At 63.6% G+C, this 56020-nt stretch carries 58 protein-coding genes; 11 read left to right on the forward strand and 47 right to left on the reverse strand.

All coding sequences use genetic code 11. The features are described 5' to 3' along the window. Positions 1-135: 135 nt before the first annotated feature. Positions 136-1185: an App1 family protein phosphatidate phosphatase gene (locus HK108_RS12485; protein ID WP_139468533.1), complete on the reverse strand. Its 1050-nt coding sequence runs from the start codon at positions 1183-1185 to the stop codon at positions 136-138. 2 nt (positions 1186-1187) lie between these two features. Beyond that, positions 1188-2186 carry a tryptophan--tRNA ligase gene (gene trpS / locus HK108_RS12490; protein WP_172173569.1) on the reverse strand — a complete coding sequence of 333 codons (999 nt, stop codon included), beginning with the start codon at positions 2184-2186 and terminating at the stop codon, positions 1188-1190. Between the two features lie 243 nt (positions 2187-2429). Between trpS and HK108_RS12495 the strand changes: the two genes are divergently transcribed. After that, positions 2430-4652, forward strand: a complete 2223-nt coding sequence (locus HK108_RS12495; protein ID WP_181271770.1) for a carbon starvation CstA family protein — start codon at positions 2430-2432, stop codon at positions 4650-4652. After that, complete coding sequence (locus HK108_RS12500; protein ID WP_181271771.1) at positions 4649-4885, forward strand: CstA-like transporter-associated (seleno)protein; 237 nt, start codon at positions 4649-4651, stop codon at positions 4883-4885. The genes HK108_RS12495 and HK108_RS12500 overlap by 4 nt, the downstream gene beginning before the upstream one ends. 109 nt (positions 4886-4994) lie before the next feature. Here the strand turns inward: HK108_RS12500 and HK108_RS12505 are convergent, their stop codons facing one another. Beyond that, the gene (locus HK108_RS12505) at positions 4995-5810 is read right to left on the reverse strand and encodes an exodeoxyribonuclease III (protein WP_139907308.1); all 816 of its coding nucleotides are present in this window, start codon (positions 5808-5810) and stop codon (positions 4995-4997) included. An 86-nt stretch (positions 5811-5896) separates the two neighbouring features. Between HK108_RS12505 and HK108_RS12510 the strand changes: the two genes are divergently transcribed. Next, positions 5897-6385 (forward strand): GNAT family N-acetyltransferase, encoded by a 489-nt coding sequence (locus HK108_RS12510; protein ID WP_181271772.1) that lies wholly within the window; start codon positions 5897-5899, stop codon positions 6383-6385. 93 nt (positions 6386-6478) lie between these two features. On the opposite strand, the gene HK108_RS12515 is transcribed toward HK108_RS12510, so the two are convergent. Both HK108_RS12515 and glyA read right to left on the reverse strand, forming a co-directional pair. Further along, on the reverse strand, positions 6479-7360 hold the full coding sequence (locus HK108_RS12515) for a bifunctional methylenetetrahydrofolate dehydrogenase/methenyltetrahydrofolate cyclohydrolase (protein WP_172173581.1): 882 nt from the start codon (positions 7358-7360) through the stop codon (positions 6479-6481). Further along, positions 7360-8634, reverse strand: a complete 1275-nt coding sequence (glyA, locus tag HK108_RS12520; protein WP_139468540.1) for a serine hydroxymethyltransferase — start codon at positions 8632-8634, stop codon at positions 7360-7362. Before glyA ends, HK108_RS12515 begins: the two co-directional genes overlap by 1 nt. Positions 8635-8802: 168 nt before the next feature. Between glyA and purU the strand changes: the two genes are divergently transcribed. After that, entirely contained in the window at positions 8803-9654 is an 852-nt protein-coding gene (gene purU, locus HK108_RS12525) for a formyltetrahydrofolate deformylase (RefSeq protein WP_139468541.1), read from the forward strand. A gap of 119 nt (positions 9655-9773) precedes the next feature. Then, positions 9774-11294 carry a sodium/proline symporter PutP gene (gene putP / locus HK108_RS12530; protein ID WP_181271773.1) on the forward strand — a complete coding sequence of 507 codons (1521 nt, stop codon included), beginning with the start codon at positions 9774-9776 and terminating at the stop codon, positions 11292-11294. Positions 11295-11759: 465 nt separating this feature from the next. On the opposite strand, the gene rplQ is transcribed toward putP, so the two are convergent. From rplQ to infA, 6 genes are all read right to left on the reverse strand, one after another. Further along, positions 11760-12308: a 50S ribosomal protein L17 gene (gene rplQ / locus HK108_RS12535; protein WP_139468543.1), complete on the reverse strand. Its 549-nt coding sequence runs from the start codon at positions 12306-12308 to the stop codon at positions 11760-11762. A 23-nt stretch (positions 12309-12331) separates the two neighbouring features. Beyond that, complete coding sequence (locus HK108_RS12540) at positions 12332-13330, reverse strand: DNA-directed RNA polymerase subunit alpha (protein WP_025777903.1); 999 nt, start codon at positions 13328-13330, stop codon at positions 12332-12334. A gap of 153 nt (positions 13331-13483) precedes the next feature. Continuing rightward, the gene (gene rpsK, locus HK108_RS12545) at positions 13484-13888 is read right to left on the reverse strand and encodes a 30S ribosomal protein S11 (RefSeq protein WP_025777904.1); all 405 of its coding nucleotides are present in this window, start codon (positions 13886-13888) and stop codon (positions 13484-13486) included. 51 nt (positions 13889-13939) lie between these two features. Continuing rightward, positions 13940-14308, reverse strand: coding sequence for a 30S ribosomal protein S13 (rpsM, locus tag HK108_RS12550; RefSeq protein ID WP_025777905.1), 369 nt, complete (start codon positions 14306-14308; stop codon positions 13940-13942). 212 nt (positions 14309-14520) lie between these two features. Beyond that, positions 14521-14634, reverse strand: a complete 114-nt coding sequence (rpmJ, locus tag HK108_RS12555; protein ID WP_009884960.1) for a 50S ribosomal protein L36 — start codon at positions 14632-14634, stop codon at positions 14521-14523. A gap of 58 nt (positions 14635-14692) precedes the next feature. Beyond that, positions 14693-14914: a translation initiation factor IF-1 gene (gene infA, locus HK108_RS12560; RefSeq protein WP_009379245.1), complete on the reverse strand. Its 222-nt coding sequence runs from the start codon at positions 14912-14914 to the stop codon at positions 14693-14695. A gap of 367 nt (positions 14915-15281) precedes the next feature. Between infA and HK108_RS12565 the strand changes: the two genes are divergently transcribed. Continuing rightward, on the forward strand, positions 15282-16427 hold the full coding sequence (locus tag HK108_RS12565) for a MalY/PatB family protein (RefSeq protein ID WP_181271774.1): 1146 nt from the start codon (positions 15282-15284) through the stop codon (positions 16425-16427). A 58-nt stretch (positions 16428-16485) separates the two neighbouring features. On the opposite strand, the gene HK108_RS12570 is transcribed toward HK108_RS12565, so the two are convergent. Further along, positions 16486-17370 carry a PaaX family transcriptional regulator gene (locus HK108_RS12570; RefSeq protein ID WP_139468545.1) on the reverse strand — a complete coding sequence of 295 codons (885 nt, stop codon included), beginning with the start codon at positions 17368-17370 and terminating at the stop codon, positions 16486-16488. A 78-nt stretch (positions 17371-17448) separates the two neighbouring features. Between HK108_RS12570 and HK108_RS12575 the strand changes: the two genes are divergently transcribed. Then, the gene (locus HK108_RS12575) at positions 17449-17688 is read left to right on the forward strand and encodes a hypothetical protein (RefSeq protein WP_181271775.1); all 240 of its coding nucleotides are present in this window, start codon (positions 17449-17451) and stop codon (positions 17686-17688) included. 9 nt (positions 17689-17697) lie between these two features. Here HK108_RS12575 and map read toward each other — a convergent pair whose 3' ends face one another. The 27 genes from map to rpsL all read right to left on the reverse strand — a co-directional run bounded on the left by map (position 17698) and on the right by rpsL (position 35158). Beyond that, complete coding sequence (gene map / locus HK108_RS12580) at positions 17698-18534, reverse strand: type I methionyl aminopeptidase (RefSeq protein ID WP_181271776.1); 837 nt, start codon at positions 18532-18534, stop codon at positions 17698-17700. Then, a complete protein-coding gene (locus HK108_RS12585; RefSeq protein ID WP_139468548.1) occupies positions 18531-19097 on the reverse strand; it encodes an adenylate kinase in 567 nt (188 codons plus the stop codon). Before HK108_RS12585 ends, map begins: the two co-directional genes overlap by 4 nt. Positions 19098-19146: 49 nt before the next feature. Continuing rightward, positions 19147-20448 carry a preprotein translocase subunit SecY gene (gene secY, locus HK108_RS12590; protein ID WP_139468549.1) on the reverse strand — a complete coding sequence of 434 codons (1302 nt, stop codon included), beginning with the start codon at positions 20446-20448 and terminating at the stop codon, positions 19147-19149. 348 nt (positions 20449-20796) lie between these two features. After that, a complete protein-coding gene (rplO, locus tag HK108_RS12595) occupies positions 20797-21249 on the reverse strand; it encodes a 50S ribosomal protein L15 (protein ID WP_101546948.1) in 453 nt (150 codons plus the stop codon). Between the two features lies 1 nt (position 21250). Then, positions 21251-21433, reverse strand: coding sequence for a 50S ribosomal protein L30 (rpmD, locus tag HK108_RS12600; RefSeq protein WP_025777914.1), 183 nt, complete (start codon positions 21431-21433; stop codon positions 21251-21253). Next, entirely contained in the window at positions 21433-22116 is a 684-nt protein-coding gene (gene rpsE, locus HK108_RS12605; protein WP_216657189.1) for a 30S ribosomal protein S5, read from the reverse strand. Before rpsE ends, rpmD begins: the two co-directional genes overlap by 1 nt. Continuing rightward, positions 22113-22493, reverse strand: coding sequence for a 50S ribosomal protein L18 (gene rplR / locus HK108_RS12610; protein WP_092015640.1), 381 nt, complete (start codon positions 22491-22493; stop codon positions 22113-22115). The genes rpsE and rplR overlap by 4 nt, the downstream gene beginning before the upstream one ends. A gap of 2 nt (positions 22494-22495) precedes the next feature. Further along, a complete protein-coding gene (gene rplF, locus HK108_RS12615; RefSeq protein WP_025777917.1) occupies positions 22496-23032 on the reverse strand; it encodes a 50S ribosomal protein L6 in 537 nt (178 codons plus the stop codon). A gap of 17 nt (positions 23033-23049) precedes the next feature. Then, entirely contained in the window at positions 23050-23448 is a 399-nt protein-coding gene (gene rpsH, locus HK108_RS12620) for a 30S ribosomal protein S8 (RefSeq protein ID WP_025777918.1), read from the reverse strand. A gap of 67 nt (positions 23449-23515) precedes the next feature. Beyond that, entirely contained in the window at positions 23516-24085 is a 570-nt protein-coding gene (gene rplE / locus HK108_RS12625) for a 50S ribosomal protein L5 (protein ID WP_039206325.1), read from the reverse strand. Beyond that, complete coding sequence (gene rplX, locus HK108_RS12630; protein WP_139468550.1) at positions 24085-24453, reverse strand: 50S ribosomal protein L24; 369 nt, start codon at positions 24451-24453, stop codon at positions 24085-24087. Before rplX ends, rplE begins: the two co-directional genes overlap by 1 nt. Positions 24454-24455: 2 nt before the next feature. After that, complete coding sequence (gene rplN / locus HK108_RS12635; protein ID WP_025777921.1) at positions 24456-24824, reverse strand: 50S ribosomal protein L14; 369 nt, start codon at positions 24822-24824, stop codon at positions 24456-24458. 144 nt (positions 24825-24968) lie between these two features. After that, on the reverse strand, positions 24969-25256 hold the full coding sequence (gene rpsQ / locus HK108_RS12640) for a 30S ribosomal protein S17 (protein WP_139468551.1): 288 nt from the start codon (positions 25254-25256) through the stop codon (positions 24969-24971). After that, on the reverse strand, positions 25256-25507 hold the full coding sequence (gene rpmC / locus HK108_RS12645; RefSeq protein ID WP_025777923.1) for a 50S ribosomal protein L29: 252 nt from the start codon (positions 25505-25507) through the stop codon (positions 25256-25258). The genes rpsQ and rpmC overlap by 1 nt, the downstream gene beginning before the upstream one ends. Positions 25508-25509: 2 nt before the next feature. Further along, positions 25510-25926 carry a 50S ribosomal protein L16 gene (rplP, locus tag HK108_RS12650; protein ID WP_025777924.1) on the reverse strand — a complete coding sequence of 139 codons (417 nt, stop codon included), beginning with the start codon at positions 25924-25926 and terminating at the stop codon, positions 25510-25512. Between the two features lie 3 nt (positions 25927-25929). Further along, complete coding sequence (rpsC, locus tag HK108_RS12655; protein WP_139468552.1) at positions 25930-26745, reverse strand: 30S ribosomal protein S3; 816 nt, start codon at positions 26743-26745, stop codon at positions 25930-25932. Further along, on the reverse strand, positions 26745-27131 hold the full coding sequence (gene rplV / locus HK108_RS12660) for a 50S ribosomal protein L22 (protein ID WP_025777926.1): 387 nt from the start codon (positions 27129-27131) through the stop codon (positions 26745-26747). The genes rpsC and rplV overlap by 1 nt, the downstream gene beginning before the upstream one ends. Before the next feature lie 42 nt (positions 27132-27173). Beyond that, positions 27174-27455 (reverse strand): 30S ribosomal protein S19, encoded by a 282-nt coding sequence (rpsS, locus tag HK108_RS12665; RefSeq protein WP_025777927.1) that lies wholly within the window; start codon positions 27453-27455, stop codon positions 27174-27176. Between the two features lie 15 nt (positions 27456-27470). Continuing rightward, entirely contained in the window at positions 27471-28307 is an 837-nt protein-coding gene (rplB, locus tag HK108_RS12670) for a 50S ribosomal protein L2 (protein WP_025777928.1), read from the reverse strand. Between the two features lie 30 nt (positions 28308-28337). Beyond that, on the reverse strand, positions 28338-28637 hold the full coding sequence (rplW, locus tag HK108_RS12675) for a 50S ribosomal protein L23 (RefSeq protein WP_025777929.1): 300 nt from the start codon (positions 28635-28637) through the stop codon (positions 28338-28340). Next, the gene (gene rplD, locus HK108_RS12680) at positions 28634-29287 is read right to left on the reverse strand and encodes a 50S ribosomal protein L4 (RefSeq protein ID WP_139468553.1); all 654 of its coding nucleotides are present in this window, start codon (positions 29285-29287) and stop codon (positions 28634-28636) included. The genes rplW and rplD overlap by 4 nt, the downstream gene beginning before the upstream one ends. Positions 29288-29292: 5 nt before the next feature. After that, positions 29293-29967 (reverse strand): 50S ribosomal protein L3, encoded by a 675-nt coding sequence (gene rplC, locus HK108_RS12685; protein WP_101546942.1) that lies wholly within the window; start codon positions 29965-29967, stop codon positions 29293-29295. Between the two features lie 11 nt (positions 29968-29978). After that, complete coding sequence (gene rpsJ, locus HK108_RS12690; RefSeq protein WP_009379191.1) at positions 29979-30287, reverse strand: 30S ribosomal protein S10; 309 nt, start codon at positions 30285-30287, stop codon at positions 29979-29981. Positions 30288-30798: 511 nt separating this feature from the next. Beyond that, positions 30799-31992 carry an elongation factor Tu gene (gene tuf, locus HK108_RS12695; protein WP_139468554.1) on the reverse strand — a complete coding sequence of 398 codons (1194 nt, stop codon included), beginning with the start codon at positions 31990-31992 and terminating at the stop codon, positions 30799-30801. Positions 31993-32108: 116 nt separating this feature from the next. Next, complete coding sequence (gene fusA, locus HK108_RS12700) at positions 32109-34214, reverse strand: elongation factor G (protein WP_172173599.1); 2106 nt, start codon at positions 34212-34214, stop codon at positions 32109-32111. Positions 34215-34313: 99 nt separating this feature from the next. After that, positions 34314-34784: a 30S ribosomal protein S7 gene (gene rpsG, locus HK108_RS12705; RefSeq protein ID WP_039206341.1), complete on the reverse strand. Its 471-nt coding sequence runs from the start codon at positions 34782-34784 to the stop codon at positions 34314-34316. Beyond that, complete coding sequence (rpsL, locus tag HK108_RS12710; RefSeq protein WP_025777935.1) at positions 34784-35158, reverse strand: 30S ribosomal protein S12; 375 nt, start codon at positions 35156-35158, stop codon at positions 34784-34786. Before rpsL ends, rpsG begins: the two co-directional genes overlap by 1 nt. Positions 35159-35714: 556 nt before the next feature. Here rpsL and HK108_RS12715 point away from each other — a divergent pair. Both HK108_RS12715 and katG read left to right on the forward strand, forming a co-directional pair. Further along, on the forward strand, positions 35715-36191 hold the full coding sequence (locus HK108_RS12715) for a Fur family transcriptional regulator (protein ID WP_181271777.1): 477 nt from the start codon (positions 35715-35717) through the stop codon (positions 36189-36191). A gap of 120 nt (positions 36192-36311) precedes the next feature. Continuing rightward, positions 36312-38519 carry a catalase/peroxidase HPI gene (katG, locus tag HK108_RS12720; protein WP_139468557.1) on the forward strand — a complete coding sequence of 736 codons (2208 nt, stop codon included), beginning with the start codon at positions 36312-36314 and terminating at the stop codon, positions 38517-38519. A gap of 98 nt (positions 38520-38617) precedes the next feature. Here the strand turns inward: katG and HK108_RS12725 are convergent, their stop codons facing one another. The 5 genes from HK108_RS12725 to HK108_RS12745 form a co-directional block, all read right to left on the reverse strand. After that, positions 38618-39430, reverse strand: a complete 813-nt coding sequence (locus HK108_RS12725; RefSeq protein ID WP_181271778.1) for a hypothetical protein — start codon at positions 39428-39430, stop codon at positions 38618-38620. 91 nt (positions 39431-39521) lie between these two features. After that, complete coding sequence (locus HK108_RS12730) at positions 39522-41057, reverse strand: sensor histidine kinase (RefSeq protein ID WP_181271779.1); 1536 nt, start codon at positions 41055-41057, stop codon at positions 39522-39524. Next, positions 41054-41770, reverse strand: a complete 717-nt coding sequence (locus tag HK108_RS12735; RefSeq protein ID WP_139468560.1) for a response regulator transcription factor — start codon at positions 41768-41770, stop codon at positions 41054-41056. Before HK108_RS12735 ends, HK108_RS12730 begins: the two co-directional genes overlap by 4 nt. Positions 41771-41785: 15 nt before the next feature. Then, on the reverse strand, positions 41786-43978 hold the full coding sequence (locus HK108_RS18920; RefSeq protein ID WP_181271780.1) for an ArnT family glycosyltransferase: 2193 nt from the start codon (positions 43976-43978) through the stop codon (positions 41786-41788). Beyond that, positions 43971-45236 carry a glycosyltransferase gene (locus HK108_RS12745; protein ID WP_181271781.1) on the reverse strand — a complete coding sequence of 422 codons (1266 nt, stop codon included), beginning with the start codon at positions 45234-45236 and terminating at the stop codon, positions 43971-43973. Before HK108_RS12745 ends, HK108_RS18920 begins: the two co-directional genes overlap by 8 nt. Before the next feature lie 147 nt (positions 45237-45383). On the opposite strand from HK108_RS12745, the gene HK108_RS12750 reads away from it, so the two are divergent. Beyond that, positions 45384-46070, forward strand: a complete 687-nt coding sequence (locus tag HK108_RS12750) for a DUF1707 SHOCT-like domain-containing protein (RefSeq protein ID WP_139468562.1) — start codon at positions 45384-45386, stop codon at positions 46068-46070. Continuing rightward, positions 46067-47092 (forward strand): ATP-dependent 6-phosphofructokinase, encoded by a 1026-nt coding sequence (locus HK108_RS12755; protein ID WP_139468563.1) that lies wholly within the window; start codon positions 46067-46069, stop codon positions 47090-47092. The genes HK108_RS12750 and HK108_RS12755 overlap by 4 nt, the downstream gene beginning before the upstream one ends. Before the next feature lie 170 nt (positions 47093-47262). On the opposite strand, the gene HK108_RS12760 is transcribed toward HK108_RS12755, so the two are convergent. From HK108_RS12760 to HK108_RS12770, 3 genes are all read right to left on the reverse strand, one after another. After that, on the reverse strand, positions 47263-51135 hold the full coding sequence (locus tag HK108_RS12760; protein ID WP_181271782.1) for a DNA-directed RNA polymerase subunit beta': 3873 nt from the start codon (positions 51133-51135) through the stop codon (positions 47263-47265). 68 nt (positions 51136-51203) lie between these two features. Next, positions 51204-54683: a DNA-directed RNA polymerase subunit beta gene (gene rpoB / locus HK108_RS12765; protein ID WP_139907294.1), complete on the reverse strand. Its 3480-nt coding sequence runs from the start codon at positions 54681-54683 to the stop codon at positions 51204-51206. Positions 54684-54909: 226 nt separating this feature from the next. After that, complete coding sequence (locus tag HK108_RS12770; RefSeq protein WP_181271783.1) at positions 54910-55968, reverse strand: GNAT family N-acetyltransferase; 1059 nt, start codon at positions 55966-55968, stop codon at positions 54910-54912. Positions 55969-56020: the final 52 nt, after the last annotated feature.

Here is a 56020-nt window from a genome sequence, read left to right on the forward strand (position 1 = left end):
ATGGAGTATCGGACCAAGACCGCCACAGCCGGACAGCCGGCAACTGCTTCATGCTGACCTCACAGCAGTCCAACTATTGGGGACCACTCCAGCGCGAGGTTGCTGGGCCGCCGTCAGGTAGCGGTGAGGTTCCGTTCAGATCGTCGAGATGATTCCTCGTTCCGTCAGACGAGAGGCCAGACCAGCACCGTCAGGGGCGTAGATCCACGGCACGCCTTGGCCGCGACCGTGGCGCTTCGACCGTCCACCGGCCCACACGGCCTCACCGACGGTGAGCTGTCGGATTGCCACGGCGGCGACATTCTTCGGATGATTCTCGACGAACTCCCCGTAGATCTCCTCGTCGTTCTGCCCGTCGTCACCGATGAGCAGCCACTTCATCCACGGGAACTCCCTGGCCAGACGTTCCAGCGAATTGCGTTTGTGCTCCTTGCCTGACCGGAACACCCGAGTCGTCGTCGGACCCCAGTCGGTGAGCAGCAGCGGGCCCATCGGATAGAGGTTGCGGGACAGGAAGCGCTTGAGCGTCAAGGCAGAGTTCCACGCCCCCGTCGACAGATAGACCATCGGAGTGTCCGGGCGCATGAAGGTGATCCGGTCATAGAGCACGGCCATTCCCGCCACCGGGGACCTCGCATGCTCGCTGAGGACGAAGGTGTTCCACGCGGCGAGGAAGGGACGCGGCAGCGAAGTGACCATGACCGTATCGTCGATATCGGAGATGATGCCGAAGGTCGAGTCCTCGCCGATGATGCGCACAGCGGCAGAGTCGACGAGCGAGCCGTCGGTCCACAGTTCGATCTCCGTCTCCCCCGGCTCGAAGTCTCCGGGGATCACGGTGTCGATGATTCCTCCGCGATCGGAGGTGACCATATGCTCTTCGTCGTTCACGCGCACCCATGCGGTGTCATTGGGCAGAGGCACACTGACGAAGGACTTCCACCCGCGGATGCTCGCGTGGACATCGGCGGCCGGCTGACCGTTCGGGGTGAGCACCAGGCGTCCGAGCACCCGCACCCAACCGGTCCCGCCGTAGGTGTCGTAGGCGATGACGGTGCGATGATAGGCGTGGTCTGTGGCCCGATTCTGGATCCAGCCGTTGAACCGGTCCTCCACCCGCGCAGCAGTGTGGAGCATATCCGGTGTGAGGTTGAGCGGCCCCTCTTCGGGTTTCTTCTTCGCCACGATCAGATGAAGCCGATCTTGTCATAGACCTCGCGCAGGGTCGCCTCGGCGATGGCGCTGGCCTTCTCCGCCCCGCGATCGAGGATCGCCTGCAGCTGGGTCCGGTCCTCGAGGAGCTCCAGCGTCCGCTCCCGCACCGGTGTCAGGGTCTCCACAGCCACCTCGGCGAGGTCGACCTTGAGGTGACCGTACATCTTCCCTTCGTACTCGGCGACGATATCGTCGACCGAACGTGAGGTCAGGGAGGAATAGATCGTCAGCAGATTCGACACGCCCGGCTTGTTCTCCGGGTCGAAGGCGATCTCGGTTCCGTCGTCGGTCACGGCGGACTTGATCTTCTTCGTCAGGGCCTTCGCATCGTCGAGGATGTCGATGCGTCCCTGCGGGCTGGGCTGGGACTTCGACATCTTCGCGCCCGGATTCTGCAGGTCATAGATCTTCGCGGTCGCCTTGAGGATCTGCGCCTCGGGGACGGTGAAGGTCTTGCCGAACCGATAGTTGAAGCGTTCGGCGAGGTTGCGGGTCAGCTCGAGGTGCTGGCGCTGGTCCTCACCGACGGGAACGAGCTGCGGGTTGTACAGGAGGATGTCGGCGGCCATCAGCGCCGGGTAGGTGAGCAGCCCCAGGGACACATGCTCCTGCTTCGCGGACTTGTCCTTGAACTGGGTCATCCGGCTGGCCTCACCCATCGAGGTGGTGCATTCGAGGACCCAGGACAGCTGCGGATGGGCGGGCACCTGGGACTGGACGAAGATCGTCGACTTCTCCGGATCGAGACCGGCGGCGATGAACTGCGCGGCCGTGCGCAGGGTGCGTTCCCGCAGTTCGGCCGGGTCCTGCTCGACGGTGATCGCGTGCATGTTCGCGATGAAGTAGAAGGCATCGTGCGACTCCTGGTGAGTCACGAACTGCTGCAGGGCTCCGATGTAGTTGCCGAGATGAAGGGAATCGGAGGTGGCTTGGATACCTGAGACAGTGCGTGGCTGTGAAGAGTTCGTCATAGTCCTATGATGCCATCTCCCCTGTCGGGTCTGTTCAGGCGTCCGGTCTGGTGTCGGAGATCACGCTCGGCCGCGGACCAGCGGTATAGTTCGTACCAGATCACATGATTCGCCAAGGTGTCTCCCAGTTCTCGAACATCTGTCGAGCAGCGGCCAGCGAAGGTCTGATCATGCTGAGAACTCAACAATCCCGACGCGTCATCTCCTACGGACCTGATGCGTCGTCTCTCAAGGAGGAGGACTATGTCGGTCGAATACATCAAGACCGAGGGCGACCTTCCGCCGGTCGCCGTGGTCGAGAAGCCACGCTGGACACCGGCGAAGATCGTGCTGTGGGTGGCCATCGCCCTCATCGCCGGCGCGGGCTGGTCGATGATCGCGTTCGTGCGCGGTGAAGAGCTGTCGGCCAGCTGGTTCGTCGCCGCAGCCGTCGGCAGCTACCTCATCGGCTTCCGCTTCTACGCGAAGCTCATCGAATGGAAGATCTGCCGCCCGAACCCGAAGCGAGCCACCCCGGCAGAGCTCAACGACAACGGCCGCGATTTCGCGCCGACCGACCGCCGGGTCCTGTTCGGCCACCACTTCGCGGCGATCTCCGGTGCCGGCCCTCTCGTGGGACCGATCCTCGCAGCCCAGATGGGCTACCTGCCCGGAACCCTGTGGATCGTCTTCGGCGTCGTGCTCGCCGGCGGTGTCCAGGACTATATGGTGCTGTTCTTCTCCATGCGACGCAACGGCCGATCGCTGGGTCAGATGACCCGCGATGAACTCGGTCGAACGGGCGGAATCATCGCCTCCATCGGCATTATCCTCATCATGGTCATCCTCATCGCGGTCCTCGGCGTCGTCATCATCAACGCGCTGGCCGAAAGCCCCTGGGGCGTCTTCTCCATTGCGATGACCATCCCGATCGCTGTGTTCATGGGCATCTACATGCGCTACCTGCGCCCCGGCAAGGTCGTCGAGACCTCGGTCATCGGCATCGTGCTGCTCGTCATCGCGATCATCGCCGGCGGTTGGGTCCACAACTCGCCGTTCTGGTCCGAGATCTTCCACCTCGACAAGGTGACTCTGGCCTGGTGCCTGATGATCTACGGATTCCTCGCCGCCGTGCTTCCGGTGTGGGTGCTGCTGGCACCGCGCGACTACCTGTCGACATTCATGAAGATCGGCACCATCGTGCTGCTGGCTGTGGGCATCCTCATCGTCAACCCGACCGTGCAGATGCCTGCGCTGACCGAATTCGCGTTCAACTCGGCCGGTCCGGCGTTCGCCGGTGCCCTGTTCCCGTTCCTGTTCATCACCATCGCCTGTGGAGCTTTGTCGGGCTTCCACGCTCTCATCTCCTCAGGCACGACTCCGAAGCTCATCGAGAAGGAGACGCAGGCTCGCCTCATCGGCTACGGCGGCATGCTCATGGAGTCCTTCGTCGCCATCATGGCGCTGGTCGCCGCGATCTGCCTCGACAAGGGCCTCTACTTCGCGATGAATGCCGCCGAACCGCTCACCGGCGGAACAGTGCAGGGCGCAGCGGACTTCATCAACAACTCCTTGGGCATGTCCGGGGTGGAGACGAGCCCGGAGATCCTCGATCAGGCGGCCAAGGACGTCGGTGAGGAGAGCATCGTCTCTCGCACCGGCGGCGCCCCGACGCTGGCGATGGGAATGGCGCACATCCTCCACAACGTCTTCGGCGGGCCCGCCTGGATGTCTTTCTGGTACCACTTCGCCGTGATGTTCGAGGCCCTGTTCATCCTCACCACGATCGATGCGGGTACCCGCGTGGCCCGTTTCATGCTCTCGGATGCGCTCGGCAACTTCTCGAAGAAGTTCCGGGACCCCTCGTGGACTCCAGGTGCGTGGCTGACGACGGCCATCATGGTGGCCGCCTGGGGATCGATCCTGCTTATGGGAGTCACCGACCCCCTCGGCGGAATCAATACGCTGTTCCCGCTCTTCGGCATCTCGAACCAGCTGTTGGCCGCGATTGCCCTGGCCGTCGTCTTCGCCATCGTGTGCAAGATGGGTCTGGCCAAGTGGGCGTGGATCCCCGGCATCCCGCTGGTCTGGGATCTGGTGGTCACGATGGTCGCCTCGTGGCAGAAGATCTTCTCCTCCGACCCGAAGCTCGGCTACTGGGCTCAGCACTTCGCATACAAGGACGCGCTGGCCGCCGGAGAGACCTCGATGGGCAATACCGAGGGCATCGCGGCGATGAGCGCAGTCGTGCGCAACACATTCGTCCAGGGCACCCTGTCGATCGTCTTCGCACTTCTTGTCGCGATGGTCGTCGTCATGGCAGTCTGGAAGTCCATCGAGGCCATCAAGAAGGGGTCCCTGCCGACGACGGAGGAGCCCTTCGTCGAGACGAAGATGTTCGCTCCGGCCGGTCTCATCGCTCGCAAGCCCGAGCGCGAGCTGCAGGCGCAGTGGGACGAACACGCAGCAGGAAGGCAGAAGGAATGAGCACCGCACATCCGCTCGCCCGCATCGCCAGCGATCCGTGGGGATCCCTGCGCCGAGGCGGGGCCTGGCTCCACTGGTACCTCAAGGAGATCATGGGCGAGAACGCCTATATCCACTACCTCGAATCCTACGAGCGCCGACACGGCACCCGTGAGGGTGCGATGGAGGAGAAGGCCTTCTGGCGAGATCTCACCGATGAGCAGGACCGCAATCCCAAGGCCCGCTGCTGTTGAGATTCTGAAGCTGCCTGCGTCTCAGATCGCAGAGAGGACAGCAAAGAGCCCGGGGCTCAGGACATTTCGTCCTGAGCCCCGGGCTCTTCGTCTGTCGTTCGGTCTGCGGTCAGGCCTGGACGGACGGGAGGTCGTAGTCGATGACCAGCGGAGCGTGGTCCGACCAGCGTTCGGCCCAGCTGTCGGCTTTGTCCACGGTGGCCTTGACCGCGGTTTCGGCCAGGGCCGGAGTGGCCATCTGATAGTCGATGCGCCATCCTGTGTCGTTGTCGAAGGCCTGACCGCGCATCGACCACCAGGTATAAGGTCCGTCGATGTCGCCGCTGAGTTCGCGGTGGACGTCAACATAGCCGATCTCTCCGAAGAACTTGTCGAAGTAGGCTCGTTCCTCCGGGAGGAATCCGGACTTCTTCCGGTTGGCTTTCCAGTTCTTCAGGTCGCGTTCGGTGTGGCAGACGTTGAGGTCGCCGGTGATGAGCACATGGTCGGCGGTCTTCGCCAGCTGCGGCATCCGTTCGATCATGCGGTCGAGGAACCGGTACTTGTCGTCCTGTTTGGGGGTGTCGGCCTCACCGGAATGGACGTACGCGGACACAAGGGTCAGAAGCGATCCGTCGCCGAGGCGGAAGTCCGTCTCCACCCAGCGTCCGGCCCGGTCGAAGTAACCGTCGTCGCCGAGTCCTTCGCGCACCGCCTCGGGTTCGGTGCGGGCCATCACGGCGACGCCGGCGCGGCCCTTCGCCTCGGCATCATGGCTGATCGTGGTGTATCCGGTGTCGGCAAGGACACCGTGCGCGATATCGTTCGCGGCGCGCACTTCTTGGAGGGTGATGAAGTCCGGTTTCGCTGCATCGACCCAGGTGGGCATCCCCTTTCGCCATGCTGCGCGGACTCCGTTGACGTTGACTGAAGCAATCCGAATCATGTGATCTATGATGACATGGAGCGCACTATTCTTCCGGGACGGGGCGTTATAGAGTGAGGGTAAGTACGAACACATCAGGAGGCGCAATGGCCGTTGACGAAACTATCGACACCGAGCAGCTGAGCATCAGTCCGCTCGATGAGGTCGACGCCCGCGAGATGCGCGAATTCCTGCTCGACGCCCAAGCCAACTTCTGGGGAGACCGCGATCTCAGCGGTGACCATGATGCCTACTGGTTCCGTCAGTTCGTCACCTCGGGGCTCGTCGCCCGCTACCGTTCGGAGATCGTCGGGTACCTGCTCGGCGTCATTCCCCATGATGGTCCTGCCTACATCCACCTGGTGGCAGCGCGGTCGGATTTCCGTCACCAGGGAATCGGCCGTCATCTCTACCAGCACTTCATCGACCATTCCCGTCAGCTCGGTTCCTCCTCGGTGCAGGCGACGACGATGCCGGAGTCCTCGGGTGCGATCTCGTTCCACTCCTCCATGGGCTTCAGCGGAGAGCTCATCGAGGACTATGCCGGCCCGGGCAACCCGCGCGTCTTCTTCGAGCTCAAGTTCCCCGAGGACTGAGCACCCGGCACCGTCCACCCTCCCAGAACTACCTGACGGCGGCCCAGCAACCTCGCGCGAGGTTGCTGGGCCGCCGTCAGGTAGTAATAGGGGTCAGTTTGCTGAGCGTTGGGCGGTGTCGACGACATTCTTGAGCAGCAGGGCTCGAGTCATCGGTCCGACGCCTCCGGGGTTCGGTGAGACCCAGGACGCCACCTCGGCGACCGCCGGATCCACGTCTCCGACGATCTTCGACTTCCCCGTCTCCGGATCCGTCTCACGCGAGACTCCCACGTCGAGGACGATCGCTCCGGGTTTGACCGCCTCCGCCTTCACGATGCGAGCCGCCCCGGCGGCCGCGACGATGACATCGGCCTGAGCCAACAGCTCATCAAGATTGCGCGTACCGGTGTGCGTCAGAGTCACGGTCGCATTGTGCTCACGCCGAGTCAGCAGTGCACCGATGGACCGGCCCACGGTGACCCCGCGACCGATGACCACGACATGCTTGCCGGCCAGATCGATGCCGTTGCGGGTGATCAGCTCGATGACACCGCGCGGAGTGCACGGCAGCGGAGTGGTGATCTCCGAGTTCACGTTGAGCACGAGTCGGCCGAGGTTGGTCGGATGCAGACCGTCGGCGTCCTTAGCCGGATCGATGGCTTCGAGGATCGTGTCCGTGTCGATATGGTCCGGCAGCGGAAGCTGCACGATGTAGCCAGTGCAGGCGTCATCTTTGTTGAGCTCGTCGATGACCGCCAGCAGCTCTTCCTGGCTTACCGACTCGGGCAAGTCGCGGCGGATCGAACTGATTCCGACCTCGGCACAGTCACGGTGCTTGCCCGCGACGTACCATTTCGAACCGGGGTCCTCCCCCACCAGCACTGTGCCGAGGCCCGGAACGATTCCGGATTCTGCCAGGGTCGCCACCGCCTCGGTGAGTTCGGCCTTGATCTGCTTCGCGCAGGCTCTGCCGTCGAGGATCTGTGCACCCATCAGTACTGCTCCAGTCCTTCGTAGAGGGGGAAGTCGTCGCTCAGCTTCTTCACGCGTGAGGCGAGTGCCTCGACGTCGGCACCGGGCTTGAGCGCCTCGGCGATGACGTCAGCGACCTCGGTGAATTCGTTGTCGCCGAATCCGCGGGTGGCCAGTGCCGGGGTGCCGATGCGCAGCCCCGAGGTGACCATCGGCGGACGCGGGTCGAAGGGCACGGCATTGCGGTTGACGGTGATGCCGACCGAGTGCAGAAGATCTTCGGCCTGCTGTCCGTCGAGGGCGGAGTTGCGCAGGTCGACGAGCACGAGGTGGACATCGGTGCCGCCGGTGAGCACGGTGGCTCCGGCGTCAGCGACGTCGGAGGCCAGCAGGCGCTCAGCCAGGATCTGAGCACCGCGCACGGTGCGTTCCTGACGTTCCTTGAACTCGGCAGAGGCCGCGAGCTTGAACGCCACGGCTTTCGCGGCGATGACATGCATGAGCGGTCCACCCTGCTGTCCCGGGAACACGGCGGAGTTGAGCTTCTTCGCGTACTCCTCCTTGCCGAGGATGAAACCGGACCGGGGCCCGCCGATGGTCTTGTGCACCGTCGAGGACACGACATCGGCGAACGGCACCGGGTTCGGGTGCAGACCGGCGGCGACGAGTCCGGCGAAGTGGGCCATATCGACCCACAGCTTCGCACCGACTTCGTCGGCGATATCGCGGAAGGCCTGGAAGTCCAGCTGACGAGGGTAGGCCGACCAGCCGGCGACGATGACCTCGGGGCGGTGTTCGAGAGCCTTCTCGCGCACCTTGTCCATATCGATGCGGTAGGTATCGGGGTCGACCTCGTAGGAGGCGACATCGTAGAGGCGTCCGGAGAAGTTGATCTTCATACCGTGGGTGAGGTGCCCGCCATGGGCCAGGGACAGCCCGAGCATCTTGTCACCCTGACGGGCCAGAGCGTGCATGACAGCGGCGTTGGCCGAGGCACCGGAATGGGGCTGGACGTTCGCGTAGTCGGCGCCGAAGAGGCTCTTGGCGCGGTCGATGGCGAGGTTCTCCGCGACGTCGACGTATTCGCAGCCGCCGTAGTAGCGCTTGCCGGGATACCCCTCGGCGTACTTGTTCGTCAGCACCGACCCCTGTGCTTCCAGCACGGCGCGCGGGACGAAATTCTCCGAGGCGATCATCTCGAGCGTCGACCGCTGGCGGCCCAGCTCGAGGTCGAGGACTTCGGCAATCTGCGGGTCGATGTCGGCAAGCGAAGCCTGCATCGAGTTTTCGGTCATGAGTACTCTCCTGTGGCATCCGATGATGGGAGCGAGGCAGCGCGCAAACCGCGGCCGTCACCCGGCACCATGCTAACAGCGACGCCGCCTGCTTCCGGGGCCGCGACCGCCATCCGGATGCCGACTCGGAGTGGGCGTTGAGCGCAGCCACCGATTAGGATCGAGTCCATGAGCTGCGAATGGATCCTGAGAGTCACCTGCCCCGATTCGACCGGCATCGTCCACGCCGTGACCGGGGTGCTCGCGGGCCTGGGCGGCAACATCACCGAATCCCAGCAGTTCTCCTCCCCCGATTCTCGTCAGTTCTTCCTGCGCCTGCAGTTCTCGACGCCTGCAGAGACCACGGCCCAGACCGTGGAAGGGGCACTCGCCGAGGTGGCTCCCCGGTTCGCGATGACTGTGAGCCTGCAACCGGTGGAGAAGAAGACCCGCACCCTGATCATGGTGTCCAAGGCCGCGCACTGCCTCAACACTCTGCTGTTCCGGCATTCGGCCGGTCAGCTGCCCATCGACATCGTCGGCGTCGCCGGCAACCATGCCGATCTGCGTCCGCTCGCCGAATTCCACGGCCACGATTTCCACCATATTCCGATCACCCGGGAGACGAAGGCCGACGCCGAGGCGAGGCTCTCGACTCTCGTCGATGACCTCGAGGTCGAACTCATCGTCTTGGCCCGATACATGCAGATCCTCTCCCCCGACCTCTGCGCCCGCCTCGAGGGCCGGGTCATCAATATCCACCATTCGTTCCTGCCGAGCTTCAAGGGCGCGAAGCCCTACCATCAGGCGCATGCCCGAGGCGTGAAGATCATCGGCGCGACTGCCCACTACGTCACCAGTGACCTCGACGAGGGGCCGATCATCGAACAGGATGTGGCCCGCGTCGATCACAATCAGGCGATCGCCGATTTCGTCAGGCACGGTCAGGACGTCGAAGCGGCCGTGCTCGCTCGGGCCGTCGCTTGGCATGCCGAAGGCCGCGTGCTCATGGACGGCCATCGCACCGTCGTCTTCGGCTGAGCCTGCCGCTCCAGCAGTGTCGCTGTGTACTCTCGCAACAAGGAGGTGCACAGGAAATTCACACCTGCGACCTCTTGTCCTGTAAGGTCGGCTCGGCCTATCGAAGGAGCTGAGCTCAAATGTCGGAAACCACTTTCCGCACGATCGCGATCGTCCTCTACTTCATCGGCATGCTGGCCATCGGCTGGTTTGCCTACCGCAAGACGAAGAACAACCTCGACGACTACATGCTCGCGGGACGTGGACTGCGACCCAGCGTTGCCGCGCTGAGCGCCGGCGCCTCCGATATGTCGGGGTGGCTGCTCATGGGTCTGCCCGGCGCCATCTACGTCTCCGGGCTCATCGAAGCCTGGATCGCTATCGGCCTGACCGTCGGCGCCTGGGTCAACTGGAAGATCGTCGCGCCTCGGCTGCGTGCGTTCACGGAGAAGGCCGGCGACTCGATCACGATCCCCAGCTTCTTCGAACAGCGGCTCAAAGACCGGACACGACTGCTGCGCATCGTCTGCGGCATCATCATTCTGGTCTTCTTCACCTTCTACGTCTCGTCGGGCATGGTGGCGGCCGGCAAATTCTTCGAGTCGAGCTTCGGACTCAACTACCTCGGTGGAATGCTCCTCGTCGCCGCGATCACGATGATCTACACCCTCTTCGGCGGATTCCTCGGCGCGACTCTCACGGATGTCGCCCAGGGTCTGCTGATGTTCGCTGCTCTGGTGGCTGTGCCGATCGTCGCCGTCATCAACGCCGGCGGGCCGACGACGGTAGTCAACAACGTCACCGAAATCGATCCCGGTCTGCTCAGCCTCTTCGGCTCAGACGAATTCTGGACCTTCGCGACGATCGCGTCGATCGTGTCCGCCCTGGCCTGGGGACTGGGCTACTTCGGCCAGCCGCACATCATCGTGCGCTTCATGGCCCTGCGCACTCCCGCCGATGCCACCGTCGCTCGGCGCATCGGCGTCGGCTGGATGGCGATCTCGGCGCTCGGTGCCGTCGCCACCGCCATCGTCGGCATCTCCTACTTCTCTCAGCACGCGGATATGGAACCCGCAGACGCCGAAACCGTCTTCCTCGACCTCGCGCAGATCCTCTTCCACCCGTTCATCGCCGGCCTCGTCTTGGCTGCGGTGCTGGCAGCTATCATGTCGACGATCTCCTCGCAGCTCGTCGTCACGTCGTCAGCGCTCATCGAGGATCTGTTCAAGATCGTCGCCCTGCGCACCGGATCCACGAGGACGCTGCAGGACAAGACCTACGTACTGCTCGGCCGCCTCGGCGTGCTCGTCGTCGCCGTCATCGCGGTCGTCCTCGCGATCTCACCATCGAACAGCATCCTCGACCTCGTCGCCTTCGCGTGGGCAGGCTTCGGCGCCTCCTTCGGGCCGATCGTCCTGCTCACTCTGTTCTGGAAGCGTCTGAGCAACTGGGGAGCCCTGTTCGGTCTGCTCTCCGGCGCGGTCGTGGCCTTCGTCTGGGGCCAGGTGAGCACACCGATGACGGATGCGGTCTACGAGATCATTCCCGGCTTCATCGTCAACCTCATCGTAGCCGTCGTCGTCAGTCGCTTCACCTACAAGCACGACGAGGCCTCTGACATCGAGTTCGACGAATCCGTGGAACTCTCCCGTGTGAGGTGAGAACCGACGCGTGAAGCGAGAGCCGACGCGAACTGATCGAGGGCCGGGACACGACGGTGTTCTGGCCTTCGTCATATCGAGCCGTCAGTATGACCCATGGCTTGCCCACCGTCCGTGCACTGAACGGATCGCGGTACGTCTGCAGACGCCTGCCCGATCAGACGGGGCGCCGGTCACTCATGCGGTGACATCACATTGCGTTGAGAACCTCAGGTTGCGTACCGGAGTAATCGCTCTTCGTTCCAATCATCTGAATCGAAACCGATGATTGGAACGAAGAGCAATCATTCACGCCGAGGTGGTCGGACAGGTGCGTGAGAACTGACCCCACCGAGGCGGCCTGCAGGTCCTTGTCGGTCCCCGCGCCAGCGGTGAATACACTTCAGGCGGGCACCTGTGTCGGTGCCCGCCTGAAGTGTGTGACTCACGGCTGCGGAGATCCGAGCCGTGAGTCGGTCGAGGAGCTTACTTCTCCTCGGCAGCCTCGGAGGACTCTTCAGCGGTCTCGGCGTCAGCCTCGGCTGACTCTGCCTCGACTGCGGCGTCTTCGGCCGGAGCCTCGTCGACGACCTCAGCCTCAGCCGGTGCCTCTTCTGCCGGAGCGGCAGCGGCGGTGGCCTGTTCGGCTTCCTTCACGGTTGCCTGCTTCGGCGAGTAGGGCTCGAGGACCAGTTCGATGACGGCCATCGGGGCGTTGTCGCCGGGACGGGGGCCGATCTTGGTGATACGGGTGTATCCACCGGGACGCTCGGCCATCGTTTCGGCGATCGAGGTGAAGAGCTCGTGCACGATCGACTTGTCGGAGATCTGGCCGAGCACGCGACGACGTGCGGCCAGGTCACCCTTCTTGGCGTTCGTGATCATGCGCTCGGCAACCGGACGCAGGCGCTTGGCCTTCGTCACAGTCGTCTTGATCTGCTTGTGCTCGAACAGCTGGGCTGCCAGGTTGTTGAGCATCATGCGCTCGTGTGTGGGCGAACCGCCGAGGCGGGGACCCTTGGTTGGGGTTGGCATTGTCAGTTACTCCTAGGTCTTAATCAGTACTGTTCGTCTTCGACGTAGGACTGGTCCTCATCAACGAGACCGGCTTCGAACCCGGCAGGACTGTCCTTGAGGCTCAGGCCGAGCTCGTTGAGCTTCGCCTTGACCTCGTCGATCGACTTCGAACCAAAGTTGCGGATATCCATCAGGTCGGCTTCGCTGCGAGCAACGAGTTCGCCGACGGTGTGGATGCCTTCGCGCTTGAGGCAGTTGTAGGAGCGCACGGTCAGGTCGAGATCTTCGATCGCCAGCGCCAGGTCGGCGGCGAGTGCCGCGTCCACAGGCGAGGGTCCGATCTCGATGCCTTCAGCTTCGACGTTGAGCTCTCGAGCCAGGCCGAAGAGTTCGACCAGGGTCTTGCCCGCAGATGCGATGGCATCGCGCGGGGTCATCGAGGGCTTGGTTTCGACGTCGAGGACCAGACGATCGAAGTCGGTGCGCTGTTCGACACGCGTGGCTTCGACCTTGTAGGTGACCTTGAGAACCGGGGAGTAGATCGAATCGACCGGAATCCGGCCGATCTCTGCATCCGCGTTCTTGTTCTGAGCGCTCGAAACGTATCCGCGTCCACGTTCGATGGTCAGTTCCATGTCCAGACGACCCTCACCATTCAGTGTGGCGATGTGCAGGTCCGGATTGTGGATCTCGACCCCGGCAGGAGCAGAGACATCGGCAGCGGTCACGGTGCCAGGTCCCTGCTTGCGCAGGTAGGCGACGACCGGTTCGTCGAATTCGGACGATACGACCAGGGACTTCAGGTTGAGGATGAACTCGGTGACATCCTCTTTGACTCCCGGCACGGTGCTGAACTCGTGGAGCACTCCGTCGATCCGAATGGACGTGACGGCGGCACCAGGGATCGAGGACAGCAGGGTCCGGCGAAGCGAGTTGCCGAGGGTGTAGCCGAATCCGGGCTCGAGCGGTTCGATGGCGAACCGTGAGCGGTTATCGGAGACGACTTCTTCCGTGAGCGTTGGGCGCTGTGCAATGAGCACGTGGGCTTCCTTTCAGCGAACATCCGCTATATGACGTTCGCACTGCACGTCATGGCCTCAAAGACCATGAAGAACGGTTCGGGTTATCTGGGAATCCGTTCTGCGACCGATGTCGGGCTCTCACCCGTCATCCGTTGCAGTTCCACGGAAGGATCAGCCGCGGCGGCGCTTGGGGGGACGGCAGCCGTTGAACGGAACGGGAGTGACATCCTGGATGGTTCCCAGTTCCAGGCCGGCGGCCTGCAGCGAACGGATGGCGGTCTCGCGGCCCGAGCCCGGTCCCTTGACGAACACGTCGACCTTCTTCAGGCCGTGTTCCTGCGCCCGGCGAGCAGCCGATTCAGCAGCCATCTGAGCGGCGTACGGGGTCGACTTGCGCGAACCCTTGAAGCCGATCTCACCTGAGGAGGCCCAGGAGATGACAGCACCGGTCGGATCGGTGATCGACACGATGGTGTTGTTGAAGGTTGATTTGATGTGAGCCTGGCCGGCAACGATATTCTTCTTCAGCTTGCGGCGAGGCTTGCGCACTGTAGCGGCGCGTGACTTGGGAGGCATATGTCCTACTCCTGATCGAGGTGGTTGGCCTCAGCCAACCGAGTGAGCGTGTTACTTCTTCTTACCGGCCACGGTGCGCTTCGGTCCCTTGCGGGTACGCGCATTCGTCTTGGTCCGCTGACCGCGAACCGGCAGACCGCGGCGGTGACGCAGGCCTTCATAGCTTCCGATTTCGACCTTGCGGCGGATATCGGCGGCCACCTCACGACGGAGGTCACCCTCAACCTGGAATGTGCCCTCGATGTAGTCACGCAGCTGGACGAGCTCTGCGTCGCTCAAGTCCTTCACACGGGTATCAGGGCTGATTCCCGTTTCGGTCAGGGTCTGGCGCGCACGGGTGCGGCCCACACCATAGATGTAAGTCAAGGCGACTTCCACGCGCTTTTCACGCGGGATGTCGACTCCGGCAAGTCGTGCCATGGGTACTGTCTCCTGTTGTTGTTTCGGAGGTGCTGATGCAAACCTGTCCTCGGTCTCCCAAGGTCTCCGGCCCCCGACCGGAGGTATCGTCCTGTGTCCGTTCCCCGGAAGCTCTCACTTCTCATGGCTCCGAACGCAGATGGCGAGGTTTGCGCGGGTGTGGTGCTGCTGAGGCTCCGCTGTGGAGCCTCGATCTGCTCGAAACGAGCTGCTCAGCCCTGGCGCTGCTTGTGGCGCGGGTTGGAGCAGATGACGATGACCCGGCCGTGACGGCGGGTAATCTGGCAGTTCTCGCAGATCTTCTTGACGCTGGGCTTAACCTTCATCGTTTTTCCTTCTTTCGGTCCCTGCCCGGCCGGACAGGACGCGAATGATCGAAGATCCTTACTTGTAGCGGTAAACGATTCGTCCGCGCGAGAGATCGTATGGAGACAGCTCCACAATGACCCGGTCCTCGGGAAGGATGCGGATATAGTGCTGACGCATCTTTCCGGAGATATGTGCGAGCACCTTGTGCCCGTTGCTCAGCTCAACCCGAAACGATGCGTTCGGCAGTGCCTCGACAACGGTGCCTTCGATCTCAATGACCCCTTCTTTTTTGGCCATATCGTTCGCTAACCTCGTATTCCCGCGAAACCTTCGCGTTCGACGTAATCGTGTATCACCGACTCAATACCGGTGACCCCTCGGTCTGCAGTCCTCGTCACCACATAAAAGAAGTGGATGGCAGAAGCCGCCCACAACTGGAAAAGGGTGAGTTGAATGAGAACAGACCAATCATCAACCCTACACTACGGAGAAAGAATCTTCCACACGGTGTTCGCTTCTGAGCGTGAAGTCCCTTACAATCCCATCTTCGCCGAGGCGGCGCACCGTTCCCATGTCCCCTGACGACGAATGGAGCGCACCGCGGCCGCCCCGACTGCTAGCGTGAGAACCGCACCCGACGCAGTCCCCAAAGAGGAGCACAGAGATGTCCGATTTCGATGCCATCACCGAGGAGTCCCTCGTCGCGAAGGGCGGCCGCAAGTGGTCGTCCTTCCCCGGCTCCATCGGCGCCTTCATCGCCGAGATGGACTTCGGGGTGGCTCCCGCGGTACGGCAGTCGCTGCAGACCATCGACGATCGCGACCTCTACGGCTACGCTCCCGCCGACCTGACCGCCGACCTGAGAACAGCGACCTCGAGCTTCTGCTCCGAGCACTACGGCTGGCGGATCCCCGTCGGTCACATCGAACCGGCCAGTGATGTGCTGGCTGCGTTCCTCGGCGTCCTCACCCACCTCACACCACCCGACACTCCGATCGTGCTGCCGACACCGGCCTATATGCCGTTCTTCGATGTCGCGCGAGTGACAGGCCGCGAGCTCATCGAAGTCCCGATGCTGCGATCGGAATCCGGCTGGTCATTCGACCTCGATGCCATCGCCTCCGCTCTGACCCCCGGAGCCACGTTCGTCCTGTGCAATCCGCACAATCCGATCGGCAAGGTCTGCACCGAGGCCGAGCTGCTGGCCCTCGCCGACGTCGTGGAGAAGGCCGGTGCCCGGGTGTTCTCCGATGAGATCCATGCACCGGTCGTCTATGCCCCCGCGCGGCACATTCCCTATGCCACTCTCACCGAGGCCACCGCCGCCCACACCGCCACAGCGACAGCCGCGTCGAAGGCCTTCAACATCCCCGGCCTCAAATGCGCCCAGCTCATCCTCACCTCCCCCAGCGACCGCGAGGTCTGGGCGAAGAGGGGACAGTTCGTCTCGGGAGCCGCGTCGAACCCGGGGATACTCGCCACCACCGCCGCGTACACGCGTGGGAATGACTGGCTGAGCGAAGTCAGCGGCTACCTCAAAGGCAACCGCGACCACTTCACCGATCTCGTCGGGTCACTGCTGCCGGGTGCCGCCTATATCGAACCGGAAGGCACTTATCTGGCCTGGCTGGATCTGCGCGGCTATGGACTGGAGTCGAACCTGTCCGATCACATCCGATCCCGCGCCGAGGTGGCCGTGACCGAAGGTCAACTCTGCGGACAGGTCGGGGCCGGACATATCCGCTTCAACTTCGCACTCCCCCGACCTCTGCTCACCGAAGCGGTCAAGAGGATCGCCCGGATACTCTGACCACCATGCCCTGGGCCCTCTGACCGACATGTCCAATGGCCTCCACACCCGACACTGATCAGTCTTCGGGCAGCCATTCGATGAGTTCGAAGGATGAGCTTGCTCCCGCGCACTCGCGGATCAGCTGATCGAAGCGCAGATAGTATTCGAGATTGCACTGCCGCATCAGCGCACGGAACCGCAAAGCCGGCTGAGTCCCGTCGACGAGAGTTTCCGGCAGCAGCGGGTGGGTCATCACTGCACGGGCGACGTCGTAGTACAGATCGAAGAAGCTTCCCAGGCTCAGCCCTGCGCAACCCGTGCCGGGTGCCGAACCCCCCGAACTCAATGCGTTCATGCGCTCTTCCAGAGGCGGCAGCTGGGCGAGAGCAGCGTCGAGTTCGAATGCCCGAGTCGTCATCCTGCGTGCCGCCGCGAGGGACTCGGGGGTCAGCACTCCTGCCTCCGACCAGCCGGGAACAGGGATGTGGGGCAGTCTCTTCGAGAGCAGTCTGGACTGGTCTGCGAAGCCGATGAGGATTCCCGGTCTCAGCTGTCTGTATCCCAAGCTCCGCGCAATGTACTGCAGTCGGTCGCGCAGTCCGCGTTCAGCTTCCGGAACCGAATACACGATGGTGTGGAAGCGCCCCGCATAGTCGGGGAAGACGTGATCGCCTGCGATGTCACCGAAATCTGAGAGGATCTGTTCGCTCAGACGGTAGATGGAGACCCGCCCGATTCGTTCGCTGCTGATGATGCCACGTTGGACCATCCGTACGAGCTGATTGTGAACGCTCGAGGAGGAATACCCGTGTTCACGCAGCACGCTGACGATGACGGGTCCCGGCAGTCCACTGGCTTGCAGGCACCCGAAAACGGAGACTACGTCGAAGGCGATCCGCGTCATCCGATACCGATCACCCACATCTGTCCGACGTTTCGGGACATTGTGGACACTCGTCATGGCCGGATTCTACCGTAAAGACACAAGGATCGGTGCCGACAGGACCGAGATCGCAGCCAAGCGACGAGGAGCCACGACATGCATGACGAGAAGCACACACTGGATCAGCGCGCCTACCAGACGGCCCGCACCTCCGGACTGCTGGCGGGAGCGATCACGGCTTTCATCGCCTTCTGCGCATTCCAGATCTTCGGATTCACCATCGCCGAGACGGCCACGTGGATGTTCGCACTCGCACTGATGGCGGCGTCCGGAACCTTCGCCGCAGTCTACTTCGTCGGCAGGTCTGCCCTGAGAAAGCAGATGCCGGCCGCCTGAGTTCTCCCCTCAGGCGTCTTTCGGAGCCACGGGAGTGATTCCGAACGGCGCCAGCCCGGCCGCTCCCCCGTCGGCGGCTGTGAGTACCCAGACTCCCCCGTCATGGCGGGCCACGCTGTGTTCCCAGTGGCTCGCCCGTGACCCATCCGCCGTCACGACAGTCCAGTCGTCGGCGAGAGTGCGCGTGTCCGCACCTCCCGTGGTGAGCATCGGCTCGATCGCCAAGCACATTCCGGGCTTGATCTTCGGGCCGTTCGAGCGTGCACGGTAGTTGAGGACCTCAGGCGCCATATGCATGGAGGTGCCGATTCCGTGTCCGGTGAATTCCTCGACGAGGCCCAGGTGGGGGAATGATTCGGAGACGAAGTCATCGATGGCGTCGCCGATGTCGCTGACCTTCGTACCGGTCGCGAATGCCGCGATGCCTGCCCACATAGCCGCCTCGGTGGCAGAGGACAGCTCACGGTCGGATGCAGTGCCTGCTTCGTCGCCGCCGACGATCATCGTCAACGCTGAGTCCCCGTGGAAGCCGTCGACGACGGCGCCGCCGTCGATCGACACGATGTCCCCGGCGTTGAGGACACGGGATCCCGGGATGCCGTGGACGATCTGCTCGTTCACGGATATGCACACGACTGCAGGGAATCCCTGATAGCCCTTGAAGTTCGAGCGGGCGCCGGCGGCGTCGATGACGGCTTCCGCAGCGGCGTCCACCTCGGCGGTGGTGGCTCCGGGAACGGCCGCGGACCGGGCCGCTGAGAGCACTTCTGCTGTCAGCTGCCCGGCCCGATGCATGAGCTCAAGCTCTGCGGGAGTCTTCAGCTCGATACGTGGTCCGAAGATCATCGAATGGTCGAGAGGATGCGTTCGGTGATGTCGTTGACTTCGCCGAGTCCGTCGACCTGGCGAAGCAGACCGCGGCTGCGGTAGATATCGGTCAGCGGTTGGGTCTGCTCTTCGTAGACGTCGAGGCGATGGCGGATGACGTCTTCGCTGTCGTCGCTGCGGCCCTCGGTCTGAGCACGCGCGAGGAGACGAGCGACGACCTCGTCGGTGTCGGCGGTGAGCTCGACCACGTGCTCGATCGCCTTATCCTCTGCAGCGAGGATCCTGTCGAGTTCGTCGACCTGGGCGCTGGTGCGAGGATATCCATCGAGGAGGAAGCCTTCGGCTGCGTCGTCCTGTGCCAGTCGATCTGCGACCATCGAGTTCGTGACCTCGTCGGGCACGTACTCGCCGGCATCCATGTAGCGCTTGGCCAGCTTGCCCAGTTCGGTCTCACCCTTCACATTCGCCCGGAAGATGTCTCCGGTCGAGATGGCCGGGACGCCGAGCGCCTCGGACAGGCGTGCGGCCTGGGTGCCCTTGCCGGCTCCGGGAGGGCCGATCAGGATGATGCGTGAACTCATAAGGTGTCCTTCCAATGGAATGTCCGCTGAACGTCAGCGTCCGGTCGAATCAGCGCAGCAGACCCTCGTAGTGGCGCTGCTGCATCTGCGCGTCGATCTGCTTGACCGTTTCGAGGCCGACGCCGACGACGATCAGCAGTGAGGTGCCGCCGAACGGGAAGTTCTGGTTGGCGTTGATGAGAACCAGAGCGATCAGCGGAATGAGGGCGACGAAAGCCAGGTAGAGCGAGCCGGGGAAGTTGATGCGGCTGAGTACGTAGCTGAGGTACTCGGCGGTCGGGCGACCGGCACGGATACCCGGGATGAAGCCGCCGTACTTCTTCATATTGTCCGCAACCTCTTCAGGGTTGAAGGTGATCGCTACGTAGAAGTAGGCGAAGAAGATCGTCAGCAGCGCATACACGGTGATGTAAAGAGGATGGTCACCGCGGGTGAAGTAGGTGTTGATCCATTCGACTGCCTTGGATTCGGGGTCGAAGAACTGCGAGATCAGACTCGGCAGGTAGAGCACCGAGGAGGCGAAGATGACGGGGATGACACCGGCCATATTCACCTTGATCGGGATGTAGGTCGACGTTCCGCCGAACATCCGACGTCCCACCATGCGCTTGGCGTACTGGACGGGGATCCTGCGCTGCGACTGCTCGACGAAGACAACGAGGGCGATGAGGACGAGTCCGACGGCCATGACGATGATGAAGATGTCGACACCCTGCTCGCGGAAGATCGCGCCGAGCGAGGACGGGAAGGCAGAAGCGACGGACGTGAAGATGAGCAGCGACATTCCGTTGCCCACACCGTGTTCGGTGATCTGCTCGCCCAGCCACATGATCAGGCCGGTTCCCGCGGTCAGTGTGAGGACGAGGACGGCAATGCCCCACCAAGTGTCGTTGGCGATGAGATCCTGGCAGTTCTGGACGTCGCCGAACAGTGCACCGGAGCGCACGGTCGCCACGAGGGTCGTCGAGTTGAGGATCGCGAGGCCGATGGTGAGGTAGCGAGTGTACTGAGTCAGCTTCGCCTGGCCAGAGGCACCTTCCTTATGGAGGGCTTCGAAGCGAGGAATGACCACTCGCAGCAGCTGGACGATGATGCTCGCGGTGATATACGGCATGATGCCCAGGGCGAAGATCGACAGCTGCAGCAGCGCGCCGCCGCTGAAGAGGTTGATCATGGCGAATCCGCCCTCATTGAGCTGAGGCGAAGCCACGCACTCCTGCACCTTGGTGTAGTCGATTCCAGGCGAAGGAATGAACGAGCCGAGTCGGAAGATGACAAGAATGCCCAGGGTGAAGAGGAGTTTCTTCCTCAAGTCGGGCGTTCTGAAGGCCCTCCGGATTGCGCCGATCAAGCGTCCTCCTCGTTGGGGGATGAAAAGTCAGAGTCGTGGTCGCGACCTGGCGATTGAGACAAATACCTGCAAAAGACTACCAGGGTATGCCCTCCAGGCCGAAACCGGCGAGGCCCCGCGGCGACTCGGCGCAACCTGTGTTCGAGGCGGTCACAGAGCGGTTTCAGACAGGGGTTGAGATGGCATCGGAGCGGTTTCACGCGGTGTTCGAGAGGGCGTCTGGCCGGTCTCGGCCTGGTATGCGGACCACCGTCGCCGGCGTTCAGGGATGCAGAAGGGGGCGGCCACCGAAGTGACCGCCCCCTTTGACCAGCGTTGAAGCCGGGAATCCGTTCCGAGTGGAACGGATCAGGCCTCGTTGGTGCTTCCGCCTGCAGCCTTGATCTTCTCGGCTGCGGAGCCGGAGAACTTGTCTGCAGTGATGTTCAGGGCAACGGTGATCTCACCGGTGCCGAGAACCTTGACGGGCTGCTTTGCACGCACAGCGCCCTTCTCCACGAGATCGGCGACGGTGACGTCTCCGCCCTCGGGGAACAGGCTGGACAGCTTGTCGAGGTTGACAACCTGGAACTCCACCTTGGCGGGGTTCTTGAATCCACGCAGCTTGGGCAGACGCATGTGCATCGGGGTCTGGCCGCCCTCGAAGCCGTGCGGAACCTGGTAGCGGGCCTTCGTGCCCTTGGTTCCGCGTCCGGCGGTCTTACCCTTCGAAGCCTCACCACGACCGACACGGGTCTTGGCGGTCTTGGCTCCGGGAGCAGGGCGCAGATCGTGCAGCTTCAGCGAGTCGTTGTTCGACATATCAATCGACCTCTTCCACAGTCACGATGTGGCGGACAGCGTTGATCATTCCCCGGATCTCGGGGCGATCTTCCTGCACCACAACGTCGTTGGTCCGCTTGAGACCGAGCGAACGCAGCGTGTCACGCTGGCTCTGACGGTATCCGATTGCGGACTTGCGCTGAGTAATCTTGAGCTTTGCCATCAGGACTTCGCCCCACTTTCAGCAGCTGCTCGCAGCAGTGCGTGCGGAGCAACTTCGTCGACGGGCAGGCCACGGCGAGCCGCGACCTCTTCCGGACGCTCAAGGCCCTTCAGCGCGGCGATCGCAGCGTGCACGATGTTGATCGCGTTCGCCGAGCCCAGCGACTTGGACAGGACGTCCTGGACGCCTGCCGCATCGAGGACCGCACGAACGGGTCCACCGGCGATGACACCGGTACCCGGAGCGGCCGGACGCAGCAGGACGACGCCTGCGGCTTCCTCGCCCTGGATAGGGTGCGGAATGGTCTTCTGGATGCGGGGAACGCGGAAGAAGTTCTTCTTCGCTTCCTCGACACCCTTGGCGATGGCGGCAGGAACTTCCTTCGCCTTGCCGTAGCCCATGCCGACCATGCCGTCGCCGTCACCGACCACGACGAGAGCCGTGAAGGAGAACCGACGTCCACCCTTGACGACCTTCGACACGCGGTTGATCGTGATGACGTGTTCGATGAACTGGTTCTTGTCTTCACGGTCGTTGCGACCACCGCGTCCACGGCCTTCGCCGCGTCCGCGACCCTGACCGCCCTGTCCACCCTGGCCGCGGCCACGGGAGGAACGGTCACCGCTGTTGTCGGTGCGGGTCTCAGCAGTTGCCTGCTGTTCCTTGTTCTCTTCAGTGCTCATAGGGCCAATCCTCCTTCACGGGCACCTTCGGCGATTGCCTGCACACGGCCGTGGTAGGCATTGCCTCCACGGTCGAAGACGACGGAATCGATTCCGGCGTCCTTGGCGCGCTGAGCAACCAGCTCGCCCACCTTGCGGGCTTTGCCGGTCTTATCGCCTTCGAATGTCCGCAGGTCGGCTTCCATGGTGGAGGCCGAGACCAGGGTCTTGCCGACGGTGTCGTCGATGACCTGGACGAAGACGTGGCGCGTGGAGCGAGTCACTGAGAGGCGAGGGCGCTCGGTCGTGCCGCTGACATGCTTGCGCAGTCGAGCGTGACGACGCTTGCGAGCAGCTGCCCTGCCTTTGCCGTAGCTTTCCTTCTTGCCAAAGGCCATCGTTACTTACCAGCCTTTCCGACCTTGCGACGGACGATTTCGCCGGCGTAGCGCACACCCTTGCCCTTATAAGGCTCGGGCTTGCGCAGCTTCCGGATGTTGGCAGCGGTCTCACCGACGAGCTGCTTGTCGATTCCGTGGACAGCAACCTTGGTCTGACCGTCGACGCTGAAGGAGATTCCCTCCGGCGGTTCGACGACGATCGGGTGGCTGTAGCCGAGGGCGAACTCGAGGTTCGATCCCTTGGCCAGGACACGGTAACCGGTTCCGACGATCTCGAGGGCCTTGGAGTAGCCATCGGTCACACCGACGATCATGTTGTTGATGAGCGTGCGGGACAGTCCGTGCAGAGAACGCGATTCGCGCTCTTCGTCCGGACGGGCAACCGTGATGACACCGTCTTCGAGCGATACGGTGATCGGCTCGGCGATGGTGACGGACAGCTCGCCCTTAGGTCCCTTGACGGCGACATCCTGGCCGTCGACCTTGACCTCGACGCCGCTGGGAACGGAGATCGGGTTCTTGCCAATACGTGACATGTTCTTCTCTCCTTCCTTTACCAGACGTAGGCGAGGACTTCCCCACCCACACCCTTCTTGGCGGCCTGACGGTCCGTCAGGAGGCCTGACGAGGTCGACAGGATGGCGATGCCGAGGCCGCCGAGAACCTTGGGCAGGTTCGTGGACTTCGCGTAGACGCGCAGTCCCGGCTTCGACACACGGCGCAGGCCGGCGATCGAACGTTCCCGGTTGGGTCCGAACTTCAGGTCCAGGAGCAGAGTCTTGCCGACTTCGGCGTCTTCGACGCTCCAGCCGGTGATGTAGCCCTCGGTCTTGAGGATCTCGGCGATGTTCGACTTGAGCTTCGAGAACGGCATACTGACGTCCTCGTGATAAGCCGAGTTGGCGTTGCGCAGACGCGTAAGCATGTCTGCGACTGGATCAGTCATTGTCATTTGGGCACTTGCCCTTCCTCGTTACGGTTTCCGCCCACGTACTGTGCTTGGACCTGCAACGTAGCGATTATTTTTGTTTGAACGGGAACCCGAGGTGACGCAGCAGTGCACGTCCCTCGTCGTCGGTTGCCGCGGTGGTGACGACGGTGATATCCATACCGCGGACGCGGTCGATCCGGTCCTGATCGATCTCGTGGAACATGGACTGTTCGGTGAGGCCGAAGGTGTAGTTACCGTTTCCGTCGAACTGACGATCCGAGAGTCCGCGGAAGTCGCGGATACGCGGCAGTGCCAGAGTGATGACGCGGTCGATGAACTCCCACATCCGGGCTCCACGCATGGTGACGTGGGCGCCGATGGGCTGACCTTCGCGCAGCTTGAACTGTGCGATGGACTTGCGGGCACGTGTCACGACAGGCTTCTGACCGGTGATCAGAGTCAGGTCGTTGATCGCGCCTTCGATCATCTTGGAATCGCGTGCTGCGTCACCCACACCCATGTTCACGACGACCTTGGTCAGTCCGGGAACCTGCATGGGGTTGGCGTAGTTGAACTCTTCCTGCAGCTTCGCAACGATCTCTTCGCGGTAAATCTGCTTGAGACGCGGTGCGGGACGGCTGGTGGTTGTTTCCGTCATCAGATCTCCTCCCCGGTGCGACGCGAGATGCGAACTCGAACGGTCTTGGTGCGACCGTCGCGCTCGACGCTCTCTTCGCGGTATCCGACGCGGGTGGGCTTGTTGTCCTTGGGATCAACGAGCGCCACGTTGGACACGTGGATGGGGGCTTCGTGGGTCTCACGGCCACCAGCGGTGCCGCCGGCCTGAGTCTGCGTAGCCTTCTTGTGCTTGATCACGCGGTTGACGCCCTCAACGAGGACGCGGTTGCGTTCGGGGTAGACGGCAAGAACCTTGCCCTGCTTGCCACGATCGCCACCACGGGACTGCCGAGCGCCGGCGATGACCTGGACGAGGTCGCCCTTCTTGATCTTGAGCTTGTTCGCCATGCTCACAACACCTCCGGTGCCAGGGAGACGATCTTCATGAACTTCTTGTCGCGGAGTTCGCGTCCCACGGGCCCGAAGATACGGGTTCCGCGTGGTTCCTCATCGTTCTTGAGGATGACAGCTGCATTCTCATCGAACTTGATGTAGGAGCCGTCGGGACGACGACGTTCCTTGGCAGTGCGAACGATGACGGCCTTGACGACGTCACCCTTCTTCACATTGCCGCCAGGGATTGCATCCTTGACGGTTGCCACGATGGTGTCACCGATCGAGGCGTAGCGCCGACCGGAGCCACCCAGGATCCTGATTGCCAGGATCTGCTTGGCGCCAGTGTTGTCGGCGACTTTGAGTCGCGACTCTTGCTGAATCACTATTTTCTCCTGTCGTCGCGCTGGTTCTCACGCCTGAGCGCGAGCCTTGCGGAACGGATTCATTGACATTTCACCCCGTTCCCGGTAGCCGCCCACGGCCTGCAGGAGGCCGCGGGCGGGACCGGGTGGGTGGGGTGGCGTTGACTACTTGGCGCGTTCGACGATTTCGACGAGCCGCCAACGCTTCGCGGCCGAAAGGGGCCGCGTCTCGGCCACGAGGACGAGGTCGCCGATGCCGGCGGTGTTCTCTTCGTCGTGAACCTTGTACTTGACCGACTTGCGCATGACCTTGCCGTAGAGGCGGTGCTTCATGCGCTCCTCAACCTCGACGACGATGGTCTTGTCCATCTTGTCGGATACGACGTAGCCACGTGCGGTCTTGCGGGAGTTGCGTTCCGCAGCAGTGGACTCGGTGTTCGTGGTCTCCGCCATCACTTGCTCTCTTCCTTGGCATCAGCGGGGTTCGGACGGATGTCCAGCTCCCGTTCGTTGAGCACGGTGTAGATACGAGCGATGTCGCGACGCACGGCCTTGAGGCGACCGTGGCTCTCCAGCTGGCCGGTGGCCGACTGGAAACGCAGGTTGAACAGCTCGGCCTTGGCCTTCTTGAGCTCTTCCTGCAGACGCTCGTTGTCGTAACCGTCAAGCGCGTCGATGGAAAGGTTCTTCGAACCGATAGCCATTCTCACTCACCACCTTCGCGGGCCACGATACGGGCCTTCAGCGGAAGCTTATGGATCGCCAGGCGCAGAGCCTCGCGAGCAACTTCCTCGGACACACCGCCGAGTTCGAACATGACTCGACCGGGTTTGACATTGGCGATCCACCACTCCGGCGAACCCTTACCGGAACCCATGCGGGTTTCGGCAGGCTTCTTCGTCAGCGGGTGATCAGGGTAGATGTTGATCCACACCTTGCCGCCGCGCTTGATGTAGCGGGTCATGGCAATACGTGCGGCCTCGATCTGACGGTTGGTGACGTAAGCCGGCTCGAGAGCCTGGATGCCGTAGTCACCGAAGGACACCGTCGTGCCTCCCTTGGCGGCACCGCCCCGGTTGGGGTGGTGCTGCTTGCGGAATTTCACTCGACGAGGGATCAGCATTTCTCAGCCCTCCGATCCGGCCTCAGCCGCGGGGGCTTCGGCGCTGTTCTCAGTATTACGGGCCTGGTCGCCACGGCGCGGTGCGCCTTCCTGACCACGTCCGCGGCCTCCACGACCGCGCCCACGGCCACGCGGGCCACGAGCAGCAGGAGCCTTGGCCTGCTCGGCGGCAAGCTCCTTGTCGGTCATGTCGCCCTTGTAGATCCACACCTTGACGCCGATGCGTCCGAAAGTGGTGTGGGCTTCGTGAACGCCGAAGTCGATGTTCGCGCGCAGGGTGTGCAGCGGCACACGACCTTCGCGGTAGAACTCGGACCGGCTCATCTCAGCACCGCCGAGGCGGCCCGAGCACTGCACGCGGATGCCCTTGGCACCTGCGCGCTGGGCGCTCTGGATCGCCTTGCGCATCGCGCGGCGGAAGGCCACGCGGCTGGCGAGCTGCTCGGCAACACCCTGGGCGACGAGCTGAGCGTCGACCTCGGGGTTCTTCACCTCAAGGATGTTGAGCTGAATCTGCTTGCCGGTGAGCTTTTCGAGCTGACCGCGGATGCGGTCTGCTTCGGCTCCGCGACGGCCGATGACGATGCCCGGGCGTGCGGTGTGGATGTCGACTCGGACACGGTCACGCGTGCGCTCGATGTTGACCTTCGAGATGCCGGCCCGTTCGAGGCCGGTGTTCATCATCTGGCGGATCTTGACATCTTCGAGCACGTAGTCGCGGTAGCGCTGCCCCGGCTTGGTCGAGTCAGCGAACCACTTCGACTTGTGATCCGTGGTGATTCCGAGTCGGAATCCATTCGGATTGATCTTCTGGCCCATTAACGGTTCCCCTTCCGGCTCTTGCGCTGAGGCAGGTCGTCACCGCTGGCCAGGACCACTGTCACGTGGCTGGTGCGCTTCTCGATGCGAAAAGCGCGACCCTGGGCACGCGGACGGAACCGCTTCATGGTCGGCCCCTCGTCCACGAAGGCTTCGGAGATGACCAGTTCGTTCTCGTCGAACGCAACGCCTTCCTCGTCGGCCCGGACACGCGCATTGGCGATGCCGGAGGCCACGAGCTTGTAAATCGGATCTGATGCCGACTGTTCTGCAAACTTCAACACTGCAAGTGCTTCGGTCGCCTGCTGACCACGAATGAGGTCGATGACGCGCCGAGCCTTGCGAGGCGTAACGCGCAGGTACCGCGCCTTAGCCTTGGCTTCCATCGCTTCCTTCTCTCTTCTCTAGGATCGAAAGAGTGCCCCGCCTCAGCGGCGGCGACCCTTGCGATCGTCCTTTTCGTGGCCACGGAACGTCCGTGTCGGTGCGAACTCGCCGAGCTTGTGTCCGACCATCGACTCAGTGATGAAGACGGGGACATGCTTGCGTCCGTCATGTACTGCGATGGTGTGTCCCAGGAAGTCCGGGATGATCATCGAGCGACGAGACCATGTTTTGATGACATTTTTGGTGTTCTTCTCGTTCTGACGAGCCACCTTCTGGAAGAGGTGTTCGTCGACGAAAGGACCCTTTTTGAGGCTACGAGGCATAAGTCAGTACTCCAATCAGCGCTTCTTGCCGGTCCGGCGACGGCGCACGATGTACTTGTCGCTCTCTTTGTTCGGCCGGCGTGTGCGGCCCTCCAACTGACCCCACGGGCTGACTGGGTGACGACCACCCGAAGTACGGCCCTCGCCACCACCATGCGGGTGGTCGATCGGGTTCATCACGACACCGCGGACGGTCGGGCGCTTGCCCTTCCAACGCATGCGGCCTGCTTTGCCCCAGCTGATGTTCGACTGCTCGGCATTGCCGACCTCGCCGATCGTCGCACGGCAGCGCGCATCGACGTTGCGGATCTCGCCCGAAGGCATCCGCAGCTGTGCGAAACGGCCGTACTTAGCCACGAGCTGCACGGACGAACCGGCAGAGCGAGCGATCTTGGCACCGCCACCGGGACGCATTTCAACTGCGTGCACCACGGTGCCGACTGGGATATTGCGCAGGGCAAGGTTGTTGCCCGGCTTGATGTCTGCACCCGGACCGGCTTCCACCTGTGCGCCCTGCTTGAGGTTCTGCGGGGCGATGATGTAGCGCTTCTCTCCGTCTGCATAGTGCAGCAGAGCGATGCGAGCCGTACGGTTCGGGTCATATTCGATGTGTGCGACCTTCGCCGGAACGCCATCTTTGTCATGGCGGCGGAAGTCGATGACACGGTACTGACGCTTGTGACCGCCGCCCTGATGGCGGGTGGTCACGCGTCCCTGGCTGTTGCGGCCGCCGCGCTTGGGCAGCGGGCGCAGAAGCGACTTCTCCGGTGTAGACCGGGTCACTTCGACGAAGTCGGCGACCGACGAGCCACGGCGGCCCGGGGTCGTCGGCTTGTGCTTACGGATTCCCATGAGTCTTGTCCTTCTTTGACGAAGGATCGCTTAGAGCGATCCACCGAAGATGTCGATCGATCCGTCCTTGAGGGCGACAATGGCACGCTTGGTGTCCTTGCGCTTTCCCCAACCGGTGCGGGTGCGGCGGCGCTTGCCCTGACGGTTCAGGGTGTTGACCTTGGCGACCTGCACATCGAAGATCGTTTCAATGGCTTGCTTGATCTCGGTTTTGTTCGAGTCCTGGTCGACGAGGAAGGTGTACTTGCCTTCGTCCATCAGGCTGTAGGTCTTCTCCGAGACGACCGGTGCGACGATGATGTCGCGCGGGTCCTTGAAGTTCAGACTCATGATGCGTCCTCCGATTTGCGGTTTCCGCTCAGGAACGCGGCAAGAGCTGCCTCGGTGAACACGATGTCGTCGGCGAGCAGCACATCATAGGTGTTGAGCTGATCGGCGGTGAGCACGTGGACGTGGGGCAGATTGCGCACGCTCAGGTATGTGAGCTCGTCGTCACGATCGAGCACCACGAGGGTGTTCTTGCGTTCGGACAGACCGGCCAGTGCGGCCTTCGCCTGCTTGGTCGACGGGGCGTCGCCGGTGACCAGGTTCTTCATCACGAAGACCTGATCGAGGCGTGCACGATCCGACAGGGCTCCGCGCAGAGCGGCGGCCTTCATCTTCTTGGGGGTCCGCTGCGAGTAGTCGCGCGGGACCGGTCCGTGCACGATTCCACCGCCGTTGTACTGGGGAGCGCGGATCGAACCCTGACGGGCGTTGCCGGTTCCCTTCTGACGGTAGGGCTTGCGACCGCCACCGCGAACTTCGGAGCGGGTCTTCGTCTTGTGCGTACCCTGACGGGCCGCAGCCAGCTGTGCAACGACGACCTGGTGGATCAGGGGCACATTGGTCGGCACACCGAAGACCTCGGCGGGCAGATCAACGGAGCCGGCCTTGGCACCAGCGGCATCGATGACGTCGACTGTCTTGACATCAGTCATGACGTTCAGGCCTCCTTCGCGGCCGAGCGAACGAGGACGACTCCACCCTTGGGGCCGGGAACGGCGCCCTTGATGAGCAGGAAGTTGTTCTCGTTGTCCACGGCGTGGATCGTGAGGTTCTGGGTGGTGTGCTTGACAGCGCCCATACGGCCGGCCATGCGCATACCCTTGAACACGCGACCAGGTGTCGCGGCTCCGCCGATCGAACCTGGCTTGCGGTGGTTGCGGTGCTGACCGTGGGAGGCACCGACACCGGAGAAGCCGTGACGCTTCATGACACCGGCGGTTCCCTTGCCCTTGGTCTTCGCGGTCACATCAACCTTGAGTCCGGCTTCGAACGTGTCGACGCCGAGTTCCTGGCCGAGCGCGTAGTCAGCAGCATCTGCAGTGCGCAGCTCGACGAGGTGACGGCGTGGGGTCACACCGGCCTTCTCGAAGTGGCCTGCAGTCGGCTTGTTGACCTTGCGAGGATCGATCTCGCCGAACGCGATCTGCACAGCGGGGTAACCATCGGTTTCCTCGTTGCGGACCTGGGTTACGACGTTGTTACCGGTGGCCACCACGGTCACCGGCACGAGGTTGTTCTGCTCATCCCAGACCTGGGTCATGCCCAGCTTGGTTCCCAGAAGGCCCTTGACCTTGCGGGTGGTCGGGAGAGCGGATGAACGAGTGTTCGCCATTGCTGCCTCCCTTAGAGCTTGATCTCGATGTTGACGTCGTCAGCGAGGTCGAGACGCATCAGCGAATCGACTGCCTTCGGCGTCGGGTCGACGATGTCGATCAGACGCTTGTGCGTGCGCATCTCGAAATGCTCACGGCTGTCCTTGTATTTGTGCGGCGAACGGATGACGCAGTAAACGTTCTTCTCCGTTGGCAACGGCACGGGGCCCACAACAGTCGCACCTGCGCGAGTGACGGTGTCCACGATCTTGCGTGCAGCACTGTCAATCACAGCGTGATCGTACGACTTGAGCCGAATGCGGATCTTCTGTCCCGCCATGGCGTCGTCTCTTTCTTTAGTTGCTTCCGGCCATCAACTCGCAGAGTGTCGGAGACTCTCTGCCGTCTGTGCCGGCTGACCATGACCGACCCCCGAGGTCGGGCGTGTCGGCTGGTCCTGGCGGAGAAATTCTCACTTCTCCCCCAAGCGCCGACGGCGCTTCTACTCATTGGCTGCTCGGTCCGAACCCGCATCATGCAGATTCATCGATCCGATAGTGTTTCAGGCTGTTCGCGGTATCACTACCGCAGTGCAGGGGTCAACGCCCAAAACGCAACTTCACTATCTTGTCATAGAGCACTTCACCCGCGCAATTCCGGGGACGGCGGCTGTGAGGGAACTCTCAAGGACGGCGCGAACCCGAATCATGCCGGTCCCCATTCTGACGGCGCTGCGGAACTTCCCCAAACTGCATCATCCTACCGGTGCTCGGCTGTTACGGTCCGAACATGCGGAAGGGCCGCAGTTCCGAAGAACTGCGGCCCTAGCCGGTGGTACTCAGTGAGTCAGATCAGGCGTTGATCTTGGTGACTCGACCGGCGCCGACGGTGCGTCCACCCTCGCGGATAGCGAAGCGGAGGCCGTCCTCCATAGCGATCGGCTGGATGAGCTCGACCGACATGTCGGTGTTGTCGCCGGGCATGACCATCTCGGTGCCCTCAGGCAGCGTGATGACGCCGGTGACGTCCGTGGTCCGGAAGTAGAACTGCGGACGGTAGTTCGAGTAGAACGGGTTGTGACGTCCGCCCTCGTCCTTGCTCAGGATGTAGACCTGAGCTTCGAACTTGGTGTGCGGGGTGATCGAACCCGGCTTCACGATGACCTGACCGCGCTCCACGTCTTCGCGCTTGGTGCCGCGCAGAAGCAGACCGACGTTCTCACCTGCACGGGCATCCGGCAGGGTCTTGCGGAACATCTCGATGGCGGTGACGGTCGTCTTGGACGACTTCTCCTTGATGCCGACGATTTCGATTTCGTCGTTCGGCAGGAGGACGCCGCGCTCGACACGACCGGTGACGACGGTTCCACGACCGGTGATCGTGAAGACGTCCTCAACAGGCATGAGGAACGGCTTGTCGACATCGCGCTCCGGCTCGGGAACGTTCTCGTCGACGGCTTCCATGAGTTCCTGAACGCTCTTGACCCACTTCTCGTCGCCTTCCAGCGCCTTGAGAGCGGACACCGGGACGACAGGAGCGTTGTCTCCGTCGAATTCCTGGCTGGAGAGCAGATCGCGAACCTCGAATTCGACGAGCTCGAGGAGCTCTTCGTCATCGACCATGTCGGACTTGTTCAGAGCCACGACGATGTAGGGAACGCCGACCTGACGAGCGAGCAGCACGTGCTCACGGGTCTGGGGCATCGGGCCGTCGGTGGCGGCAACGACGAGGATCGCACCGTCCATCTGAGCGGCACCGGTGATCATGTTCTTCACGTAGTCGGCGTGACCCGGGGCATCGACGTGAGCGTAGTGACGCTTCTCCGTCTGGTACTCAACGTGCGAGACGTTGATGGTGATGCCGCGCTCCTTCTCCTCAGGTGCGTTGTCGACCTGGTCGAAGGCGCGAGCCTCGTTGAGATCCGGGTACTGATCCGCCAGGACCTTGGTGATCGCAGCGGTCAGGGTGGTCTTTCCGTGGTCAACGTGGCCGATGGTGCCGATGTTGACGTGCGGCTTAGTCCGTTCGAAACTAGCCTTTGCCACTGGGTTCCTCCTCGTGGTTGTCAAAAGATATGCGGTTCATATCTTAGACCTTTTGTTGGTTATCTTTCATTCCGGCGACCATGTTCTTGATCACCGGGGCGACCGGAATTCGGAGATTACTCTCCGCCGCGCACCTTCTGGATGATCTCCTCGGCAACAGCCTTCGGGACCTCCGCATAGCTGGAGAACGTCATCGAGTACACCGCACGGCCCTGGGTCTTCGACCGCAGATCACCGATGTAACCGAACATCTCCGAGAGCGGGACCACAGCCTTGACGACCTTCACACCGGAAGCATCGTCCATCGACTGAATCTGTCCACGCCGGGAATTCAGGTCGCCGATGACGTCACCCATGTATTCCTCAGGGGTACGCACCTCGACGTCCATGACCGGTTCGAGAAGAACCGGGTTCGCCCGCTGGACAGCCTCCTTGAAGACCATCGAGCCGGCGATCTTGAATGCCATCTCCGAAGAGTCGACATCGTGGTAGGCGCCGTCGACCAGAGTGGCCTTGACTCCCACCATGGGGTAACCGGCGAGGGCACCGAACTGCATGGCGTCCTGGATGCCGGCGTCGACGCTCGGAATGTACTCGCGCGGAACGCGTCCGCCCGTGATGGCATTCTCGAACTCGTAAATCGTATCGCCTTCGACCTCGAGGGGCTCGAAGGTGACCTGGACCTTCGCGAACTGTCCCGATCCACCCGTCTGCTTCTTGTGGGTGTAATCGTACTTCTCGACAGTGCGACGGATGGTCTCGCGGTAGGCGACCTGCGGCTTGCCGACGTTCGCCTCGACCTTGAACTCGCGACGCATGCGGTCGACGAGGATGTCGAGGTGCAGCTCGCCCATTCCGCGGATGACGGTCTGGCCGGTCTCGTCGTCAAGCTCGACCTGGTATGTCGGGTCTTCCTTGACGAACTTCTGGATGGCCGAGGACAGCTTCTCCTGGTCGCCCTTGGTCTTCGGCTCGATGGCCACGGAGATCACAGGCTCCGGGAAGGTCATCGATTCGAGAGCGATCGGGTTCGCCGGGTCGCTCAGGGTGTCGCCCGTCGTGGTCTCCTTGAGACCGATAAAGGCGTAGATGTGACCTGCGAATGCCTCTTCGACAGGGTTCTCCTTGTTGGAGTGCATCTGGAAGAGCTTCCCGATGCGCTCCTTCTTGCCCGACGAGGTGTTGAGCACCTGATCACCGGACTTGACGTGACCGGAGTACACGCGCACGTAGGTCAGCGATCCGAAGAACGGGTGCGAGGCGACCTTGAAGGCCAGAGCCGAGAACGGCTCGTCCGTCGAAGGCTTGCGGGTCAGTTCCTCTTCGTCGTTGTTCGGGTTGTGTCCGATCATCGGAGGCACGTCGAGCGGCGACGGGAGGTAGTCGATGACCGCGTCGAGCATGGGCTGCACGCCCTTGTTCTTGTACGCGGAACCGCACATGACCGGGAAGGCCTCGGACTTGATGACGAGTTCGCGGATACCGGCCTTGACGTCAGCCGTCGTGAGCTCTTCGCCCTCGAGGTACTTCTCCATGAGCTCCTCCGAGCTCTCGGCGACGTCCTCGACGAGCTGCGCACGGTACTGAACAGCCTTGTCCTTGAGATCCTCGGGGATCTCGATCTCGGTGATGTCCTGACCCATCTTGGTCTCATCGGGCCAGACATAGGCCTTCATCTCAAGCAGATCGACGATACCGGCGAAGTCGCTTTCGGCACCGATCGGAAGCTGAATGACCAGCGGCTTCGCGCCGAGACGTTCCTTGATGGTGTCGACGGTGAAGTAGAAGTCAGCACCGAGCTTGTCCATCTTGTTGACGAAGCAGACGCGCGGAACGTCGTACTTGTCGGCCTGACGCCACACGGTCTCGGACTGGGGCTCAACGCCCTCCTTGCCGTCGAACACAGCGACAGCGCCGTCGAGGACGCGCAGCGAACGCTCGACCTCGACCGTGAAGTCAACGTGACCGGGGGTGTCGATGATGTTGATCTGATTATCGTGCCAGTAGCAGGTCGTCGCGGCCGACGTGATCGTGATGCCGCGTTCCTTCTCCTGGTCCATCCAGTCCATGGTGCCGGCGCCGTCGTGGGTCTCGCCCATCTTGTAGTTCACGCCGGTGTAGAAGAGGATGCGTTCGGTCGTAGTTGTCTTACCGGCATCGATATGGGCCATGATGCCGATATTACGGACCTTGTTCAGGTCGCTGAGCACGTCAAGTGCCACGGTGTCTCTCTCTCAATCGATGATTTGCTCGACTCCCCTGCGCTGCCGGCCGACAGAACTCACGGACGAGGTCCGCCGACCGGCGCACAGGGCAGGCGACTACCAGCGGTAGTGGGCGAAGGCCTTGTTGGACTCGGCCATCTTGTGAGTGTCCTCGCGGCGCTTGACTGCTGCGCCGAGGCCGTTGCCGGCGTCCAGGATCTCATTCATGAGTCGTTCGGTCATGGTCTTCTCACGGCGCTGGCGGGAGTATCCCACGAGCCACCGCAGAGCCAGGGTGGTCGAACGAGCCGGACGAACATCAATCGGCACCTGGTAGGTCGCGCCGCCGACACGGCGGGAGCGGACCTCGAGGGACGGACGGATGTTGTCGAGAGCCTTCTTCAGGTTGACAACGGGGTCGTTGCCGTTCTTCTCGCGGGTGCCTTCGAGGGCACCGTAGACGATCCGCTCTGCGGTCGAGCGCTTGCCGTCGAGCAGGATCTTGTTGATCAGCTGCGTGACGAGCGGTGAGCTGAAGACCGGGTCAACGACGATCGGTCGCTTGGGTGCAGGACCTTTACGTGGCATTACTTCTTCTCCCTCTTCGCACCGTACTTGCTGCGGGCCTGCTGGCGACCCTTGACACCCTGGGTGTCGAGCGAACCGCGGACGATCCGGTAGCGAACACCGGGCAGATCCTTGACGCGGCCACCGCGCACGAGCACGATCGAGTGCTCCTGCAGGTTGTGTCCCTCGCCCGGGATGTATGCGGTCACTTCGATCTGGCTCGAAAGCTTGACACGAGCGACCTTGCGAAGAGCCGAGTTCGGCTTCTTGGGGGTAGTGGTGTACACACGGGTGCACACTCCACGACGCTGCGGGCTGCCCTTGAGGGCAGGAGCGTCCGATCCTGCTGTATTGACATGCCGTCCCTTGCGGACGAGCTGTTGGATAGTCGGCACTAAGCGTTCTCCATTTGCTTCTCGATAGACCTAATTCCCAATTCCGGCCACGACCGCAGTCGTCTCTGTGAACCGTGGGACATATCCGACCGGACACCGGGTGAAGCTTGGCTCCCGATGCCAGTAACCACGCGAGTCATCGACCCCTGCGCCCGGGTGTGTCGCAAGGACACGGAAGCGCAGCGACGACTTCTCGGCGGCCTGCAGCGACGACTTCTCTCAAGGATTCCGGGCCTCACAGAACACCCGGCAGGATCGATCGACGACGCAGATAACACAATCAGTCGCCTACCAGAATATCTCTCTCGAGCACGTCTGGTCAAAATGGCGATCATGCATCCTACCCCGCCCTGCCGCGGAAATCACGCTCCAGATGGTTCACCCCGAGGATCACGCCTCTCACCTCGGACGACTCAGAACCACGTCATGTTCCTCGACTGCCGTCGAACCGCACCACCCGGACACCGGCACCCGCAGCGCGTCCCGACGGCCGCCTCGGCGAGAACCTGTCATCACTTTCCTTGACTCGTTCAAGAGAAGCAGGCATTCTGGTGCTGTGAACGGGACGAAGCATGAACACGACGAAGACGCCGCCGCAGCTCTGCGGCAGACGTCGCTGCGTGTGACGAAACAGCGGGTCGCAGTCCTCGATGCCGTGCGGGATCACCCGCATGCGGATACCGAGACCGTGATCCGCTCGGTGCGGGAATCGCTGCCGGCGGTCTCCCACCAGGCTGTCTATGACTCGCTCCACACTCTCACCGAGGTAGGGCTGCTGCGCTGCATCAAGCCTTCGGGCTCGGTGGCTCGGTACGAGCGCCGGATCGGGGACAATCACCATCATCTGGTGTGCCGGTCATGCAGTCTCATCGTCGATGTCGACTGCACGATCGGTCAGGCTCCGTGCCTGACGCCGTCCCACGATGCCGGCTTCGTCATCGATCAGGCCGAAGTGACATTCTGGGGCATGTGCCCCGACTGCACGGCCGCCGGTGCTCAGCTGACCGGCGACGATCAGTTCTCGGCCGTGTGACCCCGGCTTCCGTTCACCACCACCCGTCCTCTTTCGAGGACACGACTATGCCCTTTCTGCGAGGGTTGCCCATCCCGTCATCCGAGTCGTCGAACGCGACTCGACTGTGAAAGGAACACGATGACCCAGACGACCACCGGCGGCTGCCCGGTCGCCCACACTTCCACGGAGCCGGCCGCGGCGCCGGATTCCGACCAGCTGGTCAACCCCGTCCAGGGTGATGCCAACGCTCAGTGGTGGCCGAACCGCCTCAACCTCAAGATCCTCGCCAAGGGTCAGCCGGCACGCGACCCCATGGACCCTGACTTCGACTACGACGCGGAGTTCAACAGCCTCGACTACTTCCAGCTCAAGGCCGACATCGAAGCCCTGCAGAAGGACAACCAGGACTGGTGGTCCGCTGATTTCGGACACTACGGTCCGTTCATGATCCGCATGGCCTGGCACTCGGCCGGCACCTACCGCGTGCAGGACGGCCGCGGAGGCGGCGGCGAGGGTCAGCAGCGCTTCGCACCTCTGAACTCCTGGCCCGACAATGTCTCGCTCGACAAGGCTCGCCGTCTGCTGTGGCCGGTGAAGAAGAAGTACGGAAAGAAGATCTCCTGGGCCGACCTCTTCATCCTCGCCGGCAACGTCGCGCTCGAGTCGATGGGCTTCAAGACCTTCGGCTTCGCCGGCGGACGCAAGGACGTCTGGGAACCCGACAATGATGTGTACTGGGGCTCCGAGACCGAATGGCTGGGCACCGACAAACGCTACGTGGGCAACCGTGAGCTGCAGAAGCCCCTGGCGGCGACGACCATGGGCCTCATCTACGTCAACCCCGAGGGCCCGGAGGGCGAACCCGATCCGGTCAAGGCCGCGATCGACATCCGCGAGACCTTCGGACGCATGGCCATGAACGACGAGGAGACCGTCGCCCTCATCGCCGGCGGACACACCTTCGGCAAGACGCACGGCGCCGGTCCCGAATCGCACAAGGGAGCCGACCCGGAAGCCGCTCCGCTCGAAGAGCAGGGCCTGGGCTGGAAGTCCGATTTCGGCACGGGGCAGGGCAACGACTCCATCGGCTCGGGCATCGAGGTCACGTGGACCTACCACCCGACCCGCTGGGACAACGAGTTCTTCCACATTCTCTTCGCCTACGAGTGGGAGGTCTTCGAGAACGAAGGCGGACACCTGCAGTGGCGTCCCAAAGACGGCGGCGGGGACGATATGGTCCCCATGGCCCAGGGCGACGGACGTCGCGAGCCCCGTATGCTCACGACCGACCTGTCGCTGCGCTTCGACCCGGCGTACGAGAAGATCTCGCGCCGCTTCAAGGACGACCAGAAAGCGTTCGAAGATGCTTTCGCTCGCGCCTGGTTCAAGCTCACCCACCGCGATATGGGCCCGGCGACCCGTTACCTCGGCCCCGAAGCTCCGAGCGAAGAGCTCATCTGGCAGGACCCGGTTCCGGCCGGCACCCCGCTCGATGACGCCGGCCTCGAAGCCGTCAAGTCCGCCGTCCGCGAGTCCGGGTTGACCGTCTCGCAGCTCGTGTCGACGACATGGGCCGCGGCCTCGTCGCACCGCGTCTCGGACATGCGCGGCGGCGTCAACGGAGGTCGTCTCCGTCTCGAACCGCAGCGCAGCTGGGAGGCCAATGAGCCTGCCAAGCTCGCCGAGGTGCTTCCCGTGCTCGAGGGCATCGCCGAGTCCACCGGCGCATCGTTTGCCGATGTGCTGGCGATCGCCGGTGCTGTCGGCGTCGAGACCGCTGCCGCGGCGGCCGGTCACTCGATCACGGTTCCGGTCTCCACCGGACGCGGCGACGCCACCCAGGAACAGACCGATGTCGACTCGTTCGGCTACCTCGAGCCGACCCACGACGGTTTCCGCAACTACCTCACCGAGGGACTTCCGCTCAAGGCCGAGTACCTCCTGCTCGACAAGGCCAGCCTGCTGGGTCTCACCCCGCCGGAGCTCACGGTCCTCATCGGCGGGCTCCGCGTCCTCGGTGCGAACTACGAAGATTCCGAGCTCGGTGTCTTCACCGATCGCCCCGGCGAGCTGACGAACGACTTCTTCGTCAATCTGCTCGACCTCGGTAACGTCTGGAAGCCCGTCGGACCGTCAGAGACGGCCAATGTCTACGAGTGCTTCTCCCCCGAGGGCGAGAAGCTGTGGACCGGCAGCCGGATCGACCTCCTGTTCGGAGCGAACTCCGAACTGCGTGCGATCGCCGAGGTCTACGGCTCGGATGACGCGAACGAGAAGTTCGTCGCCGACTTCGTCAAGGCCTGGACGAAGCTCGTCGAAGCCGACCGCTTCGACCTCAAGCGCTGATCCGGCGACGGTCACCGAGGTGACCGACGCGTCAGCATGACGATGCCCCCACCGATCGGTGGGGGCATCGTCTTTGCTGCGCCGATATCAGACAGCGTTCACTCCTCCCGGTTGAGGACGGCGAATCCGGTGAAGATCCGGTCGAAGTGCGTGACGGCTGCGTTCTCGATCGTCGTCTCGTCGGTGTCCGCCGACGTGGTGCCAGCGCCTGCGTCCGATCCGTCGGAGTCAGAGGCGCTGCCGTCCGAGCTGGATCCGTCAGAGCTGGATCCGTCAGAGGAGCTCCCGGAGTCGGCGCTGCCGCTCTGATTACCCTGCATTCCGTTGGCCTGTCCGCCGGGCATGCCTCCGCCGTTCGATTGTCCTCCGGGCATTCCGCCGCCATTCGACTGTCCGCCGCCATCCTGAGCACCGCCCTGTTGGCCGCCCATTCCACCGGGTCCGTTCTGGCCTCCCGGGCCCTGACTCGTCCCCGAATCGTTCTTCGCCATGACCGCCGATGCACCGATCGCTCCTCCGGCGAGACCGCCGACGACGAAGAGAGCCGATCCGGCGAGCACTGCGGGGATGAGCGGGACGCGTCGCTTCTGCTTACGTGGTCCCTCGGAACCGCCGGACTGGGCGATCGGAGCGGACCGGTCATAGGGGTTCACCCACGGCCGCTGTCCCTCCGGGCTCCCGGCCCGCGGATCGGGTGCCGAGCGGGTCGTCTGCTCGCCCCATTCGTTCGCTCTGCCCTGGACCCCCGGATCCGATTGCATCGCCCAGTTGGGTCCGGCATGAGGTCCTGCCGTGCCCTCCTGAGCTTCGACCCTACGGGTGCTGTCTGCGGCGTTCGGGCCCGACGCTGTGTTCTCCGCGTGGTTGCGGTCCGGACCGGGGTTCTGGTCGGGGTTCTGGTTCTCGGTCATGGAATCTCCTCTGGTTGTCGGTGATTCCACTCTCCGCCGACTCGCTGTAGCCCCTCCCAGTCGTGCCTGTGGCCAACCTGTGCGACTCGCCTCAGGCGGCAGGCAGGCGCAGCTCGAAGCTCGTACCAGCGTCCGTGGTCGACATCGAGATGCCGCCGCGCATGAGTTCGACGAGTCCGGCGGCGATCGACAGTCCCAGCCCCGAGGAACCTCCCTTGGCTCCGTCCTGCCGTGCCCGCGAGGGGTCTCCACGCACGAAGCGGTCGAAGACCCGGTCCCGGATTTCGGGCGGAATGCCCCCACCGTCGTCGCTGATGCGGATCGCCACGACATCGCTGGGCAGCTGCCCGGAGACCGGCTTCCGGGCCGCCAGTGCCTCGACGTGCACGCTGGTGCCCGGGGGCGTGTGCACACAGGCGTTGGTGAGCACGATCGACACGACCCGACGGACCTGATCGGCTGCTCCGCGCACCTCGAGGGCCTCCGGGGGAACATCGAGGGAGATCGAATGGTCGGGATTGACCACATGGGCGTCCTCGACGAGTTCGACGAGCAGGGAGGAGACGTCGACGGTGTCCTCCCTCGTCGGCTGGCGGCCGGCTTCGAGTCGGGCGAGGAGGAGGAGATCATCGACGAGGGAGGACATCCGCATCGCTCCTGAATCGATCTTGCCCAAGGAGGTGGCCACCTCGGCGGGCAGATCATCACGGTACGGGCGGGTGAGGTCGGCCCAGCCGCGGATCGTCGCGATCGGAGTGCGCAGCTCATGGGAGGCGTCGGCGACGAAGCGGCGCATCTGCTCCGTGCCGCGGTAGCGCTCTTCGAGGGCGGAGCCGACGTGGTCGAGCATCCGATTGACCGAGGCTCCCACATCGCCGACCTCCGTGCCCGGCACCGCCAGCTCGGCGGGAACCCGCAGCGCGAGCTCGGGTTTGCCGGCGCTCAGCTCCAGGTCGGCGACCTCCCTGGCAGTGCGGGCGACGTCGCGCAGGTCCCGCAGCTGGCGGTGGATGATCACCGCCATGAGCGCAGCCGTGGCGATGACGCCGATGAGGACGACGAACGCGGTCGTCCAGGCGGTGCGTTCGAGCGCGGAGTCCACGCTGCCCTGCGGGACACCGTAGACGGTGGTGGTTGCGCCGTCATCGAAGGCCACGACCCGGTAGGCGCCGAACCCGGGCACCCGCACGGACTCATGGGCGGATTCGCCGCCGTGAGCATCGACGTCGAGCAGGGCATCGATCGCTTCGGCGGACAAAGAGCGCGGACGGGTCAGCCCCGCCTCGGCGATGAGCCCCTCTCCCCCGTCGCCGGAATCGACGACGACGAGAGCTCCGTCGCCGACCCCCGGCTGGAAGAGATAGCGCAGAGCCGAATCGACCGCCGCCACCGAGTCGTCGCCCCCACCGGAGGCGCCCGGATTGCCGCTCGTCCCGGGGCCCGCACCGGGGCCGTCACCCGAGCGTGCATGCGAGGTCATCGACGTCAGCTGGGCGTCGAGGTCGGTCATCAGAGATCCGCGCACGCTCAGCCAGGAGGCGGTGCCGATTCCGGCGCCGACGAGGAGGAGGACGAGACCGGCGAGGACGATGAGCCTCGTCTGCAGCCGCCAGCGACGCAGAGTCACTGTTCCGCCCGCATGATGTAGCCGGCCCCGCGCTTCGTGTGGAACAGGTTCGGCAGGTCCGGGAACGGCGCGTCGATCTTCTTCCGCAGATAGGAGACGTAGAGTTCGACGATGTTGCCGTTGCCGCCGAAGTCGTAGTCCCACACGCGGTCGAGGATCTGGGCCTTCGACAGCACCACCCGCGGGTTGCGCATGAACAGCAGCAGCACCTCGTATTCGCGAGCCGTCAGCTCGATCGGATGGCCGGCGCGGGTGACCTCGTGGGAGCGTTCGTCGAGTTCGAGGTCACCCACGCGCAGCACATCATCCTCATCGACCGGACCGTTCGAGGCCCCCCGGCGCAGACGCACCTCGATCCGGGCGATGACCTCATCGAGGTTGAACGGCTTCGTCACGTAGTCGTCCCCGCCCAGCCGCAGACCCGTCAGCCGGTCATCGACCTCGTCTCTGGCAGAGAGGAAGACCACCGGAGTGTCGATGCCCTCGGCTCGGATCTTCTCGATCACGGCGAACCCGTCGAGGTCGGGCAGCATGACGTCGAGGACGATCGCGTCGAAGCGTTCGCTCCTGGCCAGCGCCACGGCCTCGCGGCCGGTGCCGACTCCCTCGGCTTCCCAACCTCTGACGTGGCAGGCCATGACGAGGAGCTCGGAGAGGTTCGCCTCGTCGTCGACGATGAGGATGCGCGCCGGCGGATTCGCTGTCGGGTTCATAGCTCGATTATCCCCTCAACCCGCACTGAGATCGTAGAGCGAAACGGAGTCGACGGTCGTCACCTCATAGTTCGCCTCCACCCAGGCCGCGATCTGGGACGAGGCGGAGTCCTCGTTCCCGCCGCCTGGACCCTGACCGCCGCCGGAGCCCGATCCGATGTAGTAGTGGATCTTGCCGTCGGTCACGAGCTGTTTGAACTCGGCGAGGGTGGGCGATGGATCGGTGCCGTTGAACCCGCCGATCGCCATCACGGGCTCTTCGAGCGCGAGTTGGTATCCCGCCGCCTGATTCGCCCCCGTCGTCGCAGCCACCCACGTGTAGTCCGCGGCATCCTCTTCGAGCAGCTGCGTGAGTTCGTCGGAGGGTTCGGAGGCGCCCAGCAGACCGCCCATCCCGCCTCCTCCGCCGGGCATCCCCCCGGTACTGCCCGTGCCGGCTTCGGAATTGCGTGTCCCACCGGGCGTGCCACCGGTCGTGCCATCCGTGCCGCCGGCGCCTCCGCCGGGTCTGACGCCGCCGCCGGACATTCCGCCACCGCCGGGTCCACTGCCCATGCCCGAGCTCGTGCCGGCGATCGTGACGATCGATCCCTGCGTCGTCCCGGCGATCGTGCGCACGGCCAGCTGAGCCGGAATCGCAGCGCTGCCGAGGATGGCCAGCGCGACGAGCACCGAGGCGAGCGCCGTGCCGATCCGCCGGTGCGCGGTGACGATGAGGACCAGAGCGCCGAGGATCGAGACGATGAGCACGCACCAGCGCAGGACGCCCGGGACCCCGGTCATCTGCGAGCTGATGATGAACTGCCACGCTCCGGTCAGGGCCCAAGCCACCGCCAGCAGCAGACGTGGGAGGAATCCATCACGGGCGAGCAGCACCGCGACGCCGAGGCCGATGACGGCGGCGATCGCGGGAATGAGCGCAACCGTGTAGTACTCGTGGACGATCCCGTTCATATTCGACAGCACGAGCCACGTGACGATCAGCCATGCACCCCACATCAGCAGTCCCGCGCCGAGGCTGACCCCGCCGATTGCGCCGGACGCGCGCACCGCGAGGCCGGCGTCCTTCTCACCGTCCGTGACGGTGTCCGGGATGGTGTCCGTCGAACGTGTTCCGGTCGGAACGGTTCCGTCCGTGACGGTGGGGACACGGCGACGGCGGGCCGCCTCGGCGAGGATGAGGAGAACGATCGTCACGATCAGGAGGAACAGTGCGGTGGGCAGGAACCACGACACCTGCTGGCCGAAGCTGCCGGTGAACAGGCGGGTGACGCCCGTCTCGCCCCATCCGCCGCCCTGGCCGCCGCCTCCTCCGCCGACCGACCCGATCTCGTTGCCGGTCAGCCGTCCGAAGCCGTTGTAGCCGAAGGTGAGCTCGAGGAAGGAGTTCGACTGCGAGCCGCCGACGTAGGGTCGGGAGCCTGCAGGGGTGAGCTCGACGAGGGCGATCCACCAGCCGGCGCTGACGATCATCGACCCGAGCGGGACGAGCAGCCACAGCAGACGGCGTGGCCAGGAGGTGCGGGCGAAGAGCACCCAGGACACAGCGAGGCCGGGGACGATGAGGAGGACCTGGAACTGTTTGGTCAGGAACCCCAGGCCGAGGCAGACTCCGGCGAGGATGAGCCAGCCGGCGATGCGGCGGGACGGGCGTCGCCGGTGGGCCTCGGTGAGCGTGCGCAGGGCGTGCTGGGTCGCGACGACCGCACCGATCATCAGGGTCACGAGCAGCGCGTCCGGGTTGTTGAACCGGAACATCAGCGCCACGACCGGGGAGACGGTGAAGATCACGCCGGCCCCCAGAGCGGCTGCCTTCTCAAGCCCTGGTCCGACATGGGACCGCAGGCTCAGCCGCACCGAATGGACGATGAGGAGCACACTCACCCCGGCCAGGAGGACCTGGGGCAGGAGCATCGAGAACGAAGAGAAGCCGAAGACCCGGGCGCTCAGGGCCATCAGCCACAGGGAGGCCGGGGGTTTGTCGACGGTGATCGCGTTCGCCGAGTCGAGGGAGCCGAAGAGGAACGCCTCCCAGTTCTCCGATCCGGCCTGCACAGCCGCCGCATAGAAGGAGTTCGCCCACCCGTTGGCCGTGAGGTTGGCGAGGAACGCCGCGATCGTGCCGAGTGTGAGCACGGTGAGTGTGATCGGGTACCAGTGCCGTCGCAGTCCGCGGGTGCGGGCATATCGGGTGGGGGTCTCAGACATGGTCGATGTCCTTGTCGTTCGGGAGCGCCGTTCCGGCTGCAGCAGTCGTAGTGGCGGGGTGGACGCTCTGGTGGGAACCGCGGGCGAAGACCCATGTGCGCATGAGCACGAACCGGACCACGGTGGCGGCGAGGTTCGCCGCCGTCAGCACGGCGAGCGTGCCGACAGTTGCCCAGGGTCCGGAGAATCCATCTGCGACGGCCAGACCTGCCGAGGTGAAGGCCAGGCACAGGCCGAAGGCCGCCAGACCCTTCAATTGGGAGGTCAGTCGGCGGTGCGGGGATCTCACCCCGAAGGTGTGGCCCCGGTTGAGGGCGGTGTTCGCGATCGTCGAAAGGAGCAGCGCAATGATGTTCGCCGTGGGTTCCGAGACGAATTGGATGCCGAGGAGGAACAGCACGGCGTAGAGCACGGTGCTGATGATCCCCACGTCGATGAAGTGGAGGATCTGCGCCCCGGTGTTCGGTGCCGGGACTTCGTGACTGGTCCGGATGCGTCCGCCCGTGCGCAGCCGGACGATGCCCTTGATGTCCTTCCACGCCGTGCTGACCACGTCGACGGAGGAGTCGGGGTCATCCGTCCAGTCCGTGCCGAACTCGTGGATGCGGTACCCGGCCCACTCGGCGATAGCGAGCAGCTCCGTGTCGAAGAACCACTCGCTGTCCTCGACCTGCGGGAGCAGGTCTCTCGCCGCACGCTGCGACAGCGCTTTGAAACCGCATTGAGCGTCGCTGAAGCCGACTCCGAGGCTGAGCTTGAGCAGTCGGTTGTAGCAGCGGGAGATGATCTCGCGTCTGATGCCGCGTTCGATCTCGAGACCCGGCTGCAGGCGCGAGGCGATGGCCACATCGGCCAGTCCCGAGCGGATCACCTCGACCATCGGCTCGAGGACTCGGATGTCGGTGGCGAGATCGACATCCGTATAGGCGACGATATCCGCCGTCGAGGACTGCCACACCCGGGACAGTGCGCGCCCGCGGCCTTTCTGCTCGAGCCGCACGTATTCGACGTTCGGGTGTTCGGCCGCTAGCGCTGCGGCGATTCTCGGGGTCGAATCGGTGCTCGCATTGTCGGCGATGATGATCGTGACCTCGATTCCGCGACCGGTATCGGCGGCGAGGAGAGTCTCGATCGAGACGGCCAGCGAAGCCTCCTCGTTGTAGACCGGGACGACGAGGTCGACGGTCGTGGGCGTTCGCAGGGACGGGGCTGCTGGGTGCGCTGCGGGCTGGTTCCCGGCGCTGCTCTCGTATCTCATGGAGACCACATTCGCGTCCCTGCTTAGGCCCACCATCGGTCGCAGCTGTGGCCCGGCTGTGGACGGGACGACACGACACAGCGCCCTGTCCGACCGCCTCGGCGGAAGGCCCGGTCCGTGCGGGTGATTCCCGCTACACTGGTGGCCATGGCCGAAGATGACTCCCCTGCCCCGAAGCGCCGGATCCGTGCCTCCGACAAGGACCGGGACGAGGTCCTCTCCGTGATCACGGAGGCGGTGACGAACGGACGCCTCGACCCCGAGGAGACCGCGCAGCGGCAGGATGATGCCATCTCCGCGAAGTTCCTCGACGACCTCATGCCGCTGATCGACGATCTGCCGGAGGGCCACCGACTCCACCAGAGGCTCGCCCGCCAGACCGGTCATGATCAGGAATCGGGCCCGGGGTCGGCTCTGCAGCGACGGGGACCGGCCGAGCTCAGCCCGGCCGTCGATCCTGGTTCCGCCCCACCCACGAACTCGGTGGCCATCATGTCCGGTCGTGAGATCGACGTGGCACCCGGCACCGGACAGGTCACCACATATGCGCTCATGGGCGGGGACAATATCGATCTGTGCGCCGTCATGGGACCGGGTGTGACTGTCGAGCTGGTCTCCTACTCTATGTGGGGCGGCAACGACATCTACGTCCCGCCGGGTGTGCGCATCCGCGACGAGACGATCAACATCATGGCGGGCAATGAGGTCCGTCAGTCCGCGCGGGGCGACGGATCGAACGGCACCGTCGTGCTCAAGGGCTTCTCACTCATGGCCGGACACGATGTCCATCTGGCCAAAGGCTACCGAGCAAAGGATCAGGGTCAACTGGAATGAAGATCGGCGTACTCACATCGGGCGGAGACTGCCCGGGCCTCAACGCTGTCATCCGCGGCATCGTCCGCAAGGGAATCCGCACCCACAATGCCTCATTCGTCGGCATCCGCGACGGCTGGCGTGGCCTGCTCCACGACGACATGTTCGATATGACCATGCTCGATGTCCGAGGCCTCTCCGGGCGCGGCGGCACCATCCTCGGCACCTCACGCACCCACCCGTATGAGGACGGCGGTCCCGAGCGCATGCGCGAGGTCATGGCCGCCCACGGCATCGATTCGCTCATCGCCATCGGCGGCGAAGGCACACTCGCAGGGGCCTCGCGTCTGGTCAACGAGGAGGGTCTGCACATCGTGGGCGTGCCTAAGACCATCGACAACGATCTCGGCAACACCGACTACACCTTCGGCTTCGACACCGCTCAGTCCATCGCCACGGAGGCGATCGACCGGCTGCGCACCACCGCCGAATCGCACCACCGCTGCATGGTCATCGAGGTCATGGGACGCAACGTCGGTTGGATCGCCCTGCACGCGGGCATGGCTGCGGGTGCCCATGCGATCCTCATGCCCGAGTTCCCCGTCGACTTCGACCAGATTGCCGAATGGGTGACCTCGGCCAAAGATCGCGGACGCGCACCGATCGTCGTCGTCGCAGAAGGGTTCGTTCCCGAGGGGTTCGATTCCCAGGTCGCCGACCACGGCGTGGACAACAAGGGCCGCGTCCGCCTCGGCGGGATCGCGAACTACCTCGCTCCGAAGATCGAAGAGATCACCGGAATCGAATCCCGGGCCACGATCTTGGGACACCTGCAGCGAGGCGGCTCCCCCACTGCGTACGACCGCGTACTGTCCACGCGGCTGGGCATGGCGGCGGTCGATCTCGCCCAGCATGGCCACTGGGGGAAGATGGCCAGCCTCAAAGGCACGGACATCGTCTCCGTGGAGATGTCCTCGGCCGTGCACAGCCTCAAATCGGTGCCGCTGCATCGCTGGGAAGAGGCGCAGGTGCTCTTCGGCTGAACGCTCGCGACATCTTCATCGAGAAACGGGTGGAGTGTCGAGATACGGGCACACGCCCGTGTTTCGACACTCCACCCGTTTCTCGATGCCGCAGACATGAATAGCGGGAGGGGCACCCACCGAATGGTGGATGCCCCTCCTGTCTGCCTTACGGCCGGGAGATCAGCTGATCAGCTGAATGCTCCGTAGTCGTAGTCCTCCAGCGGGATGGCGGAACCGGAATCGGCTCCGATGCCTGCGTAGAAGTCGCCGTAGCTGTTGGTGAACATCTCGGCCTTGGCCTCTTCGGTCGGCTCCACCACGAGGTTGCGGTGGGTCTGCAGGCCGGTGCCGGCAGGGATGAGCTTACCGAGGATCACGTTCTCCTTCAGCCCCATGAGCGTATCGGACTTGCCTTCCATGGCCGCCTCGGTGAGGACGCGGGTGGTCTCCTGGAAGGACGCGGCCGACAGCCACGACTCGGTGGCCAGCGACGCCTTCGTGATGCCCATCAGCTCGTCACGAGCCGATGCCGGCTGGCCGCCTTCGGCGACCACACGACGGTTCTCCGCCTGGTAGCGGCCGCGGTCGACGAGCTCACCGGGCAGCAGGTTCGTATCGCCCGACTCGATCACGGTCACGCGACGCAGCATCTGCCGCACGATGACCTCGATGTGCTTGTCGTGGATGCCCACGCCCTGCGAACGGTAGACCTTCTGAACTTCCTCGACGAGGAAGCGCTCGGCCTCACGGCGACCGCGGATGCGCAGCACCTGCTTCGGATCGACGGCACCGACGATGAGCTGCTCTCCGGCCTTGACGTGCTGACCGTCCTCGACCATGAGACGGGCACGCTTGGACACTGCGTGCTCGATCTCTTCGCTGCCGTCATCAGGGGTGATGATGACGAAGCGGGTCTTGCGGCTGTCGTCGATCTTCGCCCGTCCGGTCGCCTCGGCGATGGGGGCGAAGCCCTTCGGTGTGCGAGCTTCGAAGAGCTCGGTCACACGCGGCAGACCCTGCGTGATATCACCTGTCGAAGCGGCGGCACCACCGGTGTGGAACGTACGCATCGTCAGCTGGGTACCGGGCTCACCGATCGACTGTGCTGCGACGGTGCCGATGGCCTCGCCGATGTCGACGAGCTGGCCGGTCGCCATCGAGCGTCCGTAGTGCTCGGCGGAGATCTGCGCATCGGAATCGGCAGTCAGCACGGAGTGGACCTTGAGCTCCTCGACGCCGTTGGCCACGAGCATGTCCACCACTGCACCGGTGACATCGGACTTGGCCGGAAGGAGCACATTGCCCTCGGCGTCGGTGACATCGGAGACGGTGAGACGACCGTAGACGCTGGTCTCGGCGTACTCGTGCGGAACCAGATTGCCCTCGTGATCGCGTTCGGCGATCGGCAGGGTGATGCCCTTGTTCGACTCGGCCTCTGCCGCGCGGATGATGACATCCTGCGAGACGTCGACGAGACGACGGGTCAGGTAACCGGAGTCAGCGGTACGCAGAGCGGTATCGGCCAGACCCTTACGAGCACCGTGCGAGGCGATGAAGTACTCAAGCACTGCGAGTCCCTCACGGTAGTTCGAGACGATCGGTCGCGGGATGATCTCACCCTGCGGGTTCGTCACCAGTCCGCGCATACCGGCCAGCTGACGAACCTGCATCCAGTTACCGGAAGCACCGGACTCGACCAGACGCAGCACCGAGTTCTCCTCAGGGAAGTTCGTACGCATGATCTGGTCGACCTTCTCGGTCGTCTCCGTCCACAGCTTGACGAGCTCGTTGCGGCGCTCGTCGTCGGTGAGTGCACCGAGTTCGTACTGCTGCTGGACCTTCGTGTCGATGACCTCGGCATCGTTGATGATCTCGGTCTTCGCCTCGGGTGAGACGACGTCCGACATCGCGATGGTGATGCCCGAGCGGGTGGCCCAGTGGAAGCCGCCGGCCTTGAAGTTGTCCAGCGTGTGGGCGACCTCGACCTTCGGATACTCCTCGGCGAGGTGGTTGACGATCCGGCTCAGAGCCTTCTTGTCGATCGTGGAGTTCACGAACGCGTAGTCGGCAGGCAGGTACTCGTTGAACGTCGCGCGGCCCAGGGTGGTCGCCACGTCCAGCGGGTCGCCGGCCTCCCAGCCCTCGGGAAGCTCCATGTCCGCGTTGGGAACGACGTCTTCCAGGCGGATGGTGATCGGCGAACCGAGGTCGAGCTCTCCGCGGTCGAAGGCCATGATGGCTTCGCCCATGCCGGAGAACGCACGGCCCTCGCCGGCCAGTCCCTTGCGCTCGGAGGTGAGGTGGAACAGACCGATGATCATATCCTGCGAAGGCATGGTCACGGGCTTGCCGTCCGAGGGCTTGAGGATGTTGTTGGCCGAGAGCATGAGGATGCGGGCCTCGGCCTGCGCCTCGGGGCTCAGCGGCAGGTGCACAGCCATCTGGTCACCGTCGAAGTCAGCGTTGAACGCCGAGCAGACGAGCGGGTGCAGCTGGATGGCCTTACCCTCGATGAGCTGCGGCTCGAACGCCTGGATGCCCAGACGGTGCAGGGTCGGTGCACGGTTGAGCAGCACGGGGTGTTCGGTGATGACCTCTTCGAGGACGTCCCACACCTGCGGATGCTGGCGCTCCACCATGCGCTTGGCCGACTTGATGTTCTGAGCGTGGTTGAGATCGACCAGGCGCTTCATCACGAAGGGCTTGAACAGCTCGAGAGCCATGGTCTTCGGCAGACCGCACTGGTGCAGGTGCAGCTGCGGACCGACGACGATGACCGAACGGCCCGAGTAGTCCACACGCTTACCGAGCAGGTTCTGACGGAAGCGTCCCTGCTTGCCCTTGAGCATGTCCGACAGCGACTTGAGCGGGCGGTTGCCCGGTCCGGTCACCGGACGTCCGCGACGTCCGTTGTCGAACAGCGAGTCCACGGCCTCCTGCAGCATCCGCTTCTCGTTGTTGACGATGATCTCGGGAGCACCGAGGTCGAGCAGACGCTTGAGGCGGTTGTTGCGGTTGATGACGCGACGGTAGAGGTCATTGAGGTCCGAGGTCGCGAAGCGTCCACCATCGAGCTGCACCATCGGGCGCAGCTCCGGCGGGATCACCGGAACGACGTCGAGGACCATGCCCTCGGGGTTGTTGTCGGTGGTCAGGAACGCGTTGACGACCTTGAGGCGCTTGAGCGCACGGGTCTTGCGCTGTCCCTTGCCGGTGGCGATGAGCTCACGCAGCTTCTCGGCTTCGCCTTCGAGATCGAAGTCGATGAGGCGCTTCTGGATGGCTTCGGCGCCCATGGCACCGGTGAAGTACAGGCCGAAGCGGTGGAACATCTCGCGGTACAGGCTCTCGTCACCTTCGAGGTCGTTGACCTTGAGGTTCTTGAACCGGTCCCACACCTGCTCGATACGGTCGACCTCGCGGTCGGCGTTCTTGCGCAGCTTGTCCATTTCCTTCTCAGCGGTGTCGCGCAGCTTCTTCTTGGCCTGGGCGGTTCCGCCTTCGGCCTCGAGCGCGGCGAGATCCTCTTCGAGCTTCTTGGCACGACGGTCGATGTCGGCGTCACGGCGGGTGCCGATCTGCTGCTTCTCGACGTCGATCTTGTTCTGCAGGCTGGGCAGATCACGGTGACGGGAATCCTCGTCGACCGAGGTGATCATGTAGGCCGCGAAGTAGATGACCTTCTCGAGGTCCTTCGGAGCCAGGTCCAGCAGGTAGCCCAGACGCGAGGGCACACCCTTGAAGTACCAGATGTGGGTGACGGGAGCGGCGAGCTCGAGGTGGCCCATCCGCTCACGACGCACCTTGGCACGGGTCACCTCGACGCCGCAGCGTTCGCAGATGATGCCCTTGAAGCGGACTCGCTTGTACTTTCCGCAGGCGCACTCCCAGTCACGGGTGGGGCCGAAGATCTTCTCGCAGAAGAGTCCGTCCTTCTCCGGCTTCAGGGTGCGGTAGTTGATGGTCTCAGGCTTTTTCACCTCACCGTGTGACCAGCCGCGGATGTTCTCCGTGGTGGCAAGACCGATGCGCAGTTCATCAAAGAAATTGACGTCAGGCACGTAAATCCTCTTTCCTTGCGATGAACGAATCGTTCATCAAAAAGTTGTGTCGGTTGAAGTGGAAGTACTCAGACTTCTTCTACGGTCTGTGCTTCGCGGCGGGAGAGGTCGATGCCGAGCTCTTCGGCGGCGCGGTAGACCTCGTCCTCCGACTCGCCCATCTCGACATGGCCTCCGTCGGAAGACAGGACTTCGACGTTGAGGCACAGGGACTGCATCTCCTTGATGAGGACCTTGAACGACTCCGGGATTCCCGGGTCGGGCAGGTTCTCACCCTTGACGATGGCTTCGTAGACCTTCACACGGCCTGGGATGTCATCGGACTTGATCGTCAGAAGCTCCTGCAGGGTGTAGGCGGCGCCGTAGGCCTCGAGGGCCCAGACTTCCATCTCACCGAAGCGCTGACCACCGAACTGCGCCTTTCCACCGAGCGGCTGCTGGGTGATCATCGAGTACGGTCCGGTCGAACGCGCGTGGATCTTGTCGTCGACGAGGTGGTGGAGCTTGAGCATGTACATGTAACCGACCGAGATCGGGTACGGGAACGGCTCACCGGAGCGTCCGTCGAACAGCTGGGCCTTGCCCGATGAGTCGATGAGGCGGTCCCCATCGCGGTTCGGGGTCGTCGAATCCAGCAGTCCGCGCAGCTCCTGCTCGTGCGCACCGTCGAAGACCGGGGTGGCCAGGTTGGTGCCGGCCTCGGCTTCGCGAGCGGCCTCGGGCAGCTCGGCAGCCCATTCGGGGTTGCCCTCGATCTTCCAGCCCTGCTTCGAGATCCATCCGAGGTGAACCTCGAAGACCTGTCCGATGTTCATACGACGGGGAACACCGTGCGGGTTGAGGATGACGTCGACAGGGGTGCCGTCGGCGAGGAACGGCATGTCCTCGACCGGCAGAATCGTCGAGATGACGCCCTTGTTTCCGTGACGGCCGGCCATCTTGTCACCGATGGTGATCTTGCGGCGCTGAGCCACGTAGACGCGGACCATCTGGTTGACGCCGGGCGAGAGCTCGTCGTCGTCCTCGCGGTCGAAGACGCGCACACCGATGACGGTGCCGATCTCGCCGTGGGGAACGCGCAGCGAGGTATCGCGGACCTCACGGGACTTCTCACCGAAGATCGCGCGCAGCAGGCGCTCTTCCGGGGTCAGCTCGGTCTCACCCTTCGGTGTGACCTTGCCGACGAGGATGTCACCGTCGGTGACCTCGGCGCCGATGCGGATGATTCCGCGATCGTCGAGGTCGGCCAGGGCATCGGGCGAGATGTTCGGGATGTCCCGAGTGATCTCTTCGGCACCGAGCTTGGTGTCGCGCGCATCGACTTCGTGCTCTTCGATGTGGATCGAGGAGAGCACATCGTCCTGGACGAGACGCTGCGAGAGGATGATCGCATCCTCGTAGTTGTAGCCTTCCCAGGACATGAACGCCACGAGGAGGTTCTTGCCCAGAGCCATCTCACCGTTCTCGGTGGACGGTCCGTCGGCGAGGACGGTGCCGGCCTCGACGCGGTCGCCTTCGTCGACGAGGATGCGCTGGTTGTACGAGGTGCCGTGGTTCGAACGCTTGAACTTCGCCGCCTTGTAGGTCAGCTGGGTTCCGTCGTCGGCGAGCACAGTGACGTAATCGGCCGAGACCTCGGTGATGACACCGGACTTCTCAGCGGTGATGACATCGCCGGCGTCGACGGCGGCACGGTATTCCATGCCGGTGCCCACGACCGGGGATTCGGCCATCACCAGCGGCACGGCCTGACGCTGCATGTTCGCACCCATGAGGGCGCGGTTGGCGTCGTCGTGCTCGAGGAACGGAATCAGAGCCGAAGCCACAGACACCATCTGACGTGCGGAGACGTCCATGAAGTCGATCTGGTCGTGCTGGACCAGTTCGGCCTCACCGCCGCCGCCCTTCGGACGGGCCAGGACCTCGACCTCTGCGAAGCGCTGGTCGTCGGTCAGCGGTGCGTTGGCCTGGGCGATGTTGAACTCGAGTTCGTCATCGGCGGTCAGGTACTGCGTCTCATCTGTCACGACACCGTCGACGACCTTGCGGTAAGGCGTTTCGATGAAGCCGAAGGGGTTGATGCGGGCGTAGGACGCCAGCGAACCGATCAGACCGATGTTCGGACCTTCGGGGGTCTCGATCGGGCACATGCGGCCGTAGTGCGAGGGGTGCACGTCACGGACTTCCATGGCGGCACGGTCACGCGAGAGACCGCCGGGTCCCAGTGCTGAGAGACGGCGCTTGTGGGTCAGACCCGCGAGCGGGTTGTTCTGATCCATGAACTGCGAGAGCTGCGAGGTGCCGAAGAACTCCTTGATCGCAGCCACCACGGGGCGGATGTTGATCAGGGTCTGCGGGGTGATCGCCTCGACGTCCTGAGTGGTCATGCGCTCACGCACGACGCGCTCCATCCGGGACAGACCGGTGCGGATCTGGTTCTCGATGAGCTCACCGACGGCACGGATGCGGCGGTTGCCGAAGTGATCGATGTCGTCGAGCTTGACGCTGATCTCGACCTCTTCACCGTCACGGGTGCCCTTGGCCGTGTCCACTCCGGCGTGCAGAGACACGAGGTAGCGGATGGTGGCGACGACGTCCTCGGTGGAGAGCACCGAGTCCGACAGCGGGGCTTCGACGCCGAGCTTGCGGTTGACCTTGTAGCGGCCGACCTTGGCCAGGTCGTAGCGCTTCGGGTTGAAGTACAGGTTGTTGAGCAGGTTGCGAGCGGCCTCGGCGGTCGCGGGCTCTGCCGGGCGCAGCTTCTTGTAGATGTCGAGCAGCGCTTCGTCCTGCGTGGTGACGGTGTCCTTGGCCATCGTCTCGCGGATCGATTCGAACTCGCCGAACTCTTCGAGGATCTTCGCTTCGGACCAGCCGAGGGCCTTGAGCAGAACAGTCACGGACTGCTTGCGCTTGCGGTCGAGACGAACACCGACCTGGTCGCGCTTGTCGACCTCGAACTCCAGCCAGGCACCGCGGGACGGGATGATCTTCGCGGTGAAGATGTCCTTGTCCGTGGTCTTGTCGACGCTGGATTCGAAGTAGGCGCCGGGCGAACGCACGAGCTGGGAGACGACGACGCGCTCGGTGCCGTTGACGATGAACGTGCCCTTGTCGGTCATGAGGGGGAAGTCACCCATGAACACGGTCTGGCTCTTGATCTCGCCTGTGTTGTTGTTCATGAACTCGGCGGTGACGTACAGCGGCGCCGAGTAGGTCATATCGCGTTCCTTGCACTCATCGATCGAGTACTTGGGAGCTTCAAACCGGTGCTCGCGGAACGACAGCGACATGGATCCGCCGAAGTCTTCGATCGGCGAGATCTCTTCGAAGATGTCTTCGAGTCCCGAGGTGGTTGCGACGGAGTCGTCCCCGATCTCGATGGCCTCGGCGACGCGGTCCTGCCACGCCTCCGATCCGATCAGCCAGTCGAAGCTGTCCGTCTGCAGACCGAGCAGATCGGGAACCTCGAGGGGCTCGCGAATCTTCGCGAAGGAAATTCTCTTGGGGGGATTAGCGGTCCTGGTGTTGTCGTTGGCGGCGGCCAATTGGTTCCTTCCGAGTGCTTCACCATCTGATACTTCGTCTGCCCACTCGCTCCGGCGACGTCCGGACATCTCCGACATACACGGGGTGTGTCAGATTTCGACTCCCGGCGTCGGCATGGTTCACTTGAGTGGAAATGCTGTGCCCACCGCTATATGAAGGCACACCACAGGCAGAACGATGCAAATATCAAGCTTATAGCATCTGGTCAAGTCTGGCAAGACGGTTTCAGTGCAGATTCTTCGTCCACATCCCCACCCAGGCCCACGTGGCGAATCCCGCCTGATCGTTGATCGCCAGCATCCACGAATTCTCCACGGCGTTCCACGTGTACACCCGGTCGACCGCCGTGTTCTCGGCGAGACTGCGATGATTGGCGATCTTGAGCCTGGCACCGAGGCGGTGGCCACGATGCTCGCTCAGCACCAGAGTTCCGCCCTGCCACCCGACGGTCGGCCGATCGGCCGAGTGTCCGACCTGCGTGTATCCCGCCGGCTCCCCGTCGAGGAGGGCGAGCGCCGTGGCCATGGTTTCGCCTTTTGCTTCCTTCTCTGCGTCGAGGGCCCTCACCCGCTCACCGTCCCAGGTCTCCTCTCCCCCGAATTTCGCTGCTCCCGGCACGTCGGTGCTCAGCCGGCGCTTGCACAGTGCGATGTGCTCGAGCCGCTGTTCCGGGACGGGCCCCAACCACGTCTCGATGACGTAGTCGTCGGCCTTGGCACCGAGGTCGAGCTCGGCCGCAGTTGCGGTCGGAGCGACGGAGCACCGTTCGATCTGAGCGAGCCCGTATCCGCGAGCGCTGAGGAACGACACTTCCGGCAGAGCGACCGGCAGCGTCCCGGCACCGGTATCGGCGGCAAGATGGGCCCCGCGCAGATCGGCAGTTCTGACAGACTCCGGGATCTCACAATAGGTCGACAGCGCGGTCCGTCCGTCTGCCGCCAGATCGGACTCCATCTGCTCGAGCAGGGCCGCGCCCAGTCCTCGTCGGCGCAGATCGGGTCGGACCGCGCACCAGAGCTCTGCGGTGTCGGTGTTGCTCGTCAGACGCAAGTCGGCAGTGCCCCTGGCGACGATGTCTCCGTGGTTGCGACCGATCCAGGTGAGCGTGGCCCGGTACTCGCTCCTGCTGGTCAGCGAGTGCCGCAGGTCTTCGGGAATCGGGTCGAAGTCCTCCCCCAGCCCGGATGCTCGATTGATGACAGTGTCGAAAGCCAGCAGCTCGGGTATCAATGCCTCGATTGCCGCCGGGTTGCCGTGTCCGGACCTGATCCGAGTGATCTCCATCTGTGGCCTCTGTCGTCGCTGATGGCCGCCTCGCATTGCAATGTCTCTTTCG

It is taken from the genome of Brevibacterium sediminis, assembly GCF_013623905.1.
Lineage (GTDB): Bacteria > Actinomycetota > Actinomycetes > Actinomycetales > Brevibacteriaceae > Brevibacterium > Brevibacterium sediminis.

Excerpts from the sequence above, each read along its gene's own strand:
- HK108_RS12495 (WP_181271770.1), top strand. The coding sequence starts at position 2,430 with ATGTCGGTCGAATACATCAAGACCGAGGGCGACCTTCCGCCGGTCGCC.
- rplQ (WP_139468543.1), bottom strand. The coding sequence starts at position 12,308 with ATGCCAACCCCAACCAAGGGTCCCCGCCTCGGCGGTTCGCCCACACAC.
- HK108_RS12505 (WP_139907308.1), bottom strand. The coding sequence starts at position 5,810 with ATGATTCGGATTGCTTCAGTCAACGTCAACGGAGTCCGCGCAGCATGG.
- rpsG (WP_039206341.1), bottom strand. The coding sequence starts at position 34,784 with ATGCCACGTAAAGGTCCTGCACCCAAGCGACCGATCGTCGTTGACCCG.
- HK108_RS12500 (WP_181271771.1), top strand. The coding sequence starts at position 4,649 with ATGAGCACCGCACATCCGCTCGCCCGCATCGCCAGCGATCCGTGGGGA.
- HK108_RS12585 (WP_139468548.1), bottom strand. The coding sequence starts at position 19,097 with ATGAGTTCACGCATCATCCTGATCGGCCCTCCCGGAGCCGGCAAGGGC.
- map (WP_181271776.1), bottom strand. The coding sequence starts at position 18,534 with ATGATCTTCGGACCACGTATCGAGCTGAAGACTCCCGCAGAGCTTGAG.
- purU (WP_139468541.1), top strand. The coding sequence starts at position 8,803 with ATGAGCTGCGAATGGATCCTGAGAGTCACCTGCCCCGATTCGACCGGC.
- rplV (WP_025777926.1), bottom strand. The coding sequence starts at position 27,131 with ATGGAAGCCAAGGCTAAGGCGCGGTACCTGCGCGTTACGCCTCGCAAG.
- HK108_RS12565 (WP_181271774.1), top strand. The coding sequence starts at position 15,282 with ATGTCCGATTTCGATGCCATCACCGAGGAGTCCCTCGTCGCGAAGGGC.
- rpsS (WP_025777927.1), bottom strand. The coding sequence starts at position 27,455 with ATGCCTCGTAGCCTCAAAAAGGGTCCTTTCGTCGACGAACACCTCTTC.
- putP (WP_181271773.1), top strand. The coding sequence starts at position 9,774 with ATGTCGGAAACCACTTTCCGCACGATCGCGATCGTCCTCTACTTCATC.
- rplO (WP_101546948.1), bottom strand. The coding sequence starts at position 21,249 with ATGTCGAACAACGACTCGCTGAAGCTGCACGATCTGCGCCCTGCTCCC.
- HK108_RS12755 (WP_139468563.1), top strand. The coding sequence starts at position 46,067 with ATGAAGATCGGCGTACTCACATCGGGCGGAGACTGCCCGGGCCTCAAC.
- infA (WP_009379245.1), bottom strand. The coding sequence starts at position 14,914 with ATGGCCAAAAAAGAAGGGGTCATTGAGATCGAAGGCACCGTTGTCGAG.
- rpsM (WP_025777905.1), bottom strand. The coding sequence starts at position 14,308 with ATGGCACGACTTGCCGGAGTCGACATCCCGCGTGAAAAGCGCGTGGAA.
- rplP (WP_025777924.1), bottom strand. The coding sequence starts at position 25,926 with ATGCTGATCCCTCGTCGAGTGAAATTCCGCAAGCAGCACCACCCCAAC.
- rplE (WP_039206325.1), bottom strand. The coding sequence starts at position 24,085 with ATGACGGAAACAACCACCAGCCGTCCCGCACCGCGTCTCAAGCAGATT.
- HK108_RS12735 (WP_139468560.1), bottom strand. The coding sequence starts at position 41,770 with ATGAACCCGACAGCGAATCCGCCGGCGCGCATCCTCATCGTCGACGAC.
- rplC (WP_101546942.1), bottom strand. The coding sequence starts at position 29,967 with ATGGCGAACACTCGTTCATCCGCTCTCCCGACCACCCGCAAGGTCAAG.
- rpsE (WP_216657189.1), bottom strand. The coding sequence starts at position 22,116 with ATGAGCACTGAAGAGAACAAGGAACAGCAGGCAACTGCTGAGACCCGC.
- rplB (WP_025777928.1), bottom strand. The coding sequence starts at position 28,307 with ATGGGAATCCGTAAGCACAAGCCGACGACCCCGGGCCGCCGTGGCTCG.
- rpsC (WP_139468552.1), bottom strand. The coding sequence starts at position 26,745 with ATGGGCCAGAAGATCAATCCGAATGGATTCCGACTCGGAATCACCACG.
- HK108_RS12745 (WP_181271781.1), bottom strand. The coding sequence starts at position 45,236 with ATGAGATACGAGAGCAGCGCCGGGAACCAGCCCGCAGCGCACCCAGCA.
- HK108_RS12515 (WP_172173581.1), bottom strand. The coding sequence starts at position 7,360 with ATGGGTGCACAGATCCTCGACGGCAGAGCCTGCGCGAAGCAGATCAAG.
- rplW (WP_025777929.1), bottom strand. The coding sequence starts at position 28,637 with ATGAGTCTGAACTTCAAGGACCCGCGCGACATCATCGTCGCACCGGTC.
- rplF (WP_025777917.1), bottom strand. The coding sequence starts at position 23,032 with ATGTCACGTATTGGCAAGAACCCGATCTCCGTTCCCAGCGGCGTCGAG.
- HK108_RS12575 (WP_181271775.1), top strand. The coding sequence starts at position 17,449 with ATGCATGACGAGAAGCACACACTGGATCAGCGCGCCTACCAGACGGCC.
- HK108_RS18920 (WP_181271780.1), bottom strand. The coding sequence starts at position 43,978 with ATGTCTGAGACCCCCACCCGATATGCCCGCACCCGCGGACTGCGACGG.
- rplR (WP_092015640.1), bottom strand. The coding sequence starts at position 22,493 with ATGGCCTTTGGCAAGAAGGAAAGCTACGGCAAAGGCAGGGCAGCTGCT.
- rpsQ (WP_139468551.1), bottom strand. The coding sequence starts at position 25,256 with ATGGCGGAGACCACGAACACCGAGTCCACTGCTGCGGAACGCAACTCC.
- rpsJ (WP_009379191.1), bottom strand. The coding sequence starts at position 30,287 with ATGGCGGGACAGAAGATCCGCATTCGGCTCAAGTCGTACGATCACGCT.
- HK108_RS12725 (WP_181271778.1), bottom strand. The coding sequence starts at position 39,430 with ATGACCGAGAACCAGAACCCCGACCAGAACCCCGGTCCGGACCGCAAC.
- rpmJ (WP_009884960.1), bottom strand. The coding sequence starts at position 14,634 with ATGAAGGTTAAGCCCAGCGTCAAGAAGATCTGCGAGAACTGCCAGATT.
- rpsH (WP_025777918.1), bottom strand. The coding sequence starts at position 23,448 with ATGACAATGACTGATCCAGTCGCAGACATGCTTACGCGTCTGCGCAAC.
- rpsK (WP_025777904.1), bottom strand. The coding sequence starts at position 13,888 with ATGCCTCCCAAGTCACGCGCCGCTACAGTGCGCAAGCCTCGCCGCAAG.
- rplD (WP_139468553.1), bottom strand. The coding sequence starts at position 29,287 with ATGACTGATGTCAAGACAGTCGACGTCATCGATGCCGCTGGTGCCAAG.
- rpmD (WP_025777914.1), bottom strand. The coding sequence starts at position 21,433 with ATGGCAAAGCTCAAGATTACTCAGCGCAAGTCCGCAATCGGATACCGT.
- HK108_RS12750 (WP_139468562.1), top strand. The coding sequence starts at position 45,384 with ATGGCCGAAGATGACTCCCCTGCCCCGAAGCGCCGGATCCGTGCCTCC.
- rpmC (WP_025777923.1), bottom strand. The coding sequence starts at position 25,507 with ATGGCTATCGGTTCGAAGAACCTTTCCATCGACGCGCTTGACGGTTAC.
- glyA (WP_139468540.1), bottom strand. The coding sequence starts at position 8,634 with ATGACCGAAAACTCGATGCAGGCTTCGCTTGCCGACATCGACCCGCAG.
- rplX (WP_139468550.1), bottom strand. The coding sequence starts at position 24,453 with ATGGCGAACAAGCTCAAGATCAAGAAGGGCGACCTCGTCCAGGTCATC.
- katG (WP_139468557.1), top strand. The coding sequence starts at position 36,312 with ATGACCCAGACGACCACCGGCGGCTGCCCGGTCGCCCACACTTCCACG.
- trpS (WP_172173569.1), bottom strand. The coding sequence starts at position 2,186 with ATGACGAACTCTTCACAGCCACGCACTGTCTCAGGTATCCAAGCCACC.
- HK108_RS12510 (WP_181271772.1), top strand. The coding sequence starts at position 5,897 with ATGGCCGTTGACGAAACTATCGACACCGAGCAGCTGAGCATCAGTCCG.
- HK108_RS12770 (WP_181271783.1), bottom strand. The coding sequence starts at position 55,968 with ATGGAGATCACTCGGATCAGGTCCGGACACGGCAACCCGGCGGCAATC.
- HK108_RS12570 (WP_139468545.1), bottom strand. The coding sequence starts at position 17,370 with ATGACGAGTGTCCACAATGTCCCGAAACGTCGGACAGATGTGGGTGAT.